This is a genomic window from Streptosporangium sp. CA-135522 (assembly GCF_050949235.1).
GTDB lineage: Bacteria > Actinomycetota > Actinomycetes > Streptosporangiales > Streptosporangiaceae > Streptosporangium.
In genome coordinates this window covers 3,575,515-3,631,952 of record NZ_CP192026.1, presented here as the reverse complement: position 1 = coordinate 3,631,952, position 56,438 = coordinate 3,575,515, and the positions used below count along the sequence as shown (strand labels likewise).

At 70.0% G+C, this 56,438-nt stretch carries 54 protein-coding genes and 1 pseudogene (2 of these 55 only partly in view); 23 read left to right on the top strand and 32 right to left on the bottom strand.

Annotated features, from left to right (window positions below; genetic code table 11):
• The 3 genes from ACQPYK_RS17115 to ACQPYK_RS17105 all read left to right on the top strand — a co-directional run.
• Positions 1-463: the 3' portion of a hypothetical protein gene (locus tag ACQPYK_RS17115; RefSeq protein ID WP_433256320.1), read on the top strand. 407 nt of this gene lie to the left of the window's left edge; only the last 463 of its 870 coding nucleotides appear in the window; its start codon lies off the left edge, out of view; its stop codon occupies positions 461-463.
• A 73-nt stretch (positions 464-536) separates the two neighbouring features.
• Positions 537-815 carry a hypothetical protein gene (locus tag ACQPYK_RS17110; RefSeq protein ID WP_433245358.1) on the top strand — a complete coding sequence of 93 codons (279 nt, stop codon included), beginning with the start codon at positions 537-539 and terminating at the stop codon, positions 813-815.
• Between the two features lie 647 nt (positions 816-1,462).
• On the top strand, positions 1,463-3,208 hold the full coding sequence (locus tag ACQPYK_RS17105; RefSeq protein WP_433256319.1) for a DUF3987 domain-containing protein: 1,746 nt from the start codon (positions 1,463-1,465) through the stop codon (positions 3,206-3,208).
• Between the two features lie 151 nt (positions 3,209-3,359).
• Here ACQPYK_RS17105 and ACQPYK_RS17100 read toward each other — a convergent pair whose 3' ends face one another.
• From ACQPYK_RS17100 to ACQPYK_RS17055, 10 genes are all read right to left on the bottom strand, one after another.
• On the bottom strand, positions 3,360-3,896 hold the full coding sequence (locus ACQPYK_RS17100) for a hypothetical protein (RefSeq protein ID WP_433256318.1): 537 nt from the start codon (positions 3,894-3,896) through the stop codon (positions 3,360-3,362).
• A gap of 624 nt (positions 3,897-4,520) precedes the next feature.
• A complete protein-coding gene (locus ACQPYK_RS17095; RefSeq protein ID WP_433256317.1) occupies positions 4,521-4,667 on the bottom strand; it encodes a hypothetical protein in 147 nt (48 codons plus the stop codon).
• Complete coding sequence (locus ACQPYK_RS17090; protein ID WP_433256316.1) at positions 4,664-4,915, bottom strand: hypothetical protein; 252 nt, start codon at positions 4,913-4,915, stop codon at positions 4,664-4,666. Before ACQPYK_RS17090 ends, ACQPYK_RS17095 begins: the two co-directional genes overlap by 4 nt.
• A complete protein-coding gene (locus ACQPYK_RS17085) occupies positions 4,908-5,105 on the bottom strand; it encodes a hypothetical protein (protein ID WP_433256315.1) in 198 nt (65 codons plus the stop codon). The genes ACQPYK_RS17090 and ACQPYK_RS17085 overlap by 8 nt, the downstream gene beginning before the upstream one ends.
• Positions 5,102-5,338, bottom strand: a complete 237-nt coding sequence (locus tag ACQPYK_RS17080) for a hypothetical protein (protein WP_433256314.1) — start codon at positions 5,336-5,338, stop codon at positions 5,102-5,104. The genes ACQPYK_RS17085 and ACQPYK_RS17080 overlap by 4 nt, the downstream gene beginning before the upstream one ends.
• A 215-nt stretch (positions 5,339-5,553) precedes the next feature.
• Positions 5,554-6,402 (bottom strand): helix-turn-helix domain-containing protein, encoded by an 849-nt coding sequence (locus tag ACQPYK_RS17075; RefSeq protein WP_433256312.1) that lies wholly within the window; start codon positions 6,400-6,402, stop codon positions 5,554-5,556.
• A gap of 10 nt (positions 6,403-6,412) precedes the next feature.
• Positions 6,413-6,913 carry a DUF6879 family protein gene (locus tag ACQPYK_RS17070; protein ID WP_433256311.1) on the bottom strand — a complete coding sequence of 167 codons (501 nt, stop codon included), beginning with the start codon at positions 6,911-6,913 and terminating at the stop codon, positions 6,413-6,415.
• Positions 6,903-7,142: a hypothetical protein gene (locus ACQPYK_RS17065; protein WP_433256310.1), complete on the bottom strand. Its 240-nt coding sequence runs from the start codon at positions 7,140-7,142 to the stop codon at positions 6,903-6,905. Before ACQPYK_RS17065 ends, ACQPYK_RS17070 begins: the two co-directional genes overlap by 11 nt.
• A gap of 181 nt (positions 7,143-7,323) precedes the next feature.
• A complete protein-coding gene (locus ACQPYK_RS17060) occupies positions 7,324-7,731 on the bottom strand; it encodes a hypothetical protein (protein WP_433256309.1) in 408 nt (135 codons plus the stop codon).
• Positions 7,732-7,805: 74 nt separating this feature from the next.
• A complete protein-coding gene (locus ACQPYK_RS17055) occupies positions 7,806-10,217 on the bottom strand; it encodes an ExeM/NucH family extracellular endonuclease (protein WP_433256307.1) in 2,412 nt (803 codons plus the stop codon).
• 162 nt (positions 10,218-10,379) lie between these two features.
• Between ACQPYK_RS17055 and ACQPYK_RS17050 the strand changes: the two genes are divergently transcribed.
• Positions 10,380-11,801, top strand: a complete 1,422-nt coding sequence (locus ACQPYK_RS17050; RefSeq protein ID WP_433256306.1) for a pentapeptide repeat-containing protein — start codon at positions 10,380-10,382, stop codon at positions 11,799-11,801.
• A gap of 119 nt (positions 11,802-11,920) precedes the next feature.
• Positions 11,921-12,601 carry a permease prefix domain 1-containing protein gene (locus tag ACQPYK_RS17045; RefSeq protein WP_433256305.1) on the top strand — a complete coding sequence of 227 codons (681 nt, stop codon included), beginning with the start codon at positions 11,921-11,923 and terminating at the stop codon, positions 12,599-12,601.
• Here ACQPYK_RS17045 and ACQPYK_RS17040 read toward each other — a convergent pair.
• A complete protein-coding gene (locus tag ACQPYK_RS17040; RefSeq protein WP_433256303.1) occupies positions 12,573-12,920 on the bottom strand; it encodes a PadR family transcriptional regulator in 348 nt (115 codons plus the stop codon). The two genes, ACQPYK_RS17045 and ACQPYK_RS17040, sit on opposite strands and share 29 nt — an antisense overlap.
• Positions 12,921-13,051: 131 nt before the next feature.
• Here ACQPYK_RS17040 and ACQPYK_RS17035 point away from each other — a divergent pair, with 131 nt between their 5' ends.
• From ACQPYK_RS17035 to cydC, 4 genes are read left to right on the top strand one after another with little or no spacing between them, the layout of a single operon-like run.
• Positions 13,052-14,236 (top strand): cytochrome ubiquinol oxidase subunit I, encoded by a 1,185-nt coding sequence (locus ACQPYK_RS17035; protein WP_433256302.1) that lies wholly within the window; start codon positions 13,052-13,054, stop codon positions 14,234-14,236.
• 10 nt (positions 14,237-14,246) lie between these two features.
• On the top strand, positions 14,247-15,014 hold the full coding sequence (locus tag ACQPYK_RS17030; RefSeq protein ID WP_433256300.1) for a cytochrome d ubiquinol oxidase subunit II: 768 nt from the start codon (positions 14,247-14,249) through the stop codon (positions 15,012-15,014).
• Positions 15,015-15,021: 7 nt separating this feature from the next.
• Entirely contained in the window at positions 15,022-16,755 is a 1,734-nt protein-coding gene (gene cydD, locus ACQPYK_RS17025; protein WP_433256298.1) for a thiol reductant ABC exporter subunit CydD, read from the top strand.
• Positions 16,752-18,431, top strand: coding sequence for a thiol reductant ABC exporter subunit CydC (cydC, locus tag ACQPYK_RS17020; RefSeq protein ID WP_433256296.1), 1,680 nt, complete (start codon positions 16,752-16,754; stop codon positions 18,429-18,431). The genes cydD and cydC overlap by 4 nt, the downstream gene beginning before the upstream one ends.
• 191 nt (positions 18,432-18,622) lie before the next feature.
• On the opposite strand, the gene ACQPYK_RS17015 is transcribed toward cydC, so the two are convergent.
• The 10 genes from ACQPYK_RS17015 to lon all read right to left on the bottom strand — a co-directional run bounded on the left by ACQPYK_RS17015 (position 18,623) and on the right by lon (position 30,308).
• Positions 18,623-19,945 carry a trypsin-like peptidase domain-containing protein gene (locus ACQPYK_RS17015; protein WP_433256294.1) on the bottom strand — a complete coding sequence of 441 codons (1,323 nt, stop codon included), beginning with the start codon at positions 19,943-19,945 and terminating at the stop codon, positions 18,623-18,625.
• Positions 19,946-20,154: 209 nt separating this feature from the next.
• Positions 20,155-21,051, bottom strand: coding sequence for a TIGR03620 family F420-dependent LLM class oxidoreductase (locus ACQPYK_RS17010; protein WP_433256293.1), 897 nt, complete (start codon positions 21,049-21,051; stop codon positions 20,155-20,157).
• Between the two features lie 125 nt (positions 21,052-21,176).
• Positions 21,177-21,509: an ArsR/SmtB family transcription factor gene (locus ACQPYK_RS17005; protein ID WP_433256292.1), complete on the bottom strand. Its 333-nt coding sequence runs from the start codon at positions 21,507-21,509 to the stop codon at positions 21,177-21,179.
• A 75-nt stretch (positions 21,510-21,584) separates the two neighbouring features.
• Positions 21,585-21,752 (bottom strand): hypothetical protein, encoded by a 168-nt coding sequence (locus tag ACQPYK_RS17000; RefSeq protein ID WP_433256290.1) that lies wholly within the window; start codon positions 21,750-21,752, stop codon positions 21,585-21,587.
• A 339-nt stretch (positions 21,753-22,091) separates the two neighbouring features.
• On the bottom strand, positions 22,092-23,624 hold the full coding sequence (locus tag ACQPYK_RS16995; RefSeq protein WP_433256289.1) for an acyl-CoA synthetase: 1,533 nt from the start codon (positions 23,622-23,624) through the stop codon (positions 22,092-22,094).
• A 64-nt stretch (positions 23,625-23,688) separates the two neighbouring features.
• Entirely contained in the window at positions 23,689-24,528 is an 840-nt protein-coding gene (locus ACQPYK_RS16990; RefSeq protein WP_433256287.1) for a MetQ/NlpA family ABC transporter substrate-binding protein, read from the bottom strand.
• 73 nt (positions 24,529-24,601) lie between these two features.
• On the bottom strand, positions 24,602-25,258 hold the full coding sequence (locus ACQPYK_RS16985) for a methionine ABC transporter permease (RefSeq protein ID WP_433256286.1): 657 nt from the start codon (positions 25,256-25,258) through the stop codon (positions 24,602-24,604).
• A gap of 55 nt (positions 25,259-25,313) precedes the next feature.
• Positions 25,314-26,276: a methionine ABC transporter ATP-binding protein gene (locus tag ACQPYK_RS16980; protein WP_433256284.1), complete on the bottom strand. Its 963-nt coding sequence runs from the start codon at positions 26,274-26,276 to the stop codon at positions 25,314-25,316.
• A 367-nt stretch (positions 26,277-26,643) separates the two neighbouring features.
• Positions 26,644-27,786: a Fic family protein gene (locus ACQPYK_RS16975; RefSeq protein WP_433256283.1), complete on the bottom strand. Its 1,143-nt coding sequence runs from the start codon at positions 27,784-27,786 to the stop codon at positions 26,644-26,646.
• 152 nt (positions 27,787-27,938) lie between these two features.
• Positions 27,939-30,308, bottom strand: a complete 2,370-nt coding sequence (gene lon / locus ACQPYK_RS16970; protein ID WP_433256281.1) for an endopeptidase La — start codon at positions 30,306-30,308, stop codon at positions 27,939-27,941.
• A gap of 317 nt (positions 30,309-30,625) precedes the next feature.
• Between lon and ACQPYK_RS16965 the strand changes: the two genes are divergently transcribed.
• From ACQPYK_RS16965 to ACQPYK_RS16930, 8 genes are all read left to right on the top strand, one after another.
• Positions 30,626-31,954 carry a sensor histidine kinase gene (locus tag ACQPYK_RS16965; RefSeq protein WP_433256279.1) on the top strand — a complete coding sequence of 443 codons (1,329 nt, stop codon included), beginning with the start codon at positions 30,626-30,628 and terminating at the stop codon, positions 31,952-31,954.
• The gene (locus ACQPYK_RS16960) at positions 31,951-32,607 is read left to right on the top strand and encodes a response regulator (RefSeq protein WP_433256278.1); all 657 of its coding nucleotides are present in this window, start codon (positions 31,951-31,953) and stop codon (positions 32,605-32,607) included. Before ACQPYK_RS16965 ends, ACQPYK_RS16960 begins: the two co-directional genes overlap by 4 nt.
• A gap of 332 nt (positions 32,608-32,939) precedes the next feature.
• Complete coding sequence (locus tag ACQPYK_RS16955; protein WP_433256276.1) at positions 32,940-33,332, top strand: alpha/beta hydrolase; 393 nt, start codon at positions 32,940-32,942, stop codon at positions 33,330-33,332.
• Positions 33,325-34,443, top strand: coding sequence for an acyltransferase family protein (locus tag ACQPYK_RS16950; protein WP_433256274.1), 1,119 nt, complete (start codon positions 33,325-33,327; stop codon positions 34,441-34,443). Before ACQPYK_RS16955 ends, ACQPYK_RS16950 begins: the two co-directional genes overlap by 8 nt.
• Before the next feature lie 69 nt (positions 34,444-34,512).
• Positions 34,513-35,166 carry a heme oxygenase (biliverdin-producing) gene (locus ACQPYK_RS16945; protein ID WP_433256272.1) on the top strand — a complete coding sequence of 218 codons (654 nt, stop codon included), beginning with the start codon at positions 34,513-34,515 and terminating at the stop codon, positions 35,164-35,166.
• Positions 35,167-35,280: 114 nt separating this feature from the next.
• The gene (locus tag ACQPYK_RS16940; protein ID WP_433256271.1) at positions 35,281-35,874 is read left to right on the top strand and encodes a TetR/AcrR family transcriptional regulator; all 594 of its coding nucleotides are present in this window, start codon (positions 35,281-35,283) and stop codon (positions 35,872-35,874) included.
• A gap of 319 nt (positions 35,875-36,193) precedes the next feature.
• Entirely contained in the window at positions 36,194-36,520 is a 327-nt protein-coding gene (locus ACQPYK_RS16935) for a hypothetical protein (protein ID WP_433256269.1), read from the top strand.
• Between the two features lie 166 nt (positions 36,521-36,686).
• A complete protein-coding gene (locus ACQPYK_RS16930) occupies positions 36,687-37,718 on the top strand; it encodes a DUF6745 domain-containing protein (protein WP_433256267.1) in 1,032 nt (343 codons plus the stop codon).
• A 13-nt stretch (positions 37,719-37,731) separates the two neighbouring features.
• Here the strand turns inward: ACQPYK_RS16930 and ACQPYK_RS16925 are convergent, their stop codons facing one another.
• The 6 genes from ACQPYK_RS16925 to ACQPYK_RS16900 form a co-directional block, all read right to left on the bottom strand.
• On the bottom strand, positions 37,732-38,583 hold the full coding sequence (locus tag ACQPYK_RS16925; protein ID WP_433256265.1) for an STM4011 family radical SAM protein: 852 nt from the start codon (positions 38,581-38,583) through the stop codon (positions 37,732-37,734).
• A gap of 125 nt (positions 38,584-38,708) precedes the next feature.
• Positions 38,709-40,244: an STM4012 family radical SAM protein gene (locus ACQPYK_RS16920; RefSeq protein ID WP_433256263.1), complete on the bottom strand. Its 1,536-nt coding sequence runs from the start codon at positions 40,242-40,244 to the stop codon at positions 38,709-38,711.
• A complete protein-coding gene (locus ACQPYK_RS16915) occupies positions 40,235-41,041 on the bottom strand; it encodes an STM4013/SEN3800 family hydrolase (protein ID WP_433258822.1) in 807 nt (268 codons plus the stop codon). The genes ACQPYK_RS16920 and ACQPYK_RS16915 overlap by 10 nt, the downstream gene beginning before the upstream one ends.
• Positions 41,042-41,132: 91 nt before the next feature.
• Positions 41,133-42,335, bottom strand: a complete 1,203-nt coding sequence (locus ACQPYK_RS16910; RefSeq protein ID WP_433256261.1) for an STM4014 family protein — start codon at positions 42,333-42,335, stop codon at positions 41,133-41,135.
• On the bottom strand, positions 42,332-43,345 hold the full coding sequence (locus ACQPYK_RS16905) for an STM4015 family protein (RefSeq protein ID WP_433256259.1): 1,014 nt from the start codon (positions 43,343-43,345) through the stop codon (positions 42,332-42,334). Before ACQPYK_RS16905 ends, ACQPYK_RS16910 begins: the two co-directional genes overlap by 4 nt.
• A gap of 4 nt (positions 43,346-43,349) precedes the next feature.
• The gene (locus ACQPYK_RS16900; protein ID WP_433256258.1) at positions 43,350-44,243 is read right to left on the bottom strand and encodes an STM4015 family protein; all 894 of its coding nucleotides are present in this window, start codon (positions 44,241-44,243) and stop codon (positions 43,350-43,352) included.
• Between the two features lie 212 nt (positions 44,244-44,455).
• Here ACQPYK_RS16900 and ACQPYK_RS16895 point away from each other — a divergent pair, with 212 nt between their 5' ends.
• Positions 44,456-45,904, top strand: coding sequence for an MFS transporter (locus ACQPYK_RS16895; RefSeq protein WP_433256256.1), 1,449 nt, complete (start codon positions 44,456-44,458; stop codon positions 45,902-45,904).
• A gap of 28 nt (positions 45,905-45,932) precedes the next feature.
• Here ACQPYK_RS16895 and ACQPYK_RS16890 read toward each other — a convergent pair whose 3' ends face one another.
• Complete coding sequence (locus tag ACQPYK_RS16890) at positions 45,933-46,574, bottom strand: NAD(P)-dependent oxidoreductase (protein WP_433256255.1); 642 nt, start codon at positions 46,572-46,574, stop codon at positions 45,933-45,935.
• Between the two features lie 111 nt (positions 46,575-46,685).
• Here ACQPYK_RS16890 and ACQPYK_RS16885 point away from each other — a divergent pair, with 111 nt between their 5' ends.
• On the top strand, positions 46,686-47,264 hold the full coding sequence (locus ACQPYK_RS16885; RefSeq protein ID WP_433256253.1) for a TetR/AcrR family transcriptional regulator: 579 nt from the start codon (positions 46,686-46,688) through the stop codon (positions 47,262-47,264).
• A 20-nt stretch (positions 47,265-47,284) separates the two neighbouring features.
• Here the strand turns inward: ACQPYK_RS16885 and ACQPYK_RS16880 are convergent, their stop codons facing one another.
• Positions 47,285-48,514 (bottom strand): cytochrome P450, encoded by a 1,230-nt coding sequence (locus ACQPYK_RS16880; RefSeq protein WP_433256251.1) that lies wholly within the window; start codon positions 48,512-48,514, stop codon positions 47,285-47,287.
• Positions 48,515-48,632: 118 nt separating this feature from the next.
• Between ACQPYK_RS16880 and ACQPYK_RS16875 the strand changes: the two genes are divergently transcribed.
• Positions 48,633-50,066: an FG-GAP repeat protein gene (locus tag ACQPYK_RS16875; RefSeq protein ID WP_433256250.1), complete on the top strand. Its 1,434-nt coding sequence runs from the start codon at positions 48,633-48,635 to the stop codon at positions 50,064-50,066.
• On the opposite strand, the gene ACQPYK_RS16870 is transcribed toward ACQPYK_RS16875, so the two are convergent.
• From ACQPYK_RS16870 to ACQPYK_RS16860, 3 genes are all read right to left on the bottom strand, one after another.
• On the bottom strand, positions 50,041-50,631 hold the full coding sequence (locus ACQPYK_RS16870) for a hypothetical protein (protein WP_433256248.1): 591 nt from the start codon (positions 50,629-50,631) through the stop codon (positions 50,041-50,043). The genes ACQPYK_RS16875 and ACQPYK_RS16870 overlap by 26 nt on opposite strands.
• A 40-nt stretch (positions 50,632-50,671) precedes the next feature.
• Positions 50,672-52,222, bottom strand: a complete 1,551-nt coding sequence (locus ACQPYK_RS16865; RefSeq protein WP_433256247.1) for an alkaline phosphatase D family protein — start codon at positions 52,220-52,222, stop codon at positions 50,672-50,674.
• A 107-nt stretch (positions 52,223-52,329) separates the two neighbouring features.
• On the bottom strand, positions 52,330-53,163 hold the full coding sequence (locus ACQPYK_RS16860) for a hypothetical protein (protein ID WP_433256246.1): 834 nt from the start codon (positions 53,161-53,163) through the stop codon (positions 52,330-52,332).
• A 232-nt stretch (positions 53,164-53,395) separates the two neighbouring features.
• Here ACQPYK_RS16860 and arfB point away from each other — a divergent pair.
• From arfB to ACQPYK_RS16845, 3 genes and pseudogenes are all read left to right on the top strand, one after another.
• Positions 53,396-53,782: pseudogene (gene arfB / locus ACQPYK_RS16855) on the top strand (alternative ribosome rescue aminoacyl-tRNA hydrolase ArfB); the annotation flags it as partial.
• A 130-nt stretch (positions 53,783-53,912) separates the two neighbouring features.
• Complete coding sequence (locus tag ACQPYK_RS16850; RefSeq protein WP_433256244.1) at positions 53,913-56,189, top strand: family 2 encapsulin nanocompartment cargo protein terpene cyclase; 2,277 nt, start codon at positions 53,913-53,915, stop codon at positions 56,187-56,189.
• Between the two features lie 190 nt (positions 56,190-56,379).
• Positions 56,380-56,438: the 5' portion of an NUDIX hydrolase gene (locus ACQPYK_RS16845; protein ID WP_433256242.1), read on the top strand. It continues 385 nt past the right edge of the window; 59 of the gene's 444 nt are visible here — the first part of the coding sequence; its start codon is at positions 56,380-56,382; its stop codon lies off the right edge, out of view.

The following is a 56,438-nucleotide window of genomic DNA, read 5'->3' as shown; positions in this document are numbered from 1 at the left end:
TGGCGTGAAGGTGCTTGAGGGGGCTCTCCCTGCTAACAAGAAGGTTTTCAAGGCCACCGGGGCGACCCCCGGTGACCCGTTCAATGCGCTCGTTGACTATGGCGTCATTCTCGACAACAGTGATATTCCCGCCAAGGGCCGATTTGCTGTTGTCCGCCCTGAGGTTAAGGCCCTCATGCTGAAGCATGAAAAGTTCATCGCCAGCTCCTACGGCTCTGCTGAGCCGATCCAGAACGGTGTCATTGGCAGTCTCGCCGGGTTCACCGTTGCGTCCACTCCGCATCTCCCGGTCGGGGTGAACATGGTTGTTGGCTCCCCGGTGGCGACCACCTACGGTGACCAGCTCACCAAGCTGGAGGCCCTCAGGCACCCCACCAAGTTCGGCGACGTGGTGCGCGGCCTTCACGTTGCCGGTGCCAAGGTGGTCCGCCCTGAAGCTCTGATCATCGCCTCTGAAGCCTGACGGCCGCATTGAGCCCCCAATCCCCTCAAGGATTTGGGGGCTCTTTCTTTGTTTTCACGAAAAGGGAAGACGAATGACGGAATTCGGCCCGGAAGGGCAACAGCTCTGGAAGTTTGTTACTGACGAATTCGACCTACCGGAAGACAAGCTCACGCTTCTACGCCGCGCCTGTCACACCGCCGACATTTGCAGCCGTCTGGAGGCGGAGATTGCATCAGGAGATGTCATCACTCTTGCGGGTAACGGTACGGCGATCGTGAACCGCGCCCTCACCTCGCACCGGCAGGCCAGCGAAACCCTGTCCAAGCTCATCAAGTCCCTGGAGCTTCCAGCGCCGGATGAGGACAGTTGAGAGGCAACAATCACACCTATCAGGATCGCCAGAATGGCCGGTTCGCGAGCGGGAAGAAGAAACAAGGGAGGGTTTTACGCCGTACGACGGTGATTGCACATGTCGAATGCGCGTGCAGGAACGAGGCTGGTCACGACGTCACCTGTGATCTCTATTACGCCAGCGGGCAATTTCATGCGGATGTCTCACGAATCATGTCCGAGCACTGTAAGCCCATAGATTGCCGTGTTCCGCAGGGCTTCCAGCCCTGCCCCATGTGTGACGCCTAGGTGTTTGATTATTTCTTTGCGGGCCGCATTAAAAAGTTTCACCGTACGGGGCCGGCGGAGGGAGCACTCCCCTGGCGGGGGTCTTCGCTGCTTAACATAGTGACTACCCCAGGGGCTCTAACTAACAATGCCTGATGAGGTGCGGTGCATAACTTTCCGAGCGGCCTTCCGTGCGGCTACCAACTAACGAACTAAGTGGCGTTTGTTAGTTGACAGAAGAAACTCAAATGGTTTAGCTTCCTCCTCGCTGGCTCCGATTCAACCGAGTAACGAACTGACTCGGGACTGAGAGACCAGCCTCAGACATAGACCAGCCCCAACGCGCTTCAGTTTGGCGACCGGACACGTTGGGGCCAGCAGAGGAAGGCTACCAAGCCCATGTCCAGCAATGCGCCTGTCATCTCCAACGCTGCGTTCTCCGGACTGTTCGGACGCATCACCAACGCCCTGGACACCTACACCGAGGGGTCCAAGGTCGGTGTACTCGTCTCCCTGATGTCGGGGTTCTCCGCCTACGCCGGCCACGGGCCGACCGTGGAGACTGGCAAGGGGGACAGTCCCCTTGCCCTCTGGACTGTCCTGGTTGGTCCGTCTGGCCGTGGCCGGAAGGGCACGGCTACCTCTCTGGCCATGAGGGTGCTCTCTCAGGCATTCAACACCTTCCACGATGACGCCGTGATCTACGGCCTGCCCGCTACCGGTTTGGGCTACATCACCGAGCTTTCCGACCGCGCCGAAGGCGGCACGGCCACCCCTGTCCAGTTCATCGAGGAAGAGGGGGACAGCTTCATCGCCAACGCCCGGCGAGACACCAAGGTCGGGGTCTACCTCCGCAAGTCCTGGGATGCCCAGACGATCGCGCACAAGACGAAGCAGGATGACCTTCGGGTCCGTCGCCCGCACGTCGGCGTGATCATGCATTGCCAGCCGAGGAACTGGGCGGCGATCAGCGGCACGAAGGACGCCACCGGCGGCACCTACAACCGGTTCCTGCCGGTGTGGGTTCAGCAGTCCAAGACGCTGCCGGTGTTCGAGGCGTCCAACGCCTCTGAGGTGATCCGGGCGGCGGCCCGAGAACTGCGCAACGCTGCCGACTACGCCCGACAGGTGGACAGCGTCATCGTGCCCCGACACGTCGCCGAGACCTTCGAGGCCAAGCACCGTCCGATCATTGAAGCCATGATCTCCTCTGAGGAGATGAGCCAGTACGCCGAACGCGCCATGGCGTACATGATCCGCTTGGCTGCGCTGTATGCCCTGTCAGAGCGCCGAGATGAAGTGAGCGAAGCTGACTTTGATGCTGCCCTTGCCCTGGTCTCCTACAGCATCGAGACGATCGCCTACATCCTGCCGCAGGCGGACACCTCCGAAGAGGCGTCCATGACCATCAAGGTTGAGGCGTTCATCCGAGAGGCCGAAAACACCGGCCGGACGGCCACCGAAATCTACCGGGCGTTCAACATCAAGGCCAGTGACCTTCATGGCATCGTGGCCGAGCTGGACACGATCACGGTCGTGAAGGGCGAGAGTGTCAAGGGCAGGGGCGGGCGTCCCAGCGTCCGCTACATCTACACCGGTGAGCCCGCCGAGACCTTCGAGGATGAGGACATCGCAGAAGGCGACATCGTTGAGGACACCGACGACGGATGCGAAGAAACGAACGTCGCCGAAGAAACCCCCACCCTGCTGGCTCCCCTCACGGTCGCAGCGAACGAAGAAACGAACCCGAAGACCCTCGAAGACCAGGTTTTTTCACCAGTCACGGTGTGCCCGCTGATCCTGTCCGAAGATGAGTGGGAGGCGTTCGACGCCGAGACCGTCACCGCCTCCCCGGCCTCTGCCAAGGCCACACCGGTCACGGTGAACCCGGACCTGCCCCGTGGGGTCGAAGCGTTGCGCGCCATGCTCGACGGCACGGCCACCACGCCGAAGCCCGTTGAGATCCCTGCGACCGTAGAGCCTGCCCCGGCCATGCCGGTGGGCGTTGACGCCCTGCGCGCCCTGCTGAGTCAGGCAACCCCGACCACCGCCACCGTGGCCAAGACCACCCCTCCGGCGGCTGCGGTCTCTGCGGTGCCCCTGGTCCTCTTCCAGGCCCCGACAAGTGAAGGCGTCGCCGCCTAACCCTTCCCAACGACAGAACCCCTGGCCGCTGCGCCGGGGGTTCTTCATGTTTCAGAGGTACGTCATCTCCCGAGCGGTGTACGTGATTTCCGAGACATACAGCAGTCCCTGCCGTGCTTGATGGCTCAGAATTGTTAATCGCCACGTCTCCTTAATCAGGCACCTTTGTCCAGGTATCCTTGTCCAGATAAATCGCTATGGCAAAAATAGTAGTAAAAGCGGGAATTGCAACCTGCGGAACCCATACATGGGGCCAGATTGCCCACAAATAAGCTGCTATAACTATCGCGTATGCTACAATAAATAAATGGCGATTTTTTATTGGCGCTAAAACTGCCGCAAGTAAAGGTAGGATGACGAACGTTGAGGCTGGGGCCACCCATTCTGGTTGAGAATATCGCCACTCATCTATTTTGGCATAAAAATTTCCCTTTTCTTCCTTGCTTGCTTTGGATGTAGGAGGTGGACTTTTGGGGGATGGCGTATGGGTGGGCCTGCTGACTGGCAACATCGAAGGCGAATAGGTGGCGGTGGGCGGTGATGTCTTACCTGTAGTTTCCTCTTTGTTTATACGGTAATCAAGAAAGGCAATGACGGCTGCTATCGAGGCGATCAGTAGTCCTAGTACGGCAGCGATTTCGGCCGCCACGGTGAGACGAGGGCGGCGCTTATCGGAGCTTTCTGCCACCTGCACTCCTGGCGAGTAGTTACCGTGATCTTGGTTCAGCGCTACATGGCGACACCATGAACAACGAAACACTACTCGGGAATGTCCCCGTTCGGGGGCTAGGGGCATAAAAGCCCAGCTATCTGAGGTAGACCACTTCCCTGGAGTTGTCCAGTGGACATCTAGAACCTGGTGGAATGCACTCTGTACTCGCTTGTGAGGCCCCGCCCACTGCGGACGTAGCCGCCTAACCTCACCAACCACACACCGCCCCCGGCCCGCAGGCCGGGGGCATGTGGGGTTTCAGGAGTACGTCACTTGCCGACCGGTGTACGTGATTTCCCAGACGTACTACGGCTCCGGCCGTCCCGCTTCGTGCGGACTCTCGGCAAGGGGGTGGACGTAGGGAGAAAGTGGGCGGTCCCTGCCAATGGCAGGGACCGCACCCGACCCCGCTTGCAAGAGACACAGTTTCTTACATCGCTCCCTCCAGTTCTTACATCGCTCCCTCCAGGCGACGGGATCGGGACCTCCGGTAGAGCGCGCCTTGCCTACCGGAGGGGCTTACGCCCCAACAGGGGTCGGAGAGCGGACGCCGTGTCACCGGGGAAGGTGGTGATGCGTCCGCGCCCCTGTCGGGGAGTCTCAGGAGTTGCGCCAGGAGTCCCAGCGCCATGGCCGCCAGCCGTTGCGCCAGTCCTCCACGAAGGACCACGCGAGGTAGCCCGCAATGATGAGGAAGATCGGGCCAGTGACGTAGTGGCCGGCGATTCCTCTCGGGTCGGGGATCACTGAAGGTCTCCCGTGGTCAGCGGCGGCTCGCCCCGGCTGTCGGCGGTGTAGCTCACCTGTAAGCGCATCATCGCGCCGTCCACGAGCCTGCCTAGCTCGCCCAGATCCCGGAGCATCCGTTGACGTTCTGCCCGTTCCCATGCAGTTATGACGCCCGGTAGCTCCTGGGGTGTTTGGGCCGTGAGCATGACTTCCTGGCCGTTGACTCTCCGGGTGGCCAGCTTGCCGATGATGTCCCAGTCACTCACCGACACGGCTATCCCTCCAGTCCGGCGCGATCAGCCACGCCACCCGTACGGCTAGGCACTCCATCTCAAGCTCATGGAAGGTCGCGGCGGTCGCGTCGGCGGGAGCGCTCGCGGGGGTGCCCGTGCGGCGGGCTTCAAAGGTGCCGTCCGGGTGTTCGGTCACGTCGAACTCCGGGATCTCCCGCGTCACGTGGCGTCCTTCGGCATCGCGGCGAGGATCAGATCCACCACCGCGCCCGGCGCGTCTGGGCTCACCTGCTGGCAGCCGACCCCGACCGTGGGAAGGGAGACCAGGAAGTAGCCGGAACGTTCCCCCAGGGTCACCGTCGCTATCTCCCAGCCGTTGTGGCTGTGGGCCACCAGCTCGATGCGGTCACTTCGTGGGAATGGGTTGGGGCGATCGCCGTACAGGCGAAGTTCCACGTGGTGAGCGAAGGACGTACGTACCCCTTGTGCGTTCACCAGCTCCGCGAGGTGACGCAACGCTTCGGGGGGCTCTTGCCCAGTAGGGTTCGCTGTTTCGTCGCGCTCGTGTTCCCCGGTGCGGGGCTCTGCTGCTGTCTGTCCGGTCGCCATGCCTACGACCGTAGAAACGGCGGACCTGCCCCCTCAACGAGTGTGCTCGAACTTGCTCGTTATCACTGGAGTGCGGTGATAGCAGCCGCGATCAGTTGGCGGGCCTGCCCGCCGTACACGGCCATGTCAGCCATGCGGTTGAAGCCTCTGATGTACTGGGCCACCTCTGACGGCTGGCTCACGTTCACCTCTGCCGTCAGTAGTTCCACCTGCACAAGGGAATCGTCGAAGATGTTGAACGCCTCTACCGGCCAGATCTGGCGGCCAGCGGCCAGCGGGATCACACCGAGCGACACCGAGGGCAGCGACATGACGGCGAGCAGGTGTCCAAGCTGCCCCGCCATTACCCCCGGGTCGCCGATGCGGCACCGGAGCACCCACTCCTCCACCAGCACCCCGAAGCGGTGATCACCCTCGTACAGGAATCGCGAACGGGCTACCCGCGCCGCCACGGCCTCCGTCACGTCATTCGGTGTCTCCCGGAATTCGGCGATGGACGACAGCAGAGCCCCGGCGTACGCGGGTGTCTGGAAGAGGCCGGGTATTACGTTGGAGCAGTAGACACGGAAATGCCGGACCGGGGCGTACATCTGCATCTTGGACTCTTGGAGCTGACGCAGGCCCGTTCGCTGCAGCCGCTTCCACTCCACATACATCAGGTCAGCCGCCCGAGAAGCGGCGATCAGCTCTGTTGCCTGATCCTCAGCCCCGCACGCATCGCACCATGCTCTGATGTCAGCCTCAGACGGCACGGTGCGGGCGTGTTCGATCTTCGATGCCTTCGACTCATGCCACCCTGCCGCCTTCGCGATCGCGCGGGCGGTCAGACCCGCGTCGAGACGGATCTCACGAAGGCGCTGGGCAATGCCCTGGCGTGCCCGTTGGGCGCTGGAAGACGGCGAGGTGCGCATGTGCGAAGGATCAGACGAGCTTGTATTCCGAGTGGTCCACGGCCCGTTCCCATATGGCCTCGAACGCTGTGAGGCACAGCTTGACCAGGGCCGGGTCTTCGGTCAGCTCCTCGCCAAGGTAATGCCCCTCGCCGTCGAAGAATCCGAAGCGGACCAGATGGTCATCGAAGACCCAGAAGTCGTTACCGGGCAATGCCAGGTCAGATGCCTGTCGGCGGGGGAGCCAACGCACCGATTCCCCGGCGGTGATGTTCATGGAGTCGGTGACTGAGTGCTCGAAGCGGATGTAGTCGGTCACCGGCTCCGAGACGACGCGGGCTCGCCTCACGTGAACACCCCGGCTGCGGGCGTCGCCGATGAGGCGGTGCCAGTCGCGTTCACGCTCCGTGCGGTCGTAGGGCGGCCCGCCCTGCCAGGAGATGAACGAGGGGTCGTCCGGGACGTAGGTGTCGCGCATCTCCAGGTGGACCGCTGAATGCCGTGCGGTGGCCAGCATTTCATCAAACGTCATCAGCGGCTCCACCACACGCCTCCATCAGGAGCTTTGCCATACGTCGCGGGACGCGAACGATCTTCTCATTGTCAGGGATGGGGCTACGGGCCGCGACCTGTGCCAGGTCCGCGTGATCCATTACTTCCCATCCCTGGATCACGATGCTGCCATCTTTCTCGTCTACCCAGACCGAGGGACAGTTGTTGCCGTCGGTGCCTGGGTCGATGCCGATGAACCGTAGCGTCATGGTCTCCTCCAGTGCTGCGAGTGTGCTCCGACTTGCTTGGATGCGAGCCTGACCCAGGCAGAGAAGGGCGTCAAGCAGTTCGGCGAACCCCGCAATTTCATGCTCCAGAAAGGGAGCTCGTTAATGGGCTAGCACGGAGCAGCGGCCATGCCAAGACCGAGGTCCTTCTTGCTCGCGGGGCTTACAGGAGCGTCTTGGCGTACTCGACAGCCTGACTGAACGTGCTCCGCTCCGCTTGTGGGGCAGCGTCCCACACAGCACCGTCTACCGGTGCACTGTCGGATACCAAGACAAGAAGCCGGGCAATCTCTCGGATTGCGTCGTCAGATGCTTCCTGAATGGCCAAGGCATCTGCGGCATCGCACACGCCGTCGAACGAGAGATCAGGCCGCTTGCTGACAGCCCTTAAGCCCCTCCGGAGGAGCGCCACATCTGGTGTGTCAGGGTCCAAGGACAGCCGTGCAAGCACATCAAGGGGAAGATCCAGGACACGCGCAGCGTGATCTATGTCTTCATCCACACACGCCTTGGCGGCTTCCTTTAGTTCCTCCCCCAACTGATCGGCCACGGCACGCATCGCGCGGTACATGTGACTGAGGGAACGAACCCGCTCCGCTGGAGTCAGCGGAGCGAGATCCCTTGTGAACGATTCAATGTCCACGCTTAGCGCTTACCTCCGGGGAGAGTGAGGCCGATGACCACGGGGTCATGGTCAGAGGCTCTGAAGGCGTTGGGTTCGTGCAGGTCATCCCGGTGACCTTGACCTATCGCACTCAGGAATCTAGCCTCGTCGGCGTTGATGTGCCAGATCGTCGCGCTGGTCACCCGCTTGAGCAGCTCCTTGCCGGCCAGGGCGTGGTCCAGCTCTCCGCTCTGGCCGTCGAAGAGGTAGCTGTAGCGCAGCGGCGCGGGGACGAACCTCTTGGTCACGCTGGTCAGGCCGCCGGCCTCCAGGGTGTCGATCGGGTCCTCCTCGCCATAGGCGTTGAGGTCGCCCAGCACCAGCGGGTTGGGCGGCTTCAGGGTGTCGATCAGGTCCAGCGTCGCCTTCGCCTGGCGGACGCGTTCGCCGTTGTAGCAGCTCTGGCCGTCGCCCTGATCGGCGTCGGGACCCGTGGCGTCGGCGTCGCAGCCCTTCGACTTGAAGTGGTTGACGATCATCGTGAACGGCTGGCCGCCCTGGACCCGGCGGAAGGTCTGGATCAGCGGGGGCCGCCGGAAGACCGGATCGGTGGAGGACTGGGCCGCGCCGACGAGCTGGAGCCTGCCGGGCTTGTAGATCATCGCCACGTGGATCAGGTCCGTACCGGGATAGGGGTGGCCGAGCGCCGCGTAGGTGCCCGCCCCCACCTCGGCGTTGAGCGCGTCGACCAGGGCCTGGAGCGCGGTCTGGCCGTTGTTCTGGACCTCCATCAGGCCGACCACGTCGGCGTCCATGCCCTTCAGCGCCGCGACCAGCTTGGCGAGCTGGCGTCGCTGCTCCTCGGCGTTGTTCGCGCCGCGCGAGCCCAGGGTGGTGAACCAGTTGAGGGTGTTGAAGCTGGCCACCTTGACGTTGCCGACGACCGGGAACGGGACGGGCAGGCGCGGGTTGGTCCGCAGGAAGTCGATCGATTTGGTCGGCTGGAGCCGATACTTGCCGAAGCCGTACCCCAGGACGCCGGTTACGCCGAACGCGGTGTCGCCCAGCCGGACCGCGCGCGGGTCGGTGTAGGGGATGACCGTGGGGTTCTCCCTGGTGGAGCCGTCGTCGACGAGCAGGCTGCGGCGCGCGTTCACGGCGGTGTCCGCGCCCGGCCGGTCGGTGGGCTGGAACAGGCGGCCCTCGGAGGAGACGGTGATCTCACCGAAACGGCCCAGGTTGTAGTGGTCGCTGACGGTGAGCGGCTCGGGGAAGGTGACGAGCATGCTCTCGACCGGCTCGAACGTCACGCCTTCGGCGCGGGGCAGGCTCTGCCGCGCCGGGGTGACGGCGCCCGTGCCGCAGACGTCCACCACGGTGACCGGCGACAGCTCGGTCCAGCCGTTGAACTCCACGACCTTGCCGGTGACCAGCACCCGGTCACCGGCCTTGACGTCCTTGAACGAGCTGCGGGCGAAGGCGAACAGCCCCTCGGAGGTGGCCGGGTCGTCGTCCGGGGTCGGATCCTGGAGGAAGAACCCGCTGAGCTGGTCCGTCTCCTGGAAGTCCCCGGTCACGACGCCCTCGACCCGGACGGTCCGGCCGGCCAGCGGGCTGACGTCACCGCCGCCCTGCACCTGAGCGATCTGGTGGGTGGCCGGGGTCTCGCACGGCTCTCCCGGCGGGGTCGGCGTGGGGGTCGGGGTCGGGGTCGGGGTCGGCTCCACGGTGGGGGTGGGCGTGGGCTCCACCGTCGGGGTTGGGGTGGGGGTGGGGGTGGGCTCGACGCCGCCGCAGGGCGCCGGGGTGGTGGCCCGGTTGCGCGGCGCGGGGGCCGCGGCCTCCAGGTCGGCGCCGTTGGCGTCGGTGTCGGCGCAGCCGTGGTCCTTGCGCACGCCCGCCGTGGCGGTGGACAGAGCCGGGGCGGCGGTGCCCTCGAAGTAGTTCGCCGTGCCGTACCCGACGAGATCGGCGATCAGTGCCGTCTGCTCGGCCGTGCAGGGGATGGAACCGCCGTTGCAGGCCAGCCCCTCCGCCGAGCGCGCCAGGACGACCTTGCCGGCGGTGCCGCTCATGTTGATGGCGCCGGTGGTGTCCGGCGCGGGCAGCGGCGACCCGTTGGCGCCGCCGGCGAGCTGGACCAGGTGATACTGGCCGGGCGCAAGCGTGCCGGACAGGGCCACGACCGGGTTGGCGCCGAAGGCACCGGTGCCGGTGGCGCTGCCGTACTGGACGGACCACCCGTCCAGCGCGACGGGCGCGGGTCCCCGGTTGAACAGCTCGACGAAGTCGCTGGCGAGCGGGGCGCCGCTGTTGCCGCCACCGCCGTAGAGCTGGCTGATGACGACGGTGCCAGGCTCGGCCAGGGCGGGGGCTGAGGCGAGGGCCGTGATGCCGGCGGCGGCGACGCCGACGGCGGCGAGGGCGGCGATCGCCCTGGATAAAGCGCGCATGACCGGGAGCGTAGAGCTCCATGGATCTGCGGACACTTACCTATAAGTGGATAGAGAGTGAAATCGGTAAATCTTGACACTTCATGTCGATCGGACGGCATGAGATATGGCTTGCCTTGACCTAGATCTCGCTTCGCCGCCGTCTTTGGGTATCACTCGGTCATGACGACTCTGGACGTGGGTTGGGTGACCTGCGCCGCCCCGCAGTGCGCCGGATCGGCGCGGCAACCGTACGGACGCTGTCTGGCCCATCTCGACGGTGGCGAGCTCGACGAGGTGGTCCGCGGCCTGTCTCCCGGCTCCGCGGTCGACCTGCGGGGCACCACCGTCGGCGGGCCCCTGCTGGAGCGGATCCTGGCCGCCACGCACGGCCGCCTGGGCCGGGCCAGGTTCGACCGGGCGCTCTTTCCCGACGAGGCCAGGTTCGGCGACGTCGTGTTCGGCGGGGACGTCTCCTTCGACCACGCCCGCTTCCAGCGCCTCGCCTCGTTCCTCGACGCGCGCTTCGCGGGCAACGTCTCATTTCGGGAGGTCAGGTTCGCCAGGGAGCTGTCCCTGCACGGAGTGACCGTCGCCGGGCACGCCGCCTTCGACCGGGTGTCCGCCGGCCGGGACGCGTTGTTCGGCGCGGCCCGGTTCGGGCGGACCACGTCCTTCGAAAGCGCGGAGTTCCACAGCTTCGCCACCTTCGACGGCACCCGGTTCGCCGGCGACGTGACCTTCCGGGGGTGCCGGTTCGGCCGGGCGGTGTCCGTGCGCAGGGCGGAGTTCGGCGGGCGCGCCGGATTCGAGGCGGCACGGTTCTGGGCGGGCTGCTCGCTGTCGCCGGTCACGGCCGGCCGCCGTCTGAGCCTGGCCGGGGCGTGGGCGGGCAACGGTCTGGACGTGACGGTCCGTGACTGCGCGGTGGACCTGCGGCGGCTGCGGGTGGCCGGGCGGCTGACCGTGCGCCTCGACGGGGCGGACGCCGACCTGGAGGGCGCGACGCTGCGCGGTCCCGCCACGGTCACCGGCCGGGGCGGTGCGCGGGTGACCTCGCTGCGCGGGGTGGACTCCGAGGCGCTGGAGCTGAGCCGTGTGGACCTCAGCATCTGCGGCTTCACCGGGATCCGCCATCCCGAGCGGCTCCGGCTGAGCGGTTGCGCGTTCGCCACCACCCCTCGCGGCGTGCGGTTCGCGCTGCGCTGGCCGCCGCTGCGCTGGTGGACCCGGCGGCGCACCCTCGCCGACGAGCACGCCTGGCGCGGTTGGTCCGGATCCGAGACCGACCCGCCGACCCCGCACCGCCTCGCCGTCCTCTACTCCCGGCTGGGCACCGGCGTGGACGACAAGGCGACGGCCGCCGACTTCGCCTTCGGGGCGATGGAGATGCGCCGCGTCACCAGCCGGTCCTCCGGCCGCTGGCTGCTGTCGCTCTACTGGGTCCTGTGCGGGTACGGCCTGCGGATGGGCCGTGCCCTGGGGTGGTTCGCCCTGGTGGCGGCCATCACCGCGGGCAGCCTGCTGGTGAGTTCCGCCTCCCACGCCGCCCGCCGCCCGGCCGGTCCCCGGGTCCCCTCCCCTTCGATCCACCTGTCGCCCTGAGCGGCGGCCGGACCGTTCCGGGGGCTTATCAGGGAGGTCCCCGATATACCGATCCCGCGTTGAGGACCACGATGTGGGTTGAATACCCTTCAAAAGGGATCATCTGACTGGAGAGAGATATGGCGGGCGTGGGGGTCATCGACGACTATGTGACCGGGCTCGGCCGTACCCTCAAAGGCCCGCGGGGGCCGCGGCTCGACATGGTCGCCGAGGCGCGCGACAGCCTGCTCGACACCGCCGAGGCGCTGGAGGACGACGGGCTGGAGCGCGCCGAGGCCGAGCGGGCCGCGGTCGAGGACTTCGGCCCGCTCGGCGCGATCGCGCCGCGCTACCAGGAGGAGTTGTCGGCGCTGGCCGGCCGCAGGCTGGCCGCCCTGCTCTTCATCAGCGCGCCGCTCACCACGCTCATGTGGAGTGTGATCTGGCGGCTCTTCCCCGCCGGGTCGGCTTACACCGCCGGGCCGGACTGGCTCGCGCCGGTCTCGTACGTGCTGGACGTCCTGCAGGTCGGCATCGGGGTGCTCGGCGCGTTCGCGATGTTCGCGCTGGGGCGGGGGCTGCACCGGATCCGGCGTCCCCGGCTGGTCACCCGGTTGCTGGCGCTGTTCGTCTGGGCCGCCATGCCGGTCACGCTGGCCCTGTGCGTGGCGCTGATGTACGGCTCGCACGGCCCGGCCGGATTCTCCGGCTACCCGCTGGGCGTCGGGGTCGCGTTGGTGAGTGACGGGTTCTGGCTCCTGCAGTTGTACGGCGCGGCCCAGTGCCTGAGCGTCAGCCGGCACCGTCCCGTCGCCGTCTAGCGTGTGACTCCAGCACACCGCCGACCGCGCCGGCGAACTCCTGCCAGGCGGCGCGCTCCCGGGCCAGGGCGATACGCCCCGCCGGGGTCAGCCGGTAGGTGCGCCGCCTGCGACCGCCTGCCGTGGTCCATTCGCTGGTCAGGCGTCCCACCCGCTCCAGCCGGCGCAGCGCCGGGTAGAGGGTGCCGGTCGGCACGTTCAGCGCGCCCCCGCTGCGCTCCCGCAGCGCCTCGCTGATCGCGTAGCCGTGCAGGTGGTCGTGCTCCAGCACGGACATCAACAGGGCCTCGATGTGCCCCCGGAGCGCGTCGGCGTTCACGGGACCTCCCGCGCGGGCCCCACGCCCGCCCGCTCTCCCGGCTCTCTCACGATGACCTCCCAAGCCATAGAGTAGAATTTCTACATATAGACTGTCTACATCTAGGCAGCCATGACAACCGAGGTGACACCATGAACGTGCTCGACCTGGCTCGGACACAGTTCGCGGTGACGGGGAGTCTTCACTTCCTGTTCGTCGTACTGACCCTGGGCCTGGCCCCCCTTGTCGCGATCATGCACACTCGCCATGCCCTGACCGGCAAACCGGTCCACGAGCGGATGACCCGTTTCTGGGGTCAGATCTACGTGATCAACTACGCGCTCGGCATCGCCACCGGGTTGGTGATGGAGTTCCAGTTCGGCCTGAGCTGGAGCGGCCTGTCCCGCTACGCCGGAGACGTCTTCGGCGCGCCGCTCGCGATCGAGACGCTCGGGGCCTTCTTCCTGGAGTCCACCTTCCTCGGGTTGTGGATCTTCGGCTGGCACCGGCTGCCCAGGTGGCTCCACCTGGCGTGCATCTGGCTGGTGACGCTGACCGCCTACGCCTCCGCGTTCTGGATCATGGTTGCCAACTCGTTCCTGCAGAACCCGGCCGGAGCCGTGGAGCGAGGCGGCCGGCTGGTGCTGACCGACCTCGGCGCGCTGGTCACCAACCCCACGCTGACGATGGCACTGCCCCACGTGCTCGGCGCGGGCCTGTGGACCGGCGGTTTCGTGGTGATGGGGGCCAGCGCGTACCAGCTGTTCAGGCGGACCGCCGACCGGGAGTTCTTCACCGGCTCGCTCCGCCTGGGGGTGATCGCCGCGTTCGTGGGCTCGCTGATCACCGTCGGCTTCGGCTACGCCCAGTTCACCCCGGTTTCGGAGTTCCAGCCGGACAAGTTCAACGGCACGCCGGTGGTCGGGATCAGCCTGGACGCCATGATCGCGGTCGGACAGCTGCTGCAGCTCCTCATCATGTTCGTCCTGCTGCCCGTCGTGTACTGGCTGCCGCGCTGGCGCTGGACGCACCCGGTCCTCATGCTGATCACTCCGTTGCCGTTCCTCGCCGCGATCTGCGGCTGGCTGGTCCGCGAGATCGGCCGCCAGCCGTGGATGGTCAACGGCAGGCTCACGGTCGCCGACGCCATGTCCCCCGGCCTCACCTCCGGGATGGTCACCCTCTCGCTCATCGGATTCGCCGGCGTGCTCGGCCTTCTCGCGGTCGTCGACTATCTCCTGATCGCCCGCACCGTCCGGCGCGGGCCCGCCGCCGTCACCCTCGGCGCGGACGCCCCCGCCGAATCCACCGAGCCCGCGCACGCGCTCAGCTTCTAGGGAGAAGACCGTGGACATCCTCTGGACGGGCGTGTTCGCCCTCCTGCTGATCGGCTATTTCGCCCTGGAGGGCTTCGACATCGGTCTGGGCATGCTGCTGCCCGTGCTGGGCAGGACCCAGCCCGACCGTGACCGCATCGTCGCCGCCATGGCGCCGTTCGTCCTGGCCAACGAGGTGTGGCTGGTGGCCGTGGCGGGCGTGCTGTTCGGCGCCTTCCCCTCGGTCGAGGAAGAGGCGCTGTTCGCCCTCTACCCGCTGGTGGTCACCCTGCTCGTGTCGTGGATCCTGCGTGACGCGGGCCTGTGGTTCCGTCGCCGTCTCGACGGCCACGCCTGGCGGGCGGCCTGGGACTGGGTGATCTGCCTCGGTTCGTACGGCCTGGCGGTGAGCTGGGGCATGGCCCTGGTCGCGATGGCCGGCGGCCTGTCCGGCCCGCCGATCGGCCTGCTCGGTCTGGCCGGCGGCGTGGTGGTCGCCGCGGCGTTCGCCTTCCACGGCTGGACCTTCCTGTCCTGGCGGCTGCCCGGGCAGGTGACCGGCGCGAGCCGGACCGGCGGAGCGCTGCTGGTCTCGGCGTGCGTCGCCGCCGCGCCCCCCGCGGTGCTGCTCGCCGTGCTCGTTCCGTGGCTGCTGGAACACATCGCCCCCGCTGGGACGCTGAATGTGTTGAGTGTCATGATTGCGCCGCTCGCGCCGCTCATGGTCGCGGCGCAAGTATGGGTGTGGCGCACGTTCGGTCCCCGGCGTGCGACCGACCGGATCCCGTCGTTCTTCTAAGGTTCCCATGCACAAGGATCTCCTACGGCTTGCCCGGAGTGAGCGGGCCGTCCGCCGCCATCTGGCCCTCTGCCTGGCCGCAGCGGTCCTGGCCGGACTGCTCGTCCTGGTCCAGGCGGAGCTGCTGGCCGGGGTGCTGTCCGGACGGTTCGCGACCTCGGCCCTGGTCTTCCTGGCACTGGTCGTCGGCGTCCGGGCGGCGCTGGGCCTGGCGCAGGGCGTCGCCGCCGGCCGTACGACGACCGGCGTGAAGTCGGCGCTGCGCCATCGGCTGCTGTCGCGCCTTCAGGAGCTGGGCCCGGCCCGGCTGACCGCGCACCGTTCCGGTGAGCTGGTCACGCTGACCGGGCGGGGTCTGGACGCCCTCGACCCCTACCTGTCGGGCTATCTCCCGGCGGCCGCGGTGGCGGGGGTCGTGCCGGTCGCCGTGCTCGTGCGGCTGTTCGCCGCCGACCTGACCAGCGCGCTGATCGTGCTGGTCACGCTTCCGCTCATTCCGATCTTCGGCGCGCTGGTCGGCATGCACACCAAGGCCGTCACCGAACGGCAGTGGCAGGCCCTGGCCCGCCTCGGCGGCCATTTCCTGGACGTGGTCCGGGGACTGCCCACGCTGCGCGCCTTCGGCCGGGCCCGGTTCCAGGCCGGGGTGATCCGGCAGGTCGCCGACGCCCATCGCGGCGCGACCATGCGCACGCTGCGAGTGGCGTTCCTGTCGTCGCTGGTGCTGGAGCTGGCCGCCTCGCTGTCGCTGGCGCTGGTCGCCGTGCCGGTGGGCCTGCGGCTGCTGTCCGGCTCGCTGGAGCTGTCGACCGCGCTGCTGGTGCTGCTACTCGCTCCCGAGGCGTATCTGCCGCTGCGCAACATGGGCAACAGGTTCCACGCGGCGATGGAGGGGGTCGCGGCGGCCGACCAGGCCTTCGCCGTACTCGACGGTCAGGCGGAGCGTCCCGCGGAGGATGGGCGGGCGCGCGGCGCCGACGGCGGCGCGGCGCCGGAGATCCGGCTGGAGAACGTCACCGTCCGCTACCCGGACCGCGAGGAGGCCGCGCTGCAGGACGTCTCCCTGGTGATCGCGCCCGGCGAACGGGTCGCGCTGGTCGGCGAGAGCGGCGCCGGCAAGAGCACCCTGCTGCACCTGCTGCTCGGTTTCGTCTCCCCCACGGCCGGTCGGATCCTGGTCGACGGCGTCGAGCTCACCGACCTCGGCTCCTGGCGCGAGCGGCTGGCCTTCGTGCCTCAGCGGCCCCACCTGTTCGCGACCTCGGTGGCCGACAACATCAGGCTCGGCTTCCCCGGCGCGACGCCGGAGCAGGTCCGGACGGCGGCGGAGGCCGCGCACGCCGACGAGTTCGTGGCGGCGCTGCCCGAGGGATACGAGACGGTGCTCGGTGAGCGCGGCGCGAACCTGTCGGCCGGGCAGCGGCAGCGGGTCGCGCTCGCCCGCGCGTTCTGCCGCCCCTCGACCGACGTCCTGCTGCTCGACGAGCCGACCGCACGGCTCGACGGCCGCAGCGAGGGCGCGGTCGTGACCGCCACCCGCGAGCTGGCCGGGGGCCGCACCTCCGTGATCGTGGCCCACCGGCCCGCGATGATCGACCTGGCCGACAGGGTGATCCGGATCGCCGACGGCCGCGTGGTGTCCGACGGGGCTGCGTCCCCCGGGCCCGGCCGGGCGGCCGGCTCCGAACGCGCAGTGACCGGCGAGGCCGTGTCGGCGCAGAAGATCGGAGGTTCTCGATGAACCGGGCGGGTGGACGGCTGGCCCTGGCCGCCGCGGCGGGGGCAGCGGCCGAACTGGCGGGTCTGGGGCTGATCGGATCGGCGGCGTGGCTGATCACCAGGGCCGCCGAGCAGCCCCCGCTCGCGGCGCTGAGCGTGGCGATCGTCGGGGTCCGGGCGTTCGCGACGAGCAAGGGCGTCTTCCGGTACGGCGAGCGTCTGGCCGGGCACGACGTGGCGCTGCGGGCCCAGGCGACGACCCGGGAGCGGCTGTACCGGGCACTCATCCCGGCCGGGCCGCTGAACCACCGGGGAGCCGACCTGCTCAGCCGGATGGTCGACGACACCGACGCCGCGCAGGACCTGCTGGTCCGCTGCCTGCTGCCGGCGGCGGCGGCGCTGGTCACCGCGGTGGCCGCGGTCGTGATGGCGCTGTTCCTGCTGCCGGCGGCGGCGCTGGTGCTGCTGGCCGGCCTGCTGGTGGCCGGGGTGCTGATCCCGGCCGGCACGGCCGCCGCCGCCCGCCGCTGGTCGGCGCGGATCGCCCCCGCGCGGGCCGACCTGGCCGCCCGGGTCGCCGACCTGGTGCACGGCTCGGCGGACCTGGCCGCCTACGGGGCCGAGGAGCGGGCGCTGGCGGCCTGCGCCGAGGCCGACGCCCGGCTGGCCGCACTGGAGCGCCGGCAGGCCCGGGCGAACGCGGTGGCCATGGGACTGGGCGTGCTCGCCCAGGGCCTGACCGTGCTGGGGGTCGTCCTGACCGCCCGTAGCGCCGGGGCCGGCGCGGTCGTCACCGCGGTGCTCGCGCTGACCTCGCTGGTGTCGTTCGAGCCGGTGCTGCCGATGGCGGCGGCCGGAGAGCGCCTGACCGGCGTGCTCGCCGCCCTGCGCCGCCTGCGGGACGTCCGCGCGACCCCACCCGCCGCGACCGAGCCCACCGCCCCCGCCACCCTCCCCGACGGCCCGCCGACCGTCGAGATCGACGACCTGGTGGTCCGGCACAGCGCCGACCGCGCCCCCGCCCTCAACGGCGTCAGCCTCACCCTCACCCCCGGCAGGCGCGTCGCCCTGGTCGGCCCCAGCGGCGCCGGCAAGAGCACTCTGATCTCGGCCCTGATGCGCCTGGTCGAACCCGAGTCCGGCACGATCCGGCTGAGCGGGGTGGAGATCCGGGAGCTGCCCTCCGACGACGTCCGGCGGGTGATGACGGGCCTGACCCAGGACCCGTACGTCTTCCAGGCCTCGCTGCGGGACAATCTGCGGCTGGCCGGTCCGGAGGCCGGCGAGGAGGAGATGACGCAGGCCGTACGGCGGGCTCGTCTGGAGCGGTGGGTGGAGCGGACCGGATGGGACACCGTGCTCGGCGAGGACGGCCGGACGGTGTCCGGAGGGCAGTTGCAGCGGCTGGCGCTGGCCCGGGCCCTGCTGAACGACCCGCCGGTGCTGCTGCTGGACGAGCCCGCCGAGGCACTGGACGAGGAGACGGCCGACGCGCTCATGGCCGACCTGCTGGACGCCACCCACGGCCACACGACGCTGCTGATCACTCACCGCCTTCGCGGGCTGGAGCAGGTGGACGAGATCGTCGTGCTGGAGAACGGTTCGGTGGTCCAGCGCGGCACCCACGGAGAGCTGGTCGACGTCCCGGGGTACTACCGCGACCTGTGGCGGTCGGAGGCGCTGACCGCCGGGCGCTGAGTCGTCCACGGGACGGCCGGGGCGTCGGGGCGGAGCCCGATCGAGACATCCGGGATATCGGGGCGGCCGGTGAGAGCTCCCCTACGCCCCGGGAAGGACGCGCCCGGGTGAGAAGCCGGTGGAAACCCGGCGGGAAACCGAATGCGGCGCCGGGTTCGCGGTGAACCCGGCGCCGTATCGGTCGGTGACGGCTACTCCCCCGTCTTCTCCACGAGGGTGACCTCGGCGGTCTGCGTCCGGCCGTCGCGGACGTAGGTGACGGTCGCCTTCTGCCCCGGCTCGAAGCCGCGGACCGCGCCGATCACGGTGGCGGCGTCCTCGACCTGGGTGTCGTTGATCTTCGTGATCAGGTCGCCCTGCTTGATCCCGGCCTTCGCCGCGGGACTGCCGTCGGTCACCTGGCCCACCAGGGCCCCGCCCGCGTCGCCGGTGGCGTCGGCGACGCTCACGCCCAGGAAGGCGTGGACGACCTTGCCCTTGTCGATGAGTTGCTGGGCCACCTGCTTGGCGGTGTTGATCGGAATGGCGAAGCCGACGCCGATGTTGCCCTCGCCGCCGTTGGTGGCGATGGCGCTGTTGATGCCGACCACCTGGCCCGAGGCGTTGACCAGGGCGCCGCCCGAGTTGCCGGGGTTGATCGCCGCGTCGGTCTGGATGGCGCCACCGATGGTGGTGGGCGCGCTGCCGCCCTGCTGCATGCCGCCGCCCCAGCCGGGCGGGAGCTGTTGCTGCTGCTGGCCGCCGACGGTCAGCGTGCGGTTCAGCGCGCTGACGATCCCGGCGGTGACCGAGCCCGACAGTCCGAGCGGGCTGCCGATGGCGAGCACCGAGTCACCCACCTTGAGCTTGTCGCTGTCGCCGATCGCGGCCCGGGTGAGGCCGGAGACGTTCTCGGCGCGGATGACGGCGAGGTCGGTGGCCGGGTCGGTACCGACGATCTTCGCGGTGGCGGTCTTGCCGTCGCTGAACTTGACGCTCACCTGAGCGCCCTGGCCCAGCCCACCGGCCGCCACCACGTGGTTGTTGGTCAGGATCAGCCCGTCGGCCGACAGCACCACGCCGGATCCCTCGCCGCCGCCGTTGGCGGTCTTGACCTGGATGGACACCACCGCGGGCTGGACGGCCTTGGCGACGTCGGCGATCGTGGTCACGTTGCTGACCGGGCTGGCCGGGTTGATGACCGGGCTGGCGACGGAGGCGACCGTGGTGGGGCCGCCGAACGAGGTCGCGGCGAAGGCCCCCGCCACTCCGCCGCCGACGGCCATCGCGGCCAGCGCGAGACCCGCGCCCAGCTTCTGCGCGGCGGTGAGCGGGACCCGCTGGGCGGGCACCGGCGGCGCCGCCACGGCCGCTCCCTGCACCGGGTTGATCAGTGTCGGCTGCGGTTCGGTGTTCCTTCCCGCGCGGTACTCGCCCACGCGCGGCGGCGTACTGCCGAACTGGCTCCAGCCGTCGTTACCGGAGGTCGTCTCGGCCTGGGCGATGTCCTGCTGCTCATTCTTGTTCGGGTCCATGTCTTCCCCCAAGTCCTGCGTCCGCCCGTGGATCGCCGGGCGGCGACCGGTCCTCCCGGTGACTGAAACGATGCCCCAGCGTGCGTAAGCGCAGGTTAAGAGGATGATCTCGGTTGTTCGAATCCTCTGACAACGGCCTTATCCCGGCTGGTCAAAACGGGTTGATGGCCCCGAAAACAGTCAGGACTCATCGACCATAGGCGCTAGAGTCACCGCGGATCAGTGCCGACGCCCTGGGGCAGGAGCGCGTCGCCGAGCATGCGCCAATACGGCATCGCGGACCGGCCCGGCTCGATTCCGATCACCTGCACGGCGACATGGTCGGCGCCGGCCTCGACGTGGGAGTGGAGCTTGTCGACGATGGCGTCCAGGTCGCCCCAGAACACGAGGTCGTCGACGAGGCGGTCGCTGCCGCCGTCGGCGATCTCCTCTTCCGAATAGCCCAGCCGGCGGAACTTCGCGATGTTGTAGGTGGTGTTCAGGTAGGGGTGCAGGTGCTCGCGCGCGATCGCGCGGGCCCTGTCGGGGTCGGGCTCGAACAGCACCGCGTGTTCGACGCCCAGGAACGCGTCCGGTCCGAGGATCTCCCGCGTGTGCGCGGTGTGCGCCACGTTGACGTGGTAGGTGAGGGCGCCGGCAGAGCGGTCGCGAGCCAGCTCGAGCATCTTGGGCCCATACGCGGCCAGGATGCGGCGCATCGGAGCCTTCGGCGGGTTGGACGCCTTGAGCGCGTCCAACTCGTCGAGATACCCGGTCATGGCGGCCAGAGGCTTGACCCCCGGCTGCGGCACGCCGCCGAATCCCAGACCGAGCACGTGACGGTCGGGGTAGGCGTCGGCCAGGAGGAGGCCGGCGCCGTACGCCCACTGGGCGCCGCGCGACCAGATCTGCGCGATGCCGTTGACGATGTGCATCCGCTCGGTGCAGGAGAGCAGATAGCCGGCGTGTGTGAACGCCTCGCGCCCGGCGAGCTCGGGAATCCAGAACGCCTGCCATCCCCGCTCCTCGAGCTCCTGGATCGACTCGCGCATCTGCGCGGCTGACAGGTGCTCGAAGTCGAAGGTGTAGATCCCGAACGTCCCCAGATCCAAGCCGTCGATGCCCATCGAACATTCTCCTCGCGTTCGGCACTTATCAAGTCACATCGAAGTATCGCAAAATGTCGATATGATGCACAAGTCGCTTCATCGCAAGCCCGCTCCGAGACCGCCGGCGAGCGACGCCGCAGACGTCAGAGCGTCCGCCCGAGCGTGGCGACGAGCTGGGCGATGCGCTGCTCGTCACGCTTGTAGTGGGTCCACTTGCCCACGCGCGTCGCCCGCACCAAACCCGCTCGCTGCAGTTCGGCCATGTAGGCCGACACCGTCGACTGCGCGAGCCCCACCTTGGCCTGGATGTGACTCACGCACACCCCTACTTCGACCGGGTCGGCTATCGCCCCCTCCAGCGAGAAGTGACGCTCGGGCTCGCGCAACCACGACAGCAGCTGCAACCGTACCGGGTTCGCCAGCGCCCGCAGCACGTCGACCAGGTCGGGATCCGATGAGAGCACAGTCTCCGCCATGAACCCCGATCATACGCTATACCGACGTTTCGGAATACTTCGATATGAGTGAGGGTGTGCACGCTCGGCCGGAGGTCAGAAGGTGAAGCCCTGACCCGACCCCTCGCTCGGCTGCGTTCCCCGCAGCTCGGCTTCCAGACCGGGCACCAGGCGCTCGAGGGCCTCGTGCCACTCTCGGTGCCGCCCGGGGTGTTCCACCATGGCTCCGCATGTCCTGCACATGGGGGGTTGGGGCTGCGTCATGTCGGGATCCCTCCAAGCTAGGCGATCGACAGCACTGAGCCTTGGCGGGGAGGTCACTTCCCGTTCGGGTCTCGTGGATGGTCGCCTGCCCTGTCAGGACGGTCCGGAACCCTGTTAGGCGGACGGGTCTTCCTGGCGAGGCCGCCCATCCGGGCAACGGCCGCCGTCCCAGCCCGCGGTGCTGGGACGGCGGCTGCCCGGAGGAGGGCGCGGACCCGGGCCGGCCGCACGCCGGCAAGGGTTCTCACATGGTTGGACGCCGCAGGCGGCAGGAGAGTTCACCGCACCCGGTTTCCCGGGCGGTCCGCATCCCGTCTCCCCGGCGCGGCGCCTCCACGGTCAGGAGCCCGGCCAGTACTCCTCGCGCAGAAGGCGCTTGTAGAGCTTTCCCGTGGGGTGCCGGGGCAGCTCCTCGCGGAAGTCGACGGACCTGGGACATTTGTAGGGGGCGAGCCCGGAGCGGCAGTAGTCGATCAGCTCCGCCTCCAGCTCCGGACCGGCCAGGTCCATGGAGCTCGGCTGGACGACCGCCTTGACCTGCTCGCCCATCTCCTCGTCCGGGACGCCGAAGACCGCCACGTCCGCCACCTTCGGGTGGATCGACAGGATGTTCTCGGCCTCCTGCGGATAGACGTTCACCCCGCCGGAGATGATCATGTAGGAGCGGCGGTCGGTGAGGTAGAGGAAGCCGTCCTCGTCGAGGTAGCCGATGTCGCCGAGAGTGGTCCAGCCCCGGCCCCGCGGGTCCTGTGAGGCTCTCGTCTTGTCCTCGTCGCCGTGGTAGACGAAACGGGGGCCGTCGGAGAAATAGACCGTGCCGTGCTCGCGCGGCGGCAGCTCGTCACCATCCTCGTCGCACACGTGCACCACGCCGAGCAGCGACCGGCCGACCGTGCCCTTGTGCTTGAGCCAGTCGTCCGAGCCGACGTAGAGGAATCCGTTGCCCTCGGTCCCGGCGTAGTACTCGTGGATGATCGGCCCCCACCACTCGATCATCTGTTCCTTGACGGGGACCGGGCAGGGCGCGGCGGCGTGGATGGCGCATTTCAGCGACGACAGGTCGTAGCGCGACCGCACCGGCTCGGGCAGCTTGAGCAGTTTGATGAACATGGTCGGCACCCACTGCGAGTGCGTGACGCCGTACCTCTCGATCAGCGCGAGCGCCTGTTCGGGGTCGAACCTCTCCATCACCACGATCGTCGCGCCGAGCCGCTGGAAGTTCATGCAGTAGCGCAGCGGAGCGGCGTGGTAGAGCGGCGCCGGGGAGAGGTAGACGCTGCCGGGCGAGGGATCGAACAGGAACTGGATGAGCTGCAGCAGCGGCCCCGGCGCGTCCAGCGGAGCCTTGGACCGGGTGGGTTTGACGCCTTTGGGCCGTCCGGTGGTGCCGGAGGAGTAGAGCATGTCCACGCCCTGACACTCGTCCTCGACGGGCGTGGCGGGATGGGCCGCCACCGCCTCCTCATAGGAGACGAAGCCGGGGGCGGCGCCGTCCAGCATGAGCCTGAGCTCCACCTTCGGCGTCGCGGCCGTGATCGAGGTGGCGACCTCGGCCAGTCGGGCGGAGGAGACGAAGACGCGGGCCTCGCAGTTGTCGACGATGTAGGCGAGTTCGTCGGTCTTCAGCCGCGAGCTGATGGCCGTGTAGTACAGGCCCGACCGGTGCGCGGCCCAGGCGACCGCCAGGAACAGCGGATGGTTCTCCAGCATGAAGGCGACATGGTCTCCCGGCTGGAGCCCGGCGGCGCGCAACAGGTGGGCGAGCCGGTTGGACTCCTCGTCCAGCTCGCGGAAGGTCATGACCTGCCCGGAGTCCGCCATGATCACGGCGGGCTTGTCCGGCGAGATCGCCGCGATGGCTCCAGGATGCATGAAACAGAACATTACTCGGTTCGATGTTCGGTGAGAAGACACGGCCTCGAAGGAGATTCCGGGATCAGGCGGCCGGGATGACGGCTCCCTGGTAGGTCTGCTCGATGAACTGCTTCACCTCGGGACCGGCGAGCAGCTTGGCGAGCTTGACCACGCGCGGGTCCTGCTCCTTGCCCGCGGCCACGACCAGGCCGTTGGCGTAGGGGTTGCCCACGGCCTTCTCCAGCACCAGCGCGCTCTGGGCCGGCTTGAGACCGGCCTCCAGCGCGTAGTTGCCGTTGATGACGGCCGCGTCCACGTCCTCCAGCGAGCGGGGCAGCTGGGCGGCCTCCAGCGGCTGGAACTTCAGGCTCTTGGGGTTGCCGGTCACGTCGCGCTCGGTGGCCGCGGTGCCGACCCCCTCCTTCAGAGTGACCAGGCCGTTGTCCGCGAGCAGCTTCAGCGCGCGTCCCAGGTTGGTGGCGTCGTTCGGCACGGCGACGGTCGCGTTCTGAGGCAGCGCGGCGACGCCGGTGATCTTCTTGGAGTAGAGGCCCAGCGGCTCCAGGTGGACCGGCTGGACGAAGCTCAGCTTGGTGCCCTTGGAGGTGTTGAAGTCGTCCAGGTAGGGCTTGTGCTGGAAGTAGTTGGCCCCGAGCTGGCCGTCGTTGAGCTGGAGGTTCGGCTGGACGTAGTCGGTGAACTCGACGATCTCCAGGTTCAGGCCCTCCTTGGCGGCGAGCTTGTCCTTGACGAATTTCAGGATCTGCGCATGCGGGACCGGGCTCGCGCCGACCTTGAGCGCCTCCGCGGCGGAACTCCTGTTCGCGGTGCCGGCGGCGGCGGTGGTCTCGCTCGAGCCGCAGGCCGTCAACGCGAGGGCCAGTGCGGTGATCGCGGACGCTGTCGCGAAGAACTTGCGCATGACGTGTGCTCCTTGTGGGCGTGGAAAACCGCAGGACCCTGCTTGTGGCGGGCCCCGGGGGAAGGGAGAGGGGTCAGTGACGCGCGAGACGGCGGGCGACGGTGTCACCCAGTGTCTGCACGAGCTGGACGATGACGATCAGCACGACGACGGTGACCACCATGAGCGTGGTCTCGAAGCGCTGGTAGCCGTAACGGATGGCCAGGTCTCCGAGCCCGCCACCGCCGATCGCCCCGGCCATCGCCGAATAGGAGATCAGCGCGACCACGGTCACGGTGAGTCCCGCGACCAGGCCGGCCATCGCCTCGGGCAGCAGGACCTTGCCGACGATGGTGGCCTGGCCGGCCCCCATGGCCTGGGCCGCCTGCACCTTGTCCCGGCCGACCTCGCGCAGCGCGGTCTCCACCAGCCGGGCGAAGAACGGCGCCGCGCCGAGGGTCAGCGGGACCACCGAGGCGACCGTGCCGATGGTCGTGCCCACGATCAGCCGGGTCAACGGGATCACCGCGATCATCAGAACGATGAACGGCAGGGAGCGGCCGACGTTGACGACCAACCCGAGCACCCGGTTCAGCGTCCACGAGGGGAACAGGCCGTCCCGCTCGGTGGCGACCAGCGCCACTCCGAGCGGCAGCCCGATCAGCACGGTGAACAGGGTGGACCAGGCGACCATCTGGGCGGTCTGCCAGGTCGACTCCCACAGCAGGGGGGCCATCTCATCCCATGTCATGCGATCTCCTCCGTCGGCCGCGTGACCGGGGTGCCGTGTGTGTCGGTTCGCCTGCTCACCGGGTCTCCTCCACCAGCAGGCCGCGCTCGGACAGGTAGGCGAGGGCGGCGGCGCGCTCCTCACCGGTGAGGCGCAGTCGCAGGCGGCCCGCGGAGACGCCGGCCACCTCCTCCAACGCCCCGCCCAGGATGTTGACGTCCACGTCGAACTTGCGGACCACCTGCGACACCACGGGCTCGTCGGCCCGCCCGGTGAAGGTGATCGTGACGCTGCCGGGATCCGGCGCAGGCAGTGGGAAGAGCTCCGCGGTGAGCTGGGATCCCGGCCTGGCGATCAACTCCGGAATCGCACCGGACTCCTCGACGAGACCGTTGCGCATGATGGCGGCCGAGTCGCAGATGGACTTGACGACGTTCATCTCGTGGGTGATCAGCAGGATGGTCAGGCCGAGCTCCTGGTTCAGGCTTTTGAGCAGGGCCAGGATCGACTGCGTGGTGCCCGGGTCGAGGGCCGAGGTGGCCTCGTCCGACAGCAGCACCGACGGGTTGCCGGCCAGCGCGCGAGCGATGCCGACCCGCTGCTTCTGCCCGCCGGACAGCTGGGCGGGGTGCGCCCTGGCCTTGTCGGCCAGCCCGACCAGCTCCAGCAGCTCGGCGACGCGCCTGGCGCGCTCGGCCTTTCCGAACCCCATGACCTCGAGCGGGAACGCCACGTTTCCGGCGACCGTACGGGAGGACAGCAGCGCGAAGTGCTGGTGGACCATCCCGATCCGCTGCCGGGCCTTGCGCAGCTCGGCCTCCCGCAGCGCGGTCAGCTCCTGCCCGGCGACGGTGACGGTGCCCTCGGTGGGCCGTTCCAGGAGGTTCACACAGCGCAGCAGCGTGCTCTTGCCGGCGCCGCTCTGTCCCAGCACGCCGAAGATCTCGCCTTCGCGGACATGGAGGTCGACGCCGTCGACGGCGACCACCTCACGGCCCCGGTCTCGATAGACCTTCCGCAGGCCTGACACATCAATCACAACTGTTCCCCAACATGAATGGATCGTCGAAAAAGACTCCGCGGGGGAACGGCTAGCGGGTGCCGGGATGGAAGGGGAGGTGGCTCAGACGGCGCAGGATGAGGCCATCCGCGGGGCAGGTCATGGTCTGTGGCCTTCGTGAGGAGAGCGGTCGAGGCGGGACTCAGCGCATGGGGCGCATGCGGCGCATGGCGCGCATGCCGGAGGCCTCACACATGCGCATGCCGCGACACGCACCCCGCCACCGCGAGGTCGTGCCGACACGATGTGCCACGCTCATATTCACGTCTGCGTCAACACGAGGCTTACTTCCCCCCATTCCCGACACATTATGTGACGTCGGTCACGCCCTCCAGGGTCGGCGCGCTCAGTCCCGCCGGTAGGGGTCGCGCAACGGGGCCACCCGTGCGGCGAACTCCTCCTTGATCACCTGCATCCGCGGGCCGGGCGCGTAGAAGCGTCCCTTCGTCTCCCCGTACGGCCTGAGCCAGCCCTTGGCCGCGAGATCACGCAGATCCCTGGCCGCCTGCCCCTGGCTGAGCGACTCGTCCAGCTGGTATCTGGTGCGGCGCAGCCGCCTGTTGACGAACACCTCGTAGAGGGCCGACACGGTCCGCGTGTTCAGCCCGTCGGCGTCGGTCAGCTCCTCCAGCAGCATCCACACCTCCCCCGCCTCCGCCAGGCGCCGCCGTACCTGCTGGGCCTGCATGTGGTGGGCGCGCAGGCAGAAACGCACCCAGTGCAGCGTGTTCCCGTTCGGGCTCCACCGGCCGCTCTGCGCTCCGGCGAGGGCATCGTAATAGTCGTAGGTGTTCCTTCCCTGCCCAAGCCATTCCTCGATCGAGGAGAACTCCGGGGTGGTGATCTGGTCCCTGCCCAGCACGAGCGTCTGCAGGGCGCGCGACATCCGGCCGTTGCCGTCCCGCCACGGGTGGATGCTCACCAGGTTGAAGTGGGCCATCGCCGCCCGCACGTAGCTCGGCGCCTCGAGATCACCCGCGTTGAGCCAGTCGACCAGCTCGCCCAGCAGTTCCGGCACCCGATCGGCGTCGGGCCCTTCGTAGACGACCTCGCCCGTGGCGGAGTTGCGGACGTAGATGCCGCCGGGCCGCACCGTGCCCGGCCCCTTGTCCACGTGGTGGCCGATCATCATGAAGTTGAGCCCGTGGAGCAGACCGGCGTCGAACCAGAACACCGGGGTCCGCGACAGGAGCCGGATGTAGGTCAGCGCCTGCTGGTATCCGGAGATCTCCCGGGCGACCGCGGCGGGGGCCTCCAGGGGATCCTCGCCGGACATGATCGACTCGATGTCCTCGACGCTGGCCCGGTAGCCCTCGATGGAGTTCGATCCCTGGACCGCCCGCGCCTGGAGCTGCCGCCGGAGCTGGCCGTCCCAGCGATGCGTCTCGGCGAGGCGGTATTTCAGGTCGCGCCGCATCTCCTCTATCTCGCCGAGCACCGTCTCGTCCATGGCCTCGAGCCGAGGCGTCTCGTACAGCATGGGATCCATGACAGCATGCACAAATCATTCAGTCAATCGACTCTATGATTTGCACATATATGTCCCATGAGTGCGTTTCGCCTGTTCAGCCAGTGAGAATTCCCGGGACGGCGAACGGCCCGCCCTCCACGATGAAGGAGGGCGGGCCTTTCGGGGACGGGTCAGACCGTGGTGCGCTCGACGACCTTGGCCGGGGTGAGCGCGATCTCGAGGACCTCGCGCACGTCGCTCACCGTGTGGACGGTGAGCTCGTTGCGGACGGCCTCGGGGACGTCGTCCAGGTCGGGCTCGTTGCGGGCCGGGATGAGCACGGTGGTGATGCCCGCCCGGTGGGCGGCCAGCAGCTTCTGCTTGACCCCGCCGATCGGGAGCACCCGGCCGGTGAGGGAGATCTCACCGGTCATGGCCACGTCGTTCCTGACCGTACGGCCCGACAGCAGCGAGGCCAGGGCGGTGGTCAGGGTGACGCCGGCGGACGGACCGTCCTTGGGAACGGCGCCGGCCGGGAAGTGGATGTGCACCGAGCGGTCCTTGAGGGACGCCACGGGCAGCTCCAGCTCCGCACCTCGCGAGCGCAGGTAGGACAGGGCGATCCTGGCCGACTCCTTCATGACGTCGCCGAGCTGGCCGGTCAGGGTCAGGCCGGTGTCACCGGTCTCCGGGTCGGCCAGGGACGCCTCCACGTAGAGGACGTCGCCGCCGGCGCCGGTGACGGCGAGGCCGGTGGCCACGCCGGGCACCGCCGTACGCTGACGCGACTCCGGAAGCGAGGACTCCGGCACGTGGCGCGGGCGGCCGAGGTAGGGGACCAGGTCACCCACCGTCACCGGCAGCTCGCCCTCGCCGAGCGCGACGTTGGCGGTCACCTTGCGCAGGATCCTGGCGATCGAGCGCTCCAGGGACCGGACTCCGGCCTCCCGGGTGTATTCGCCCGCCAGCTTGCGCAGCGCCTCCTCCTCGACGGTGACGTCCTCGGCGGTGAGGCCGGCCTTGTCGAGCTGGCGCGGGAGCAGGTGGTCGCGGGCGATGGCGACCTTCTCGTCCTCGGTGTAGCCGTCGAGCGTCACGATCTCCATGCGGTCCAGCAGCGGGCCGGGAATGGATTCCAGCACGTTGGCGGTCGCCAGGAACAGCACGTCGCTCAGGTCGAGCTCGACCTCCAGATAGTGGTCGCGGAAGGTGTGGTTCTGCGCCGGGTCGAGCACCTCCAACAGCGCGGCCGTCGGGTCGCCCCGGTAGTCGGAGCCGACCTTGTCGACCTCGTCGAGCAGCACGACCGGGTTCATCGAGCCGGCCTCGCGGATGGCGCGGACGATCCGGCCGGACTGGGCGCCGACGTAGGTGCGCCGGTGACCGCGGATCTCGGCCTCGTCGCGGACGCCGCCGAGGGCGACGCGGACGAACTTGCGGCCCATCGCGCGGGCGACGGACTCGCCCAGCGAGGTCTTGCCGACCCCGGGAGGACCGGCCAGCGCCAGCACGGCGCCGCTGCGGCGCCCGCCGACCACGCCGAGGCCCTTCTCGGCCCGGCGACCGCGGACGGCGAGGTATTCGATGATGCGGTCCTTGACGTCGTCGAGGCCGGTGTGGTCGGCGTCGAGGACGGCGCGGGCCGCGGTGATGTCGTAGGAGTCCTCGGTCCGCTCGTTCCACGGGATGTCGAGGACGGTGTCGAGCCAGGTGCGGATCCAGCCGGTCTCGGGAGACTGGTCGGAGGTCCGCTCCAGCTTGTCGACCTCCTTGAGCGCGGCCTCGCGCACCTTCTCGGGCAGGTCGGCGGCCTCGACGCGGGCGCGGTAGTCCTCCTCCTCGGTCTCCGGGGAGGTGCCGTTGAGCTCGGACAGCTCCTTGCGGACCGCGGCGAGCTGCTGGCGGAGCAGGAACTCACGCTGCTGCTTCTCCATGCCTTCCTGGACGTCCTTGCGGATCGTCTCGGCCACGTCGAGCTCGGCCAAGTGCTCGCGCGACCACTCGACCAGCATCGAAAGCCGGTCGGCGGGGTCGGCGGTCTCCAGGATCTCGGCCTTGCGCTGGGTGCTCAGCCAGGGGGCGTAGCCGGAGTTGTCGGCGAGGATCGACGGGTCGTCCATCTGGTTGACCGCGTCGACGACCTGCCACGCGCCCCGCTTCTGCAGGATGGTGGTGGCCAGCGCCTTGTACTCCTTGGCCAGTTCCTCGGCGCGCTCGCCCGCCGGGACACGCTCGACCAGGGTGGCCTGCACCCACAGGGCGGCGCCGGGACCGGTCGTGCCGGAACCCACGCGGACGCGGTCGACGCCGCGGACCACGGCCGCGGGCTCGCCGCCCGGCAGTCTGCCCACCTGCTCGACGATGGCCCGGACGCCGACGGGGCCGTATCGCCCGTCGATCCGGGGAACGAGCAGCACCTCTGGCTTGTTGTCGGAGAGAGCCTGAGCCGCGTCGATCGCGGCCCGGATCTCGTTCTCGGACAGGTCCAGCGGAACCACCATGCCCGGCAGCACGACCTCGTCGTCGAGCGGAAGAACCGGGAGGATCAAGCTCTCACTCATGCGATCTCCAAAGGTTGAGTTACATACGCTCAAGTAATGGGAGTCGCCAAATGTTCCCGGGATTGAGTGTGTTCGCTGTGAGCGATCGTAATCGTGTAATTTCCCTTCATGGCGAACCGTCTCCGCAGGGCCCGGCGTACTCCTCAGGCCCGCGGAATACGCGGGCCCGCACACCCCTCAGGCCCGCGGAATACGCGGCCCCGCCGTACCTCGCGGGCCCGCCGTACCTCGCAGGCCCGCCGTACCTCTCAGGGGTGAGACGGGTGATCCCTCCCGGGTGTGACGCGGGCCGGTCCGCGACTGCCTAGGCTTGCCGGGTGAATCTGCCCGCCGGTCTCCTACGGCTCACCCGGCCGCTGACCCTGGCGGTGGTCAGCGACCACGCCGACCCTCCGTTCCCTCGCTCCCGCCGCCTGCGGATACCGATTCCCGCGTCTTTGGGCCTGCTGCCGTTCCGGACCATCGATCTGGTCCTGCTGGCCGACCTCCTGCTCGCCTGGAGCTTGTTCAGCACCGGGCTCTCGGACCTCCTGGAGGGGCAGAGGCGGCTGGTGGCGTCTTCTTCCGGCGGCCCGGCGGATTGGTTCCCCGAGGCGTTCCTGTGGTTCGCGGCGGCGGCGTCCTCATTTCCCCTGCTGTTGCGCAACTGGTGGCCGCTGGCGGCCTGGCGGCTGGCCACGGCGAGCATGCTCCTGAGCGTCCCGATCGTGCAGACGTTGATCTCCACCCCCTACTCCGTAGCAGCGATCATCACCTACCCGCTGGTCGTCTACTCCGTCGCTGCTCGCTGCGAACGGGAGACCACCCTGGGCGTGTGGGTCCTCTCAGCTCTGGCCGGAGGGGTCCTCAACCCCTCCCATGCCCCTGATCTCCTGTGGAGCCCTGAGATCCTGGGCGGTGCGGCCCTGCTGGGCGCCGCCGCGATCCTCGGCTACAACGTGCGTGCCCGGCGGCTGGCCGCCGGCCGCCTGGCCGAGGAGGAGCGGCGCAGCGAGCGGGCCCTGGCCGGGCAGGCCGCACTGGAGGAACGGGCCAGGATCGCCCGGGAACTGCACGACGTCGTGGCCCACCACATGTCGGTGATCGCCATCCAGGCAGAGGCCGTCCCGCTGCAGGCGAGCGGGGAGCCCGGGCGCCTGGAGGAGGGGCTCAGAGAGATCCGCGCGCTGTCGCTGTCGGCCATGACCGAGATGCGCCGCGTGCTGGGCGTGCTGCGAGACGGGGACGGGCGCACGGACACCGCGCCGCAGCCGGGCCTGGGCCGCCTGGAGGAGCTCGTCGGCACCGCGCGCTCCGCCGGGCTCACCGTGACGCTCAAGCTGGTGGGCGACCTGACGGGGCTGCCCACCGCGGTGAGCCTGTCCGCCTACCGGATCGCGCAGGAGTCGCTGAGCAACGCCATGCGGCACGCGCCCGGTTCGACCGTCTCGATGAGGATCGCCCGTTCCGGCGCCGAGCTGCACATCAATGTGGCGAACGACGCCGGGCACCGCTCCCCCGCTGACCCCGGACATGGGGGACACGCCGGGCACGGCCTGATCGGGATGCGGGAACGGGCGTCCATGCTCGGTGGAAAGCTGTGGGCCGGACCGGTCGGCACGGGCTTCGCGGTCACTGCCATACTGCCGATCGTGGAGGACGTGTGACGATCCGGGTGCTCATCGCCGACGATCAGGGCATGGTGCGGACCGGGTTCACCGTGTTCCTGGACTCGCAGCCGGACATCGAGGTGGTGGGCGAGGCGGCCGACGGCCGTGAGGCCGTGGCCCGGGTGGCCGAGCTGCGGCCGGAGGTGGTGTTGATGGACGTGCGGATGCCGGTCATGGACGGGCTGGCCGCGACGCGAGAGATCCTGGGCGGCGGCGGCTTGTGCCCGAAGGTGTTGATCCTGACCACGTTCGACCTCGACGATTACGTGTATGAGGCGTTGCGGGCCGGGGCCAGCGGTTTCCTGCTCAAGGACGCCTCGGCCCGGCAGCTGGCCGAGGCGGTCCGGGTGGTCGCGGCCGGGGAGGCGCTGCTGGCGCCTTCGGTGACCAGGCGGCTGATCGCGGAGTTCGCCCGGGTCGGGCCGCGCCGCCCGCGCGGCCGGCTGGAGGACATCACCGAGCGCGAGACCGAGGTGCTCACCCTCATCGCCCAGGGCCGTTCCAACCAGGAGATCGCCGAGGAGCTCGTGCTGTCGGAGCAGACCGTCAAGACCCATGTGGGCCGGATCCTGGCGAAACTGAACCTGCGCGACCGGGCGCAGGCCATCGTCCACGCCTACGAGACCGGCCTGGTCCGACCAGGCGGGTAAGACCGCCCCACCACCGGCGGAGCCTCGGTTGCGTCCGTCCCCCGGCGGAGCCTCGGGTAAGCCCGTCCCGCCACCGGCGGAGCCTCAGGTGAGTTCATCCCACCCCTGCGGAGCCTCAGGCGAGTTCGTTCCACTGCTGGCGGAGCCCGGGTTCCAAGCCGTCCCGCCGCGATGGGAGATGGCGGGCGGGCCGCCCTCGTGGGCGCTCCGGCCTGAGATCCGGGTCCCTCACCCTCGGGAGGGACCCGCGGGGTGAGCACCACGGGACGACGCCGGCGACGGATCTTGGTCTCTAGCGTCCTTTCCGGTTCCCCGACCGGACAGGAGGCTCCATGTTCCGCCGCGCGCTCGCCGTGCTCACCACCGCCGCGCTCACCTATGTGATCGTCCCCACGCCCCCGGGCGACCGGATCGTCAGGGTCTACGGCGACCTCAGGACGGCCGAGCACGTCGCGGTCATCGTGCCGGGCTCCGACACCAGGGCCGCCACCTTCGACGGCGGCAGGGCCAAGCCGTACAGCACGCCGGGCGGCGGCGCCAAGGCGGTGCTGGCCGAGGCGCGGGCGCTGGACTTCGGCGCCGACCCGGCGGATCCGGTCTTCGGCTCCCGTCTGTTCGCGGCGGGCGCGGGCGGGCACAGCGACTACTTCCAGCCGGGCGGCGAGTCCCTGCGTAATCTCACCCTGATCGCCCTCGGCCGGACCGGCGAGGTGTCGCGTGGCTAGCGTCGTCAGCCGGATCGAGGCGGCCACCCCGGCGGACCGGGACCGGGGGGTGGACGCGTTGCGCGCGCTGGCGATCCTCGGCGTGGTGACGGGGCACTGGCTGGTCACGGCGTGGGTGCGCGGACCCGGCGGGACGATGCGCATCACCAGCCCCCTGAGCCCGCTGCCATCGCTCACACCGCTGTCGTGGGTGTTCCAGACGCTCGCGGTGTTCTTCTTCGTGGGCGGCTACGCGGCGGCGCGGAGCCTGCGGCCGGGTAGGGATCGTCCGGCCCGGGTGCGGGCCAGGTTCGATCGGCTGCTGCGGCCGGTGGGGCCGCTGGTGCTGGTCTGGACGGGGATCGCGGCGGGGATGGCGCTGCACGGCATGCCGCACGAGGCGATCAGGGCGCTGGTGCTCCCGGCGGTCGGGCCGGTGTGGTTTCTGGCGGTCTTCGCCGCACTCAACGCCGCCACCCCGCTGCTGACGCGGGTACGGCCGGGCGTCACGGCCGGCTGCGCGGTCGCCGTCGTGCTCGTGGTGGATGTGATCAGATTCGGGCAGGCCGGGCCGGAGTGGCTGAAGTGGGGAAACCTGGCGGCCGGGTGGCTGGTGCCGTACGCGCTGGGAATCGACTGGGCGAACGGCGCGCTGGCCTCCCGCCGGGCGGCGGCGGGGCTGCTGGCCGCGGGCGTGGCCGGGACCGCGGTCCTGGTCACCGTGTTCGGCTACCCGGCGAGCATGGTGGGCGTGACGGGAGCGAAGGTCTCCAACCTCAGCCCGCCCACCCTCGCCGCCGCCTTCTTCGGGATCGCCCAGGTGGGGCTGGCGCTGCTGGCTCGCGAGCCACTGGCCCGGCTGATGCGCCGTCCCCGGCTCTGGGCGGCGGTGGCGACGCTGAACCTGGGCGCGATGACGATCTTCCTGTGGCACCAGACCGCCCTGGCGGTGACCGCCCTGGCGGCGCTGCGCTTCGGTGACGTCGCGGGTCTGCTGGCCTCGCCCACCGAGCCGCGATGGCCGCTGCACCGGCTGGGCTGGTTCCCCGTGTTCGCCGCGCTGCTGGCACTCGCCGCGCTGCCCCGTTTCGTCCGGGGGCGGTTTAATGACAGGGTGTCGTCATCAACTTGACGAGGCCACCCGGCTTTTGTGACACTGTGTCATAAAAGTCACGAAGAGCCTCTTCGACGCGGAGTGATCATGAGCGAGTCGCCGTTCTCCGAAGTTCTCCGGAACGCCACCTGGGGCGACCACGAGTCGGCCGAGGACGAGAGCTACCTCAAGGCCCTGATGGCCGGACGGCTCAGCCCCGAGGCCTATGGAGCGATGGTCGCCCAGCACTACTTCGCCTACCTCGCCCTCGACGGAGCCGCCAAGGCTCTGACCGACGACCCGATCGCCGCGCCGTTCGTCTTTCCCGAGCTTTACCGCGAAGAGGCCTTGGTCCGCGACCTGGAGACCGTTTACGGCGCCGGTTGGCGGTCCAGGATCGAGCCCTCCAAGCCGACCCGGACGCTGGTCGCCCGGATCAACCAGGTCGCCACCTGGCCGGGTGGCTACATCGCCCACCACTACACCCGCTACATGGGCGACCTGTCCGGCGGGCAGTTCATCCGGATGGAACTGCAGAAGATCTACGGCTATCAGGCGGGGGGCGGCGTCGACTTCTACCTGTTCGACCAGATCGGCAGCCTTCCCCGCTTCAAGAACGAATATCGCGCCCGGCTGGACGCGCTGCCGGTGGACGACGCGGAAAAGCAGCGGATCATCCGCGAGACCAAGCTGGCCTACCTGCTCAACACCGAGGTGCTCGGCGACCTCGGCCGGGTGGTGCGGGCCGAGTCCGCCGCCTGACCTCACCGTCCCGGCGCCCCCGCGCGGCACGCCGCGCCGGAGCGCCCGCCTCGGCGCCGAGGCGGGCGGGCTCATGACCGGTTCGCGTCGCCGAGCCTGTGCGACCATGGGGGCATGCCCCGGATCTCGGCCCCGACGATCGGCGAACATCGCGCCCGGACACAGGATCGCATCCTGCAGGCTGTCTCGCGCCTCTCCCGTGACCAGGGCATCGACGCCATCTCGATGACCGACGTGGCGAACGAGGCCGGGATCACCCGCACCGTCCTCTACAACTACTTCCCCGACAAGGCCGCGCTGTTGCTGGCCTTCACCGAGCGGGTCACTCACTACTTCATCGAAAGTTACGAGCGGGAGCTGCCCGAGCGGGCCTCCCCAGCCGAGCGGCTGCGGGCCTTCATCCGGCTCCAGCTGGCCGGGCTGCTCGCCCACCCCCATCCCGGTCCCGCCGACCTGTCGGCGGCCCTGGGCCCCGACGCCTACCAACGCCTGGCCGACCACGTCGCGCCGATGCAGGACATCCTGACCGGCATCATCGAAAGCGGCGTGACCTCGGGCGACTTCCACGCCCCCGACGTGGCCGCCACAGCCCGGATCATCCTCGCCGTCATCGGTGCCGAGCGGGTGCCGCTGCTCGGCGGCGCGGTGACGCCGGAGGAGGCCGAGGAGACCGTCTGCGGATTCGTGCTCCGGGGGCTGGGCGCCTGAAGCGCGTCCCGATAGGCCGCAGACCGGCGGACGGACGGTAGGCAGACCGGCGGGACGCGGTAGGTGGAGCCCGGCGGACGGACGGTAGGCAGACCGGCGGGACGCGGTAGGTGGAGCCCGGCGGACGGACGGTAGGTGAGCCCGGCGGACGGACGGTAGGTGGAGCCCGGCGGGACGCGGTGGAGAGCGGTGGCCGCAGACCGGCGGACGGCCGATGAGCGGAGACCAGTGGCCGCAGATCGGCGGGACGCGGTGGACCTGAGAAATGTCGGTGGGGACCGATAGCTTTCGATCACCCCCGATCCGAGGAGCCATCGACATGTACCGCCAGGGAGACATCCTGATCGTGCCCGTCCGCGAGGAGGCCGTGCCCGCCTCGGTCACGACCTCGCCGTCCGCGCCGCGTGACGCCCGCGGCCGGCTGGTGCTGGCCCTGGGCGAGGCCACCGGCCACGCCCACGCGGTGGTCGGCTCCGGCACGCTGGTGCGCGGTCCGCGGCCGATGGACCCCGACTTCCTGCACGTCCCCTCCGGCGGACGCGTCGTCCACGAGGAGCACGCCGCGATCTCCCTACCCAAGGGCTGGTATCGCGTGCAGCGCCAGCGCGAATACATCCCCGGCGCCTTCCGCGTCGTCGCCGACTGACTCTCCTGTCTTTCCTCGTTCCCGTCTTCTCTCTCCCCGTCTTCCCCTTTTCCCGCCCGACCGGCTCTCCCCGCGGGCGCCACCGGAGCGAGCGGCCGTCAGCCGAGGAGTTCCGAGCCTGACATCCCCGGGGTGAAGCCCGGGATCTCCACGCTGGAGGTATTCGATGACCCTCACCACCGAACTGGCCGACGTCCTGTCCGCCGCCGCACTCCGCTGGGAGGAGGTGGCCTTCCAGCCCGGTCCCGCCGACCGGCCCGGCGCCGAGAAGGGTGTACGGCTGGCCTACCGGGCCGCCGGGCTGACCGAGCCCGAGAAGATCATCTGGGTCGACTCCCCCGCCGCGGGCGCGCGAGCCATCGCCACGCTCGGCGCCGGCAGGCCGGTGCGCGAGGCGGTACGGACCGGGCCGTGGGAGCGGGCCAGGGCCGAGGTGCACGCCTCGCTGGGTCCCACGGACTGGCCGCTGGCCTGGTCGCTGACCGGAGGGCGGCTCTGGGATCCGGTGAGCAGGCTGGTCACCCAGATTCGCCGGGGCATCGCCGCGACGGAGGAGTCGGAGATCGTGGCGGCCGCGCTGCGCGCCTCGACCCTGGACGCCGTGCTGGGACAGCAGGACGCGCCGTGGCTGTCGCTGTTCGACGCGCTGGGCAGGCCCGAGGTGGCGGGATTGGTCCAGGTCGCCCGGTCGGCGGGCTGGTGGTGGCCGTTCGAGCGGGTGGCGATCGTGTGCGAGCGCCCGGCCGAGCTGCACCTGGACGAGCTGTCACGACTGCACCGCGCCGAAGGCCCGGCGCTGCTGTTCCCCGACGGGTTCGCCGTGCACGCCTGGGGCGGCATGCCGGTCCCGGCCGGCTTCGCCGCCTCCATGGCGACGCTGACCCCCGAGCGCATCCGCGCCGAGGAGAACGCCGAGCTTCGCCGGGTCATGCTGGAGCACTTCGGCTACGACCGTTATCTCGCCGAATCCGGCGCGACCCCGCTGCACCAAGACGAGACGGGCGTCCTGTGGCGGATCGACCTGCCCGACGACGAGCCGGTGGTGATGGTCGAGGTGGTCAACTCCACCGCCGAGCCCGACGGCACCTTCCGCAAATACTGGCTGCGGGTGCCCCCGTCCACCCGCACCGCGCGCGAGGGCGTGGCGTGGACGTTCGGCATGTCCGAGGCCGACTACCACCCGGCCCTGGAGACCTGAGGGCCGGGCGGGGTCAGCCCGTGTGCGGGATGCGCTCCAGGATCCCTCCGGCGAAGACGTCGTAGAGCCCGGTGGGCTCCAGGTGGACATAGCCGATGTGGCAGTCGCACAGGGCGGCCGGGCACGCCCTGGCCGCCGGGCGGAATGTCCCGTCATAGAGGTTGCCGAGGACGGCCGGGACGAAGTGGCAGCGCCGTACGGTGCCCTCGCCGTCCACCGAGATCACGCTGTCCCCCGTACGGCAGGGCCGCCCGGCGCTGCGGTGCGGCGTGCGGCTGTAGGGGAAGAGGTGGTCGATCCGCGTCCACGCCGCCGCCTGCGCGTCGGTGTAGAGGTGGCCCTCGGCGGCGTTCACCCACAGATACACCCCGGCGGGCAGGTCGGCCCGGAGCCGCCGGGCCCGGTCCAGGTGCTCGGGCAGGCCGACCACGCCGACGCTGAAGCGGACCCCACGCCCGGCCAGGTCGCGGCACCTGTCCAGGAAGCGTTCGTAGGCGACCTGACCGGGGTGGTAGGTCACCCACAGCGCGAGCGTGTCCAGGTCGGCCTCGGCCAGCCAGTCGGGACGGCAGCTGAAGTTGGTCTGGATGGCGACCCGCCGGACGTGCGGAAGATGGCTGAGCTCGACCATCGCCCGCCGGTACCACGACCGGACGAGCCCCTCACCCCATGGGGTGAACAGCACCGAGACCGGGTGGTCCCGCCCGGCCACCCACGCGGTGAAGCGCTCCAGCGCCGCCCGGTCCCGGCGCAGCCGCCCGGTGTCGTCGCGGCGCTTGGCGAACGGACAGTAGGGGCAGTCGTAGTCGCAGCTCGCCAGCGGGCCCCGGTAGAGAATGGTCAGGTGGCCGAAGGCCGGCTCCACCGTAGACGTAGATAGGAGGGGCAGGCCGCGACCTTCCGGGGGGAGGACGGGCAGACCGCGACCTTCCCCGGGCAGGAGGCCTTCCCCGGGCAGGAGGGGCAGGTCACGATCCGTCGCGCGTTCGGTCATCGTTCCTCGTACCCCGCCATCAGCTCGCGGACCCGGCCGGAGAACAACGCCGGGCCGATCGCGTCGGAGCGTGCCAGCCCCTCGGCGGTGAGCCGCAGCCGCCCGGCACCGCCCACCTCGCTTCCGGACGTCCCACGGGCCGGACCAGGAGGGCGGACCGGCTCCAGCCAGCCGCGGACGGTCAGGCGTTCCAGCTCCTCGCCGAAGTCGGCCGTCACCTCGGCGCCGAAGCGCTCGCGGTAGGCGACCGGGTCGAGCCCCTCGGCCTGCAGCAGCGACTGGATGAGATGGCGCCGCCGTCGTTCGTCCTCGTCCAGGTGGAATCCCACGTTGGCGACCGCGAACTCGCCGGGTGCGAGCCGTACGTAGTCGTCGATGATCGCGCGCACCTGGCGGGCGCCCACCGCGTACTCGTAGGAGTAGTGGAGACGGGAGGTGTAGGACCTGGCCCCGCAGCCGAGGCCGACCATTCCGTCGCTCTGGCAGCAGTAGCCGGTCGCGCCGGAAGACCCCGGCAGCCGGAACATCCGCATCGACACCTGCTCGTATCCGGCGGCCAGCAGGTGGTCGCGTCCCTGCCGGTAGAGGCCGAGCCGGTGGTCGTCCCAGTCGCGCGCGCGGCGGCCGAGACCGGTGAGCGGACGGACGTAGAGCGGATAGAGGTAGATCTCCTCGGGCTCCCAGCCGAGCGCGGCGTCCAGCGAGTGGCGCCACGATTGCTCGGTCTGCCCGTCGATCCCGTAGATCAGATCGATGTTGAGCGTCTCGAACCCGGCCTCCCTGATCCGGCCGAGCGCCGCCTCGACCTCCCGCCGCCGCTGCGGCCGGACCGCCGCGCGGGCCTCGGCGTCGATGAAGCTCTGCACGCCGATCGAGACCCGGGTCGTGCCCCGTTCGGCCAGGACGGCGAGCCGGTCGGCCGTCGCGGTCGCCGGTGAGGTCTCCATCGACAGCGGCACGGCCCGCAGGTCGGCACCCATGATCCGCTCGGTGAGGTCGAACATCCGGGTGAGCTCTGCCGCGCTCAGATAGGTCGGTGTGCCGCCACCGATGGCCGCGGTCACGAACCGGGGGCCGTCCAGGGCGTCCCGTACGGCCCGCGCCTGGTGTTCCAGAGCGTCCAGGTAGGCGGCGACGAGTTCCTCGGGGGCGCCGGTTCGGGTGAACAGGTTGCAGAACCCGCAGCGCATCTCGCAGAACGGGATGTGCAGGTAGAGGAAGAGGCTCTCCAACGGCTCGGCCGCCCACACCTCCCGCAGCGGCGGACGCGGTTCCAGCGGCCGGTAGGCCGACTTGTGCGGGTAGGCGTAGACGTATCCCTGGTACGGGCTCGCGTCGATCGAGCCGTCGAAACCCGATCGCGCCGCGGAGCCGCCCGGCCCGGGGTCCGCCGCCCGCGGCGCCCGCGTCCGCGCCCGGCCGGAATCCGAAGCCGCCTGGGTCACCGAAGCCGCCGGAGTCGCCGGAGTCGCCGAAGCCTCCGGGGTTACCGAAGTCACCGAAGCCGCCGGGGTCGCCGGAGTCACTGCCATCGTCCCCGCTCCATCCTGAACTCTCCGTAGGGCACGGTCCAGACGACCTCGTGGCCGATCCGGTGCCCGGTGTACCCGCCCTCACCGTAGGCGGTGCCGTGGTCGGAACAGATGATCGCGAACCCTGGCCGCCGGGCGCTCATCAGGGTGAAGAGCCGGCCGATGTGCCGATCCACGTACTCCAGCGCCGCCGCGTGGCTGTCACGGCCGTCCCCGTGCTCGCGGGTGGCCCCCGGCAGGTGGAACCAGTTGGGCTGATGCAGCGCCGACACGTTGACGAACAGGAACACCGGCCCGTCCGTCCTGGCCACCGCCCGCTCGGCGCATTCGATCTGCGCCTCGAACGACGTCGGCGAGGTCACCCCGAACGCGGGATCCCAGTGGCTCTCGGCGAACAGTCCCGGCAGTGCGGACCCCAGCGGGGTGAGCTTGTTGAAGAACCCCACTCCCCCGACGCAAACGGTGTGGTAGCCCGCCTTCGCCAGTCCGCCGGGCAGGTCGGGCGCGTCGAACATCCAGGTGTGGGCGGCGGTGGTCTCGCTGCCGGGGAACGCCGCCGCGAACAGACGGGGATGCGGCCCGGGGACGTCGGGAGTCGGCAGGAACCCGGCGAGGATCGCGGCGTGCGCGGCGTAGGTGAAACTTCCCGGGCTGTGCCGCCGCTCCCAGCGTCCACCCGGCAGCGCCCTCGCCAGGGTGGGCAGCCGCCCGGCGGCGATCAGCTCGGCGGCCACGTCGTAGCGGAGCGTGTCGAGCGTCACCAGCAGGAGGTCGTGGCTTCCCACGATCGCGTTCATGTCCGGCAGCGTCCCCGCCGTCCTCACCGTCCTCGCCATCTCCACCGTCCCCGCCGCCCGTTCGCCCGCCGGGATCCCGCCTGCCAGGTCCTCATCCACCGGCGTTCCCTCCCACGGGCATCGGCGCGGCAGAGCCGTACACGGCGGAACCACGCGCAACGGAACCGCGCACGGCGGAACCGCGTGCAGCAGAACCGCACACGGCGTCCGCCGCCGCCGCCGTACGACGGGCGAGGATCGCCTCGACCTGGGTGGCGTAGGTGTCCAGGCCCTCGGCGCCGCCGCCCGGCAGGCCCGTCAGCCCGGGCAGCAGGTCGCCGAAGGCGTTGACCTCGGCCACGGCGAAGCTCCGCCAGTTGACGCCGATCATCAGGTCGATCCCGACGGCCACGCTCCCCGGGAAGCACGCCGCCGCCCGGGAGGAGGTCCGCAGGACCCGCTCCCAGCCCTGAGCGCCCAGCCTGGCCCTGACCGCGGTGAGATCGCCGCGTTTGCCGCCCAGGTGCAGGTTGGTCATGGGAGCGCGGCCGGCGCGGACCACGGCATGGGTCGGCGTGCCGTCGACGACGACCACCCGCAGATCGATCGTCCGCCCGTCGAGGCTCGCCTTGGGAAACCACCGCTCCACGTGGAGGCCGTCACCGGCCAGCAGGTCGACGATCGTCGCCACGTCGGCCTCGTTCTCATAGGACCGCACCCGCAGCGAGTTGTGCAGCCCGTCGGAAGCCAGGTCCGCGGACGTCACCGCCTTGACCCGCGCTCCGGAGGCGTGCAGGGCGATGACCCCGGAGGCCGACGAGCCGTGGGCCGGCTTGACGAACACCCGCGCCCAGCCGGCCCGGTCCATCCGCGCGCGGAGCTCGGCGTAACCTCCGATCGGGCCGGGCAGCGCGGGTGGCACCGGAATCCCGGCCGCCGACAACCTCGCGTGGCACAACCGCTTGTCGAACATCACCGCGATCTCGCCGACGTCGGCGAGCAGCACGGCTCCGGGCGTCCGCTCGACGGCTTCACGGATCCGCGCCGTCCCGGCGGTGAAGGCCGCGTGCCAGGCGGCGCCGCCGCCGACCCGGGACGGCTCACCCGGGCCACGCAGTAACGCGTCGGCCCCGGCGTCCTCGCCGGGCGACTCGATCCGCACGAACGTCCCCGGCTCCAGACGGATGTCCTCACCCGTGAGCACCGAAATCCACGGGACGACCCGGGGCTCGCGCAGGCCGTACCGGACGCAGGCCGCGGCGAACATGGTCACCCGCCGCTCCCCCGGCGTGCCGACGACCGTCAGCACGCTCACTCCGACACCACCACATAACGCCAGTCGCCTTCGGACGAGGACTGAGCCTCTCCCAGCTCGACCTGGACTCCGGCGAGCGCCGCCCGCAGGCGTTCGCACATCGCCTCACCGAGGAAGTGATGGCGCAGGTCGAGCAGGCGAAGGTGGGTCAGCGGCTGGCCCGACAGCAGCGCCTCGGCGCCCTCGTCGGACAGGGTGCCCATCGACAGGGCCAGTGACTCCAGCCGCGCCACCACCGGCGCCGACGCCACCGCGGCCGCGATCTGGTCCTGGATCTCGCTGTCACGCAGGCCGAGTCTCCTGAGTGAGGGCAGTCCTTCGCCGGATAGGATTCCGCCGAGGTCGGCCACCGTCGCGTCCCCGCCGTAGCCGTCCGTTCCGAGCCAGAGCTCCAGGTGCTCCAGGCCGGGCAGGTCGCATTCGCCCACCGCGCGCACCACGTGCCCGGGGAGACCGCCCGACTCGAACCGGAGCACGTTGAGGGCCTCGTGGCGGACGGGGCGCAGCCGCAGCCCGTCACCTCCCTTGACCTCCAGCCGCTCCAGCCGGGGGTAGGCCTCCAGCAGCGGCGTGACGTCGGCCTGCCGGATCCAGGAGATCTCGCACACCTCGGACGGCATGCCGCCCAGGAAGATCGACCTCAGATTCGGAAACCTCCCGGCGTTCTCCGCGAAGAAGCCGATGACCTCCTCGGAGCTGACCTCGGTCGGCTCGTCCCACATGCTGATCACGATCGCCCGGGCCCGGGTCGCGTGAGGGGTGTCCACGAACCGCTCGCAGCCTCCCTCGTCACCGAACCCGAAGGTCAGCGACCAGGCGACGGCTCCGGGGTCCGACACGCTCCTCATCTCGTCGGGAAAGTCCGGATGCACCACCGGCAGTCCCGCGTAGTGGCGCCGCTCGTCGTAGAGGTGGATGGGCTCGGCGATGAAGCTCTGGCCGGGGTCGCCCCCGTCGTCGGTCATGAAATCCGGGTCGTCCCACTCGTCTTCGGCTGGATGGTCGTTCACGCGTTCACTCCGACACCGCGACGTAGCGCCAGTCGTCGTCTTCCTCTTCCTGCTCCGACAGGTCGACCTCGACGCCGGTGCCGGCGAAGGCGGCCTCGACGCGCTCGACCATGGCGTCGGTCAGGAAGTGGTGGTGCAGGTCCAGCCGCTTGAGGTGGGTCAGCGGCTGGCCGGACAGCAGCGCCTCGGCGCCCTCGTCGGTGAGCGTGCCCATCGACAGGGCCAGGGACTCCAGCCGCGCCACCACCGGCGCCGACGCCACCGCGGCGGCGATCTCGTCCTGGATCTCGCTGTCCTGCAGGCCCAGGTGCCGCAGGGCGGGCAGCCGCTCACCGGACAGGATTTCCGCCAGGTCGGCGACCGTGGCGTCTCCTGAGTATTCCGAGACGCCCAGCCACATCTCCAGACGCTCCAGCGCCGGCAGGTCGCTCTCCGCGACGGCGCGGACCACGCCGGCGGGCAGCCCGCCGCTTTCGAACCACAGCGTGCGCAGCGCCTCATGCCGGACCGGCCGCAGCCGGAGCCCGCTGCCACCGCGGACGTGCAACGTCTCCAGCCTCGGGAACGCTTCGAGCAGCGGGGTGAGGTCTCCGTGTTCTATCCAGGAGATCTCACTCTCCTCCGGCTCGATGTCGCCGATCATGATCGACCGCACGTTCGTCAGGCGGTCGGCCACCTCGCTCAGCAGGCGGATCGGAAGCTCGGAGGTGTTGCCCTCCCAGCCGGGCCCCCACCAGCCGACGACGATCTCGCGCACCCGGCCGAGGTCGCGGGTGGCGAGGAAATCGTCGAACGCCTGCCGGAGCGATGCCCCTGCCTTGTCATCGCCCGTCACATGGGCGTAGGAGTCGCCGCGCAGGTTCCATACGGCGCCGTGGCCGGGGTTGTCGTTGTTCATCTCGGTTCCTCTGGAGGAAAGGGGAAGGGGGATGCCGGCCTGCTCACCGACCGCCGACGCGGGACCGGCCGTCACCCGTCGAACTCACTGCGGTTCATCAGGGCTCCTGTCAGGCGAAACATGGCAGATCACGTCCTACCAGAGATCACCGACACTTCGTGAATCATGCAGGCGTGTGAGATCAAGGAAACCGGTCCGCGATGATGATAGTTATGAAAAACGGCCATATTCGGCTCGATTCGGCCCGCGGGCGCTGGGTCCTGCTCACCACCGTGCTCGGTTCGGGAATGGCGCTGCTGGACGGCACGGTCGTCAACGTGGCGTTGCCCGCGCTCGGTGAGAGCCTCGATGCCGACATGGCGGGCCTGCAGTGGACCGTCAACGCCTACACCCTCACCCTGGCGGGCCTGATCCTGCTGGGCGGCTCGCTCGGCGACCGGTACGGCAGGCGCAAGGTCTTCCTGATCGGCGTGGCCTGGTTCGCGCTCGCCTCGGCCCTGTGCGGGCTGGCGCCCAACGTGGAGATGCTGATCGCGGCCCGGGCGCTGCAGGGCGTCGGCGGGGCGCTGCTCACGCCGGGCTCCCTGGCCATCATCCAGGCGTCCTTCGTCCGGGAGGACCGGCCCCGGGCGATCGGAGCCTGGTCGGGGCTGGGCGGGGTGGCGGCGGCCGTCGGGCCGCTGCTCGGCGGATGGCTGGTGGAGACGGCCGGGTGGCGGTGGGTGTTCCTGATCAACCTGCCGCTGGCCGTGCTCGTGGTGGCGGTGGCCGCACGGCACGTGCCGGAGAGCAGGGACGTGACGGCCACCGGGCGGTTCGACGTGCTCGGCGCGGTGCTGGCCGCGCTGGCGCTGGCCGGGATCACCTACGGCCTGATCGGCCTGCAGCCGATCCCTCTCGTGGCGGGCTGCCTGCTGGGGGCGGCGTTCGTCTGGCTGCAGATCAGGCGCTCGCCCGACGCTCTGGTGCCGGTCGGGGTCTTCGCCTCGAAGGTGTTCACCGCGGTCAACCTCGTCACGTTCGTCATGTACGCCGCGATGGGCGTGGTGTTCTTCCTGCTCGTCGTCGAACTGCAGGTCGCGGCGGGTTTCTCCCCGGTGCTCGCCGGATCCTCGATGATCCCGATGACGATCCTGATGCTGCTGCTTTCCTCCCGGGCGGGTGAGCTGGCCAAGCGGATCGGCCCCCGGTTGCCGATGACCGGGGGCATCCTGATCTGCGCCGCCGCTCTGCTGCTGATGTCCAGGATCGGCCCGGGTTCGGACTACCTGACGGACGTGCTGCCCACGACGGCCCTGTTCGGCCTGGGAGTGTCGGCGGCGGTCGCGCCGCTCACCGCGACCGTGCTGGCCAGCGCCGAGGAGCGTTACGCGGGGGTGGCCAGCGGTGTCAACAACGCCGTCGCGCGCACCGGCGGCCTGCTGGCCGTCGCCGCGATCCCGCCGCTGGCCGGCCTGACCGGCGACGCCTTCCACGACCCGGTCGTCTTCACCACGGGATTCCACACGACGATGCTGATCAGCGCGGCGATGATGGCCGCCGCCGCGTTGATCGCCTTCCTGTCCATCCGCGAGAACGTCCTGGCGGACGTGCGGGAGCACGCGGCCGAGACGGAGGCGTGTACGGGCTGCCCGGTGCAGTCCCCCCAGCAGGGCATGTGAGTGCCGCTGCGGATCGCGCGGGCAGTGGTCAGTACCCGACGCACACCACGGTCCTGATCGTCTCCGGGTCGTCGAGGCGGTTGAGGACGCAGTCGGCCAGGTCGGCCCGGGACAGGGTGAGGCCGCCGCGGACGTTGCGGTCGAGCGAGGTGCGGTAGCGGCCCGTACGGGGACCGTCGGTCAGCCGGGGCGGGCGCACGATGGTCCAGTCGAGGTCGGCGGTGGCGCGGATCTCCTCCTCCATGATCCGCGTGTCCGCGAACGGGTGCCGCAGGAAGCGTTGCAGGAGGGGTTTGGCGACCAGCCGGGTGAACGGCCCATCCCCGCCGTCGGTGAACGCGCCGCTGGCGCTGACCACGATCAGCCGCCGCGCGCCGGTGTCCGCCATGGCGCCCAGGATGCCGCGGACGCCGGCGGCGCAGACGTCGGTCGGGGTCCGCGCGCTCGTGGAGCCGAGCGCCGACAGGACCGCGTCCCGGCCCTCGACGGCGGGTCCGACGGCGTTCGGGGAGCGCACGTCGGCGCGGATCACGGTCAGCCCGGGGTGGTCGGGGAAGGACAGCCGGGAGGACTCACGTGCCACGGCGGTCACCTCGTGCCCCGCGTCGAGCGCCTGCCGGACCAACTGCGTCCCCGTTCCGCCGCTCGCTCCGAAAACTGTCAACTTCATCGGAATCGCTCCTGCCCCCGGCCGGGGTTTCCCGGCCGGGATGACTGGGTGAGTGTTTGCTTACCCCTATCGTGAGTAAGCACTCACTCACCTGTCAAATGGGAGACACCCGTGCGGAGCACCAGAGAGCGGATCGTCGACGCCGCGGCACAGGTCATGCGCGACCAGGGGCTCGCCCGCGCCACCACCAAGGAGATCGCCAGAACGGCCGGCTGCTCCGAGGCGCTGCTGTACAAGCACTTTCGCGCCAAGGAGGACCTTTTCCTGGCGGTGCTCCAGGAGCGCGTGCCCGGCGGCCTGCCCCGCCTCCTGGCCGGCCTGGCGGATGAGGCGGGCCGGGACACGGTCGTGGGAACCCTGGAGAGGGTCGCGCACGCCGCGATCACGTTCTATGACGAGAGCTTCCCCATGGCGGCCTCGATCTTCTCCGAGCTGCGGCTTCTGGAGGGCTATCGCGCGGCGATGCGCGAGCGGGGCGCCGGACCGCAGACCGTCAACGCCGGTCTGGCCGCCTATCTCCGCGCCGAACAGGCCCTGGGCCGGGTCAGGCCGGAGGCCGACCCGGAGGCGGTCGCGGCGCTGCTGCTCGGCGCCTGCCTGCAGCACGCCTTCCTGCGCCACTTCTCCGACGTCGAGGCCCCCGCCGAGGCCGCGGGCCGGCTCGCCCGCAACCTCGCCGCAGGTCTGTGAGCCCCTCTCGGTGGACGGTCTCAGAAGGTGAAGGCCTGGCTCCGGACGCTGTTGTCGAAGTTGGAGACCAGCAGTTCCGGCTCGCCGACCGAGCGGATGTCCGGCAGCCGGGTGAGCAGCTCGCGGAACATCGCTTTGATCTCCTGGCGGGCGAGGTTGGCGCCCAGGCAGAAGTGCGGCCCCGGGCCGCCGAAGCCCACGTGTGACTTGGTGTCGCGGGTGATGTCGAACCGGTCGGGATCGGGGAAGACCTCCGCGTCACGGTTGGCCGAGCCGTAGAAGAGCACGACCTTGTCCCCCGCCTTCAGGCGCAGGCCGCGCAGGTCGTAGTCCTCGGTGACCGTGCGACGGAACTGCATGACGGGCGAGACGTGGCGGACCATCTCCTCGATCGCACCGCCGACGCGCGCGTCGAAGTCCTCCGTCAGCAGGCGCCGCTGCTCCGGATTGTCGGTGAGCAGCTTGATGCCGTGCGCCATGGTGTTGCGCGCCGTCTCGTTCCCCGCGACGAGCAGGAGGGCGAAGAACGACCCCAGCTCCCGGTCCGTCAGCCTCTCGCCGTCGATGTTGGCGGTGACCAGCGCCGAGACCAGGTCGTCCCGCGGCGTACCGGCGCGCTCCCGGCCGAGCCTGATCACCAGGCGCTGCAGGGCGAGCAGCGCGAACGTGTTGCGCGCGGCCATCCGGACGGTGTGCGCCAGGCTGGGCCGTATCCCGCTGTAGGCGGTGGAGACGTCCACGTGTTCGTGCACTTCGGCGCGCGCGTCGTCGGGAATCCCCATCATGTCGCAGATGACGTGGATGGGCAGCCGGGCGGCGATCTGGCGGACGAAGTCGCCGGGCCCGGCCGCCACCGCGTCGTCGACGATCCGCGCGCACGCCCTGTCGATGTCGCCTTGCAGGTTGCCCAGCATCTTCGGGCTGAACGCCCGGGAGACGATGCGGCGCAGCCGGGCGTGCCGGGGGTCGTCCATATTGACCATGGACTCGCCGAACACGTGCTTGACCCAGCCGGGCGGCTCGGGGCTGGAGACCCCGGGCTCGCTGGAGAACACCCTGGCGTTGCGGCTGGCCTCCACCACGTCGGCGTGCCGCACGAGCGCGTAGAAGCCCTTGCCCGAACGCAGCAGCGGCACCCGCCTCTCCTCGAAGAACACCGGCCGGTCCAAGTCCCGCAGGCGCGCGAACGCCTCGTGCCGCTCGTTCGGCGGGCGGCGCCAGAATCCCAGGTCGGCCAGGTCGATCTCCATGCCGTCAATCGTGACACGTTCCCCGCCGGGAATCCCGGCATGTTCTTTACCCGTACCGGCCATGTGGATTTCATATCCCGGTGGGCCGGATGTCCGAATATCCGGAAACCATTCCCCTATGAGAGCCGCGTTCCTCGCCTCCGCCGTACTCGTCCCCGCCTCCGCCGTACTCGCCGGCCTCCTTCTCCCCGTCTTCCCCGCCGCCGCCGGCGCCTGCTCCGGCGTCCCCTCCGACTTCGACGGCGACGGCCGGGCCGACCTCGCGGTGGCCGCGCCGTACACCTCCGTCGGCGGTCACGCCCGCGCCGGATCCGTCACCGTCCTGTACGGCATGCGCGACGACGCGCGACTCACCCAGGACGACGCCGGTGTGCCGGGCGAGGCGGAGACCGGCGACGCGTTCGGCGCGGCGCTGGCGGCCGGGGACTTCGACGGCGACCGCTGCGCCGACCTGGCCGTGGGCGTCTCCGAGGAGGACCGCTCCCGGCCGGGCGCCGACGGTGACGGCGTCGTGCAGCTCTTTCACGGCTCCCCCGAGGGCCTGCGCCCCGGCAGGGTGATCAGCGCCCGGGACCTGGGCCGCAGGCGCGGTCCCGACCGGTTCGGGGCCGCGCTCGCCGCCGGTGACCTCGACGGTGACGGCGACGACGAGCTGGCGATCGGCATCCCCGGTCTGGGCGGGGGCGGCGTCGGGATCTACGGGTTCGAGGGGCGCGGGCACCGGGTGATCGATCAGGACAGCGGCTGGGTCCGGCAGGGCGCGAAGGAGACCGACCAGTTCGGGGCGGTGCTCGCGGCCGGGGACTTCGACGGCGACGGCCGCGACGAGATCGCGGTGGGCGCGCCCGGCGACTCGATCCGGGAGCGCAACGGCCAGGGCTCGGTCACCGTGCTCGACGTTCGCCGCAGGAGGGCGACCCTGCTCACGCAGGACAGTCCGGGCGTCGCCGGCGTCGGTGAGGCCTGGGACTCCTTCGGGACGGCGCTGGCCACCGGGGATTTCGACGCCGACGGCCGCGACGATCTGGCGATCGGGGTGCCGGGCGAGGGGCTGACCGTCAACCAGCGGGCGATGGACTACGGCGACGGCACCGTCGACGTGGTCTACGGCTCGCGCGCCGGCCTGCGCGGCGCGCGCACGGAGGCCTGGTCGCAGCGCTCGCTCAAGGGCGAGCCCCGCTACTTCGACCGGTTCGGCGCCGCGCTGGCCGCCGGAGACCTCAACGGCGACGGGGACGACGAGCTGGTCGTGGGCGTGCCGGGGGAGAACGCCGTCCAGGTGCTGGCCGGCGGCCGTTCCGGCGGCCTGACCCGCAGGAACAACGTGCTGATCTCCGGCCGGGGCGGCGACTTCGGCGCCGCCCTCGCGACGATTCCGGGCCGGGGCCTGGTGGTGGCCGCCCCGGGCGACGGCAGGCTCACCCTGCTGCGGGGGCAGACGCGCAAGGGCGCGTATCCGGGCGTGCGCCCGGCGACGGGCAGGAGCCTCGCCGGCGCCGCCGGGAAGACGCTCTTCGGCTACGCGTTCACAGGACCCTCGAGCGCGCCTTGATGCCGCCGCGGATGTGTTTCTTCATCTCGCCGAGCCGGGCGCGGGGGTCGTCGGTGACGACCGCGCCGAACGTGACCGTGGCGGTGCCCCGGCGCGAGCCCACCCACGCACGGATCTTGACGGTCGTCGAGTCGCCCTTGTCGAGGGAGGAGATCCGGCAGGCCACGGCCGGCCGGTCGACGGAACACTTGACGCTGCGCGGCTTGCCGATCACTTTGATCTTGCGGAAATGGCTGGAGAACTTTCCGACGAGTGCCACGTAGTGCTGGCCGCGAGCCTTCCTGTTACGCACCTTGACGGTGTAGGTGAGGTATCCGCCCCGGTGGACGTACTTGGGGAAATAGACCTCGTAGCGGAAGGCGGCGGCGGACGTGGTGGCGGGGGCGGCCGCGGCGGCGGGGACCACCGTGAGCGCCGCGGTCGGGGCCAGTGCCGGGGTCAGGGCCGGGGTCAGGGTCGGGGCCGCGGTGAAGGAGGCGGCCGTGGCGGGACTCTGAACGAGGAGGGCGCCGCCCAGCGCGGCGGCGAGAGCCGCGGCGGTGAGCCTCATGGCGAGGTGACTCATACGCCGCATCATCTAACAAATCATCCGGAATTCCGCGTAATTAGATCAAGGAAGACCGGCCGGCCGGAATGGTGAACCGGGCGCCGGTCTTGGCGGGGGCGCCGCGGCGGCTGATGTAGTCCAGCGTGCGGAAATCGGCCCGCAGCTCATCGGAGGTCAGGCGGCAGACGATGTAGCCGCGCCGCTGGTCGAGGTAGGAGATGTGGGGGTTCTCCGCGAGGGTTTCGGCGATCCGCCCCCTGTCACGGTAGCCGTCGCCGTCGCTGGCCACCGACGAGGTGACGAGCTCCACCGCCACCCGGGGCGAGTCGGGGTCGTCGAAGTCGAGCCTGAGGTCGGCGGCGTGGTGCATGTGCGCGTCGCCGGTCAGCACGACCGGATTGGCCGCGCCGGAGTCCCGCAGGCCGGTGAGTAGGCGGGTGCGCTCGGCGGCGTAGCCGTCCCAGGAATCCATGTTGACCTCGGTGCCCGGTCCGATCTTGGAGTCGCGCTGGGCCATGAGGACCTGCTGGCCGATCAGGTTCCACCGGGCGCCGGAGGCGGCCAGCCCGTCCAGCAGCCAGCGCCGCTGGTCCTCGCCGAGCAGGGTGCGCCCGGTCGCGAGCCGGTCGTCGCAGCCGGACCTCAGCCCGTCCTCGCACGCCTGGTCATCGCGGAACTGCCGGGTGTCGAGCAGGTGGAACCGGGCCAGCGGCCCCCAGTCCACCCGGCGGTGGATCCGCATCGACGCCCCGCCGGGCAGGCTCGCCCGACGCAGCGGCATGTTCTCGTAGTAGGCCTGGAAGGCGTTGGCCCTGCGCCGGGCGAACCCCGGCAGGCCGTTGCTGGAGACGTCGCCGGCCCAGTTGTTCTCGATCTCGTGGTCGTCGAAGGCGACCAGCCAGGGCGCGACCGCGTGCGCGGCCTGCAGGTCGGCGTCGCTCTTGTACTGCGCGTGCCGCATCCGGTAGTCGGCCAGCGTGGCGCACTTGCCCTCGGTGTGCCGCCGGACGCTCCCGCCGAGCGCGGTGTAGCCCTGGGGCGCGTACTCGTACATGTAGTCGCCCAGGTGCACGACCAGGTCGGGATCCTGCTCGGCCAGCCTCCGGTACGCCGTGTAGTAGCCGTGCTCGTAGTGGGCGCAGGCGGCTATGGCCAGGGTGAGCGGGGACAGGACGGCCGGCGTGGTGCGGGTGCGCCCGATCCGCGACAGATGACCGTCGGCGCGGAAGCGGTAGAAGTACTCCCGGCCGGGCTCCAGCCCGTCCAGTTCGACGTGGACGCTGTGCGCCCGCTTCCACCGCGCGGTCTCGGTACCGCTGCGGACCACCTTCGCGAACCGCTCGTCGGTGGCGAGCTGCCATTCGACGTCCACGTCCCGGGCCGGCATCCCACCGTGCCCGTCCGGGCCCAGCGGGTCCGGGGCGAGCCTGGTCCACAGCACGAACCCGGCGCGCGACGGGTCGCCGGCCGCGATCCCGAGGGTGAACGGATCGCGGCCCAGGGCCCTGGGGGCGACGGCCGGGGCGAGGGCGGCCCCGGTGAGCAACAGGCCACCCGCACCCGCGGCGGCGACGGACAGGAACGCTCTGCGTGACGGCTTCTGCTCCACACCGCCAGTGCAACCCCTTCATCTGTCCCCGCTGTGGCCTGCGAATCAAGGCGGGGTGAACAGCCGTTGCACAGGCGAGCGGGCCACCCGCAGCCACCGGCGGCGGGTCAGCCCAGATACGGCTTCAGATGTTCGTTGAGCGCGCCGCAGCCCAGGTACTTCTCCACGGTGTGGAAGTCGAGCCAGTCCAGGTTGACCAGAGCCTCCTGATCGACCCCGGTGAAGCGCTCCCGCAGGGCCGCGGGGATGGCCGCGATGTCGTCCTTGTCGGCGACGTTGACCCAGCGCCCGACGGACGGCGGGCGCCGGCCCCGGCCGTTGACCGGGGTGGGCAGCAGACGCTCGAAGATCACGTTGCGCATGCCGAGCGGGCTGCCGAGGGTGATCAGCAGGTCCACCTTCAGGTCGGGGTTGGCCCAGAGCGTCTCGTAGGTCACCACGCTGCCGAGGGAGTGGGCGATCACCACTCTGGGCTGGTTGCGCCTGATCGTCCCCGCCACGGCCGCCCGCACCTTCGCCCGCGCCTCGCCGCCGGCGGCCATGTAGGCGGCGACCTCGGGACAGAAGAACCTGGCGAAGTCGGCCGCGTTGGTCTGCAGGCGGTCCAGCAGCCAGCCGGTCGCCAGGTGCAGCGCGCCGGTCAGCCTCTCCCCCACCGAGCCGAGCTGCCCGGCCCAGGCGACGAAGACCTCCTGGGCGGGGGTGTCCATGTTCTGCACGGCGCGGGGAGAGTCGTCCTTGTGCTCGCCCAGCAGGTGGGCGTAGTAGGCGATCTCGGTGATGTAGCGCTCCCTGGCGTACGGCCTGCCGCCGGTCAGGCCCCTGTGCAGGTAACGGTCCCACTTGTCGCGCACCGCGGCTGCGGCGCCGTCGACCGAGTTTCCGGCGTCGCGGTAATAGTGGTACTTGCCTATTCCGTGCACGCCGACGATTTTCCCCACGTGCCCCCGCCTCCCGTTCACCGGTTCGTACCATCTGCCCGAGTCACTATGACTTGCCCGGAGTCACTGTGGCGGAAGGAAACGAGCGCGACAAGACCATCGTCGTCAGCACGGCTTGAATGGGGCATAAATCGCTTGATGTATGGGTTTGCTCTCCCGTTATTCTGAACGCCCGTCCTGCGAAAAGGAGTCACCCGTCATGCCCGGTCCGCTTCAGATCAGCGGCTCGGTCTCCGTTCCCGAGACCGAGCTCCACTGGCGGTTCTCCCGTTCCTCGGGCCCCGGCGGGCAGGGCGTCAACACCACCGACAGCCGGGTCGAGCTCAGCTTCGACCTGGCCGCCACCGAGGCGTTCGGCCCGCTCCTCAGGGCCCGCGCCCTGGAACGCCTCGCCCCCCGCCTGGTGAACGGCGTCGTCACCATCGCCGCCTCGGAGTTCCGCTCCCAGCTGCGCAACCGCGAGGCCGCCGAGATGCGCCTGGCCCAGCTCCTGCGCGAGGCGATCGCCCCGCCACCCAAGAAGCGCCGCCCGACCAAACCCAGCAAGGGCGCCGTCGAGCGGCGGATCACCGCCAAGAAGCAGCGCTCCGACCTCAAGCGCCTGCGCCGCGACATCTGAACGCCGGAGCCCGGCAACGGCCGGGCTCCGGGAATGCCGCCGGGCTGGACATCGCGCCGCCGTACCGCGAGTATCTGTGTCGTAACCGTGAGTGAGTTCCCCCGGTCGGCTCAAGAGAGTAGGCGCGCTCATGCAGGCTTTCACCCTGCCCGACTTCTATATGCCGTATCCGGCGAGGATCAACCCCCACCTGGAACGCTCCCGCGAGCACAGTGCGGCCTGGGCCCGGCGGATGGGCATGCTCGACGCGCCCAAGCCCGGTGGTGGCGTCGTCTGGGACGAGACCGCGCTGGCCACGATGGACTATGCGCTGATGTGCGCCTACACCCACCCCGACTGCGACGGCCCGGTCCTGGACCTGATCACCGACTGGTACGTCTGGGTGTTCTTCTTCGACGACCACTTCCTGGAGCAGTTCAAACACTCCCGCGACCTCTCGGGGGCCAAGGCCCATCTGGACCGTCTCGAGCTGTTCATGACCGTCGAAGGGCAGGCGCCGCCCGAGCCGGAGAACCCGGCCGAGGCGGGGTTGAGGGACCTGTGGGAGCGCACGGTGCCGGCCATGTCGCACGGGTGGCGGCGACGCTTCATCACCAGCACGCACAACCTGATGGTGGAGTCGATGTGGGAGCTGGACAACATCGACCGCGGCCGGATCGCCAACCCGATCGAATACGTGCAGATGCGGCGCAGGGTCGGCGGGGCGCCGTGGTCGGCGAACCTCGTCGAGTACGCCGTCGGCGCGGAGATCCCCGATGGCCTCGCCGGGACGCGACCGATGCGGGTGCTGTCGGACACCTTCTCCGACGCGGTGCACCTGCGCAACGACCTGTTCTCCTACCAGCGCGAGGTCCAGCAGGAGGGCGAGAACTCCAACGCGGTGCTGGTCTTCGAGCGGTTCTTCGACTGCTCGACGCAGGAGGCCGCCGAGCTCGTCAACGACCTGCTGACCTCCCGGCTGCAGCAGTTCGAGAACACGGCGCTGATCGAGGTCCCGGCCCTGCTGGCCGAGCACGCGGTGCTCCCGCACGAGCAGGGCGGGGTCGCCGCCTACGTCAAGGGCCTGCAGGACTGGCAGTCCGGCGGGCACGAATGGCATGCCAGATCCAGCCGGTACATGAACGACGGAGCCGCCTCGGACTCCGCCGGCGTGCTGGGGGGACCGACCGGCCTGGGCACCTCCGCCGCCAGGCCGCTGCCCTCCCCCGCGACGCTGGGCCTGCGGCGGAGGATCCAGCAGCACTCCTACGTCCCGTTCCAGCCGGTGGGCCATCTGCCGCCGCCCGACCTCTACATGCCCTACCCGGTCCGCACCAGCCCCCACCTGGACGCCGCACGGCGTTACGCGGTCGGCTGGGCCCGGCGGATGGGCATGTTCGACTCGGTGCCGGGAATGGAGCATGGCGGTCTGTGGGACGAGCGGCGCTTCATCGGCTTCGACTTCGCGCACTGCGCCGCGATGATCCACGCCGATGCGAGCCCCGAGCAGCTCAACCTGTCATCGGACTGGCTGGCCTGGGGCACCTACGGCGACGACTACTTCCCCGCGGTCTTCGGGGCCAGGCGCGACCTGATGGCCGCGAAGCTGTGCGACGAACGGCTGGCGGCGTTCATGCCGCTGGACGGCGAACCCACCCCGGAGCCGGCCAACCCGATCGAGCGGGGCCTGGAGGACCTGTGGCGGCGCACCGCGGGGCCGATGACGGCGACCGCCCGGCGACAGTTCCGCGAGACGGTCGAGAGCATGACCTCCAGCTGGTTGTGGGAGCTGGCCAACCAGGCCCAGAATCGCGTCCCCGACCCGGTCGACTACATCGAGATGCGCCGCAGGACGTTCGGGGCGGACATGACGATGAGCCTGGCCCGGCTCTCCCACTCCGACGTGGTCCCCGCCGAGCTCTACGAGACACGGGTCATCCGCGAGCTGGACACCGCGGCACAGGACTACGCCGCCTTCACCAACGACCTGTTCTCCTACCAGAAGGAGATCGAGTTCGAAGGCGAGGTCCACAACCTCGTCCTGGTCGTGGAAAACTTCCTGGACGTGGACCGATGGACGGCGCGTGACATCGTGGCCGACCTGATGGGGGCACGGATGCGGCAGTTCGAGCACATCGTCGCCACCGGCCTGCCGGCGTTGTTCGACGACTTCGCCCTCGACGAGCGGGTCCGCGACATCCTCACCCGCCACGCCGACGACCTCAAGGAGTGGATGTCGGGAATCCTGGAGTGGCACCGCGGGTGCGCGCGCTACACCGAGGCCGAGCTCCGGCGCCGCCGGACCCCGGACACGCCGGCGGTCTCCCGGTTCCTGCCCACGGGGCTGGGCACTTCGGCGGTGCGGATCCCGGCACCGGCCAGGACGGTCGGGCCCGGCGGCCTCGGCGGGCGGTCGCAGCGGGTGTGAGCAGGACGGGGAGGGCGTGAACGGGCCGGCGCGGACGTGAGGGCCGGCACGAACGTGAACGAGTGTGAGCAGGACGGCGCGAATGTGTGGGCCGGCACCAGCGTGAACGGGTCGTACGGGCACGGGTCGTACGGGCGTGGGCACGGGCGACGCGGGAAGAATCGCCGGGGCACGGTGACACAATGAACAGATGTCTCTCGTCCCCAGCGTCCGCGCCGTCCTCATCGACGACGACCGGCTCGTGCTGTT

Bases quoted from the DNA above. Each gene is read 5' to 3' on its own strand.
- lon (WP_433256281.1), bottom strand. From the start codon at position 30,308: ATGAGTGAGAGCTTGATCCTCCCGGTTCTTCCGCTCGACGACGAGGTC.
- ACQPYK_RS16870 (WP_433256248.1), bottom strand. From the start codon at position 50,631: ATGAGTCACCTCGCCATGAGGCTCACCGCCGCGGCTCTCGCCGCCGCG.
- ACQPYK_RS17010 (WP_433256293.1), bottom strand. From the start codon at position 21,051: ATGGGCATCGACGGCTTGGATCTGGGGACGTTCGGGATCTACACCTTC.
- ACQPYK_RS16990 (WP_433256287.1), bottom strand. From the start codon at position 24,528: ATGCGCAAGTTCTTCGCGACAGCGTCCGCGATCACCGCACTGGCCCTC.
- ACQPYK_RS16920 (WP_433256263.1), bottom strand. From the start codon at position 40,244: ATGGCAGTGACTCCGGCGACCCCGGCGGCTTCGGTGACTTCGGTAACC.
- ACQPYK_RS16945 (WP_433256272.1), top strand. From the start codon at position 34,513: ATGAGCGAGTCGCCGTTCTCCGAAGTTCTCCGGAACGCCACCTGGGGC.
- ACQPYK_RS16930 (WP_433256267.1), top strand. From the start codon at position 36,687: ATGACCCTCACCACCGAACTGGCCGACGTCCTGTCCGCCGCCGCACTC.
- ACQPYK_RS16940 (WP_433256271.1), top strand. From the start codon at position 35,281: ATGCCCCGGATCTCGGCCCCGACGATCGGCGAACATCGCGCCCGGACA.
- ACQPYK_RS17110 (WP_433245358.1), top strand. From the start codon at position 537: ATGACGGAATTCGGCCCGGAAGGGCAACAGCTCTGGAAGTTTGTTACT.
- ACQPYK_RS16895 (WP_433256256.1), top strand. From the start codon at position 44,456: ATGAAAAACGGCCATATTCGGCTCGATTCGGCCCGCGGGCGCTGGGTC.
- ACQPYK_RS17075 (WP_433256312.1), bottom strand. From the start codon at position 6,402: ATGCGCACCTCGCCGTCTTCCAGCGCCCAACGGGCACGCCAGGGCATT.
- ACQPYK_RS16880 (WP_433256251.1), bottom strand. From the start codon at position 48,514: ATGGAGATCGACCTGGCCGACCTGGGATTCTGGCGCCGCCCGCCGAAC.
- ACQPYK_RS17005 (WP_433256292.1), bottom strand. From the start codon at position 21,509: ATGGCGGAGACTGTGCTCTCATCGGATCCCGACCTGGTCGACGTGCTG.
- ACQPYK_RS17070 (WP_433256311.1), bottom strand. From the start codon at position 6,913: ATGACGTTTGATGAAATGCTGGCCACCGCACGGCATTCAGCGGTCCAC.
- ACQPYK_RS17045 (WP_433256305.1), top strand. From the start codon at position 11,921: ATGGCGGGCGTGGGGGTCATCGACGACTATGTGACCGGGCTCGGCCGT.
- ACQPYK_RS17050 (WP_433256306.1), top strand. From the start codon at position 10,380: ATGACGACTCTGGACGTGGGTTGGGTGACCTGCGCCGCCCCGCAGTGC.
- ACQPYK_RS16900 (WP_433256258.1), bottom strand. From the start codon at position 44,243: ATGAACAACGACAACCCCGGCCACGGCGCCGTATGGAACCTGCGCGGC.
- ACQPYK_RS16975 (WP_433256283.1), bottom strand. From the start codon at position 27,786: ATGGATCCCATGCTGTACGAGACGCCTCGGCTCGAGGCCATGGACGAG.
- cydC (WP_433256296.1), top strand. From the start codon at position 16,752: ATGAACCGGGCGGGTGGACGGCTGGCCCTGGCCGCCGCGGCGGGGGCA.
- ACQPYK_RS17000 (WP_433256290.1), bottom strand. From the start codon at position 21,752: ATGACGCAGCCCCAACCCCCCATGTGCAGGACATGCGGAGCCATGGTG.
- ACQPYK_RS17065 (WP_433256310.1), bottom strand. From the start codon at position 7,142: ATGACGCTACGGTTCATCGGCATCGACCCAGGCACCGACGGCAACAAC.
- ACQPYK_RS16890 (WP_433256255.1), bottom strand. From the start codon at position 46,574: ATGAAGTTGACAGTTTTCGGAGCGAGCGGCGGAACGGGGACGCAGTTG.
- ACQPYK_RS16935 (WP_433256269.1), top strand. From the start codon at position 36,194: ATGTACCGCCAGGGAGACATCCTGATCGTGCCCGTCCGCGAGGAGGCC.
- ACQPYK_RS16915 (WP_433258822.1), bottom strand. From the start codon at position 41,041: ATGAACGCGATCGTGGGAAGCCACGACCTCCTGCTGGTGACGCTCGAC.
- ACQPYK_RS16850 (WP_433256244.1), top strand. From the start codon at position 53,913: ATGCAGGCTTTCACCCTGCCCGACTTCTATATGCCGTATCCGGCGAGG.
- ACQPYK_RS16995 (WP_433256289.1), bottom strand. From the start codon at position 23,624: ATGCATCCTGGAGCCATCGCGGCGATCTCGCCGGACAAGCCCGCCGTG.
- ACQPYK_RS17035 (WP_433256302.1), top strand. From the start codon at position 13,052: ATGAACGTGCTCGACCTGGCTCGGACACAGTTCGCGGTGACGGGGAGT.
- cydD (WP_433256298.1), top strand. From the start codon at position 15,022: ATGCACAAGGATCTCCTACGGCTTGCCCGGAGTGAGCGGGCCGTCCGC.
- ACQPYK_RS17060 (WP_433256309.1), bottom strand. From the start codon at position 7,731: ATGTACCGCGCGATGCGTGCCGTGGCCGATCAGTTGGGGGAGGAACTA.
- ACQPYK_RS17105 (WP_433256319.1), top strand. From the start codon at position 1,463: ATGTCCAGCAATGCGCCTGTCATCTCCAACGCTGCGTTCTCCGGACTG.
- ACQPYK_RS17015 (WP_433256294.1), bottom strand. From the start codon at position 19,945: ATGGACCCGAACAAGAATGAGCAGCAGGACATCGCCCAGGCCGAGACG.
- ACQPYK_RS16875 (WP_433256250.1), top strand. From the start codon at position 48,633: ATGAGAGCCGCGTTCCTCGCCTCCGCCGTACTCGTCCCCGCCTCCGCC.
- ACQPYK_RS16985 (WP_433256286.1), bottom strand. From the start codon at position 25,258: ATGACATGGGATGAGATGGCCCCCCTGCTGTGGGAGTCGACCTGGCAG.
- ACQPYK_RS17055 (WP_433256307.1), bottom strand. From the start codon at position 10,217: ATGCGCGCTTTATCCAGGGCGATCGCCGCCCTCGCCGCCGTCGGCGTC.
- ACQPYK_RS16955 (WP_433256276.1), top strand. From the start codon at position 32,940: ATGTTCCGCCGCGCGCTCGCCGTGCTCACCACCGCCGCGCTCACCTAT.